Consider the following 57,671-nt stretch of genomic DNA (forward strand, 5'->3'; position numbering starts at 1 on the left):
CTGGCGGCGATGCGTTATATTGCGGCGCGTCAGGGAAGCGAAGTCATTCGTCTGCAGGCGGTCTATTCTGCTGTGGCGATGGGCGGCAGCATTGCCATCATGACCGTGTTTGCTGGCTTCCTGTACCAGAATCTGGGCAACGGCGTCTTCTGGGTGATGGCGCTGGTGGCGTTGCCGGCTATGGTACTGCGGCCAAAAGTGGCCGCTTCAGCCTGATTCCAGCATCTTGCGGATCTGCTGCTGCTGATGTGGCGTTAGCGCCTGATCCGCATGAATCAACGGGGGTGAAAAGAGCGGCAGCAGCGTGGCGTAAGGGGTAACAATCAGCGCCACGCCGCGCGGTGAGCCTTCCTGCTGGAAAGTTCGCATCGGCAATGGCTTGATGTTCAGCGGCAGTAGCGTCAGTTCACGCAGTTGTTGTTCTATCTGCTGCTCCAGTTGCGGATTATCACCGGTCAGTAAGACGACCTGTTTCTCATGCAGGTCATTATCCTGCATCAGCCATGCGCCAAAAATCACCGCCACCAGTCCCGTCTCTTCTTCAGAAAACTCAACGGCATACTCTTCTTCAAACCCGCGTAACGCATCGCGGGTGGTACGCATCAGACGCGGATAGAGGCGGGCGAACTCTTCCGGCAAGGTGTTATCGATGCCAATCGAAAACAGGCAGCGGTTCAGCGCCTGGGACAGATGGATATAGAGCTGATCGTTTAGCCCCTGCTCGTCGTTAAAACGCACCGCGCCCATTTCGCGAAAACGCAGGATCAGGCGGGCGATCGCCAGACGCAACCGCCGGTTCTGCTGATGGTTATCGCGAATCGGGTCCGGGATGCGGACCATCGAAAACAGCAGTGCCATAAACAGCGATTCCGTTAATGGCGCATCCTGCCGGACACGACGCTGCCAGTGACGGCCAATCTCCTGCGCTAACGCGTATTCGGCGCAGGACTGCGCCCAGCGCTGCTGGACGGGATTGAATTCCGGCGAGATCCCCGCATGATGTTGCAACAGACAATATTGCAGATAGAGGCGCAGGAACTGGATGTCCCGGCACTCGAACGGCTTTTGCAGACGACGCGCACAAAGGTTAATCAGCGCATGCAGATTGGTATCGTCATACAGCGTGCGCAGGATCCCCCGCTGTTTTAGCTCAATTTTGAGGGCGGGGGCAAAGTGTTGATTAATGAACGCCGGACACAAACGCAGGCCGCGTCTGAGCCAGTGTAAGAGGCAGAGGCGTTGGTTAAGCGCGGTACCTTCGATCCGGTAGCACCCATTCGGACCAGTGCTAATGCTAAGTCGATGATAGCGTTGGATCTCCAGTCCCGTTTCGACAATATCCTCACGGGCAACAGTATCATCGACACCATTTAGCGCACTGAACATTTCCGCGGTGGCAATCTGCCCCGGCTGGAAAAGCGTCAGCAAAACCTGGCAACGGCGCTGGGGAGCAGAAAGTACAGATGGCGGAGCAAGCGTTGTCATCATCTGTCGGATCTCCCTTAGGTATGTTAGATAAGAATAGCTAAAGTTTTTCCATAGCCATTACGAATGAAATGTTTTGCGTCAGGAATGCAGGGAGAGGTCACAGAATTTTTCACGTGTGCAACCGCGTAAGAGAGTTTAACGCAGCGCATTATTAGGATTTTCCGCGTTTTTATCTTCAGATTGTGCAGTAAAAAGCCTCGCCAGGGGAGACGAGGCTGAAAGGTTATTAATGGATTAACGATCCTGTCGCAGGGTTAACCCGACATCCCCACCCGGATGCACGGCCAGCAGCGTTTCTCTGGTATAGCCGCTTTCACTCATCAGGCAGGCGCAGGCAGCATCAAAGATCGCAATCACCAGCATGATGGAGGTGGTCGCCAGCATGTTCAGCGGATCCGCCTCGCGCTGGACGCCGGTGGAAATCACCAGCCGGGCGGCCTTTGCAATGGCGGAATTCGCGTTTTCCGTAACGCTGATAATCGGCACGTTGCGCGCCGCAAGGCCTGGCAATAAGCGCGTGAGCTCGTCAGAGTTACCGCCGCGCGAGAGTAAAATCATCCGATCGTCAGCGCGTAAAAAACCGAGATCGCCGTGCGCGGCATCGGTGGCGTTGAGGTAGATCGCCGGGCGCTCAACGCAGGAGAGCATGTGGGCGATTTTACGCGCCGCAATGCCAGAGGTGCCGACGCCGGTGACCACGATTTTTCCCCGACATTCGCGCAATTCCGTCATTAATGCATTCCAGACCGGTTCGCTCAAATGCTGACCCAGACCGGCCAGCGCCTCACTGTAGAGGGTCCAGGTATCGGTGGCCTGTTGCCATGGGCTACTCATGCATCCCCCTGCATCAACTGACGGTACTTCATGTGATCCTGATACATCTCGTGGAACACCTGATATTTACGGTCGTAATACTGCTTAATGCGATTGGTCTGCGGGGTGACCGTTTTACCTATCCGGCTCATGGCCGACATTGCTTCCGGGAAGGTTTCGAACACGCCAGCGGCGATGGTGCCCATCATTGCGCCACCGAGCAGCATCGCTTCGCTCTCTTCCGGAAGTAGCATGGCGCAACCAGTGGCATTGGCATGTTCCTGCACAAAGATAGGGTTCTTGGTGCCGCCGCCGCTGGCCATGATAGTGTCGATGCTGTACCCACTCTGGTTCATGGTTTCAATGATGTGACGCGTACCCAACGCGATGGCCTGAATGGTTGCCAGATAGTGCAGCGCCATGTCTTCCGGCGTGCGGGAAAGCTTCAGCCCACTGATCGCCCCGGTCAGCGTCGGATTGGCGCGCGGTGAACGGTTGCCGTGGAAGTAGGGCAGGATATGAATATCACGGGTCAGGAAGGCGATATTCTCCGGCTCGCCTGCCATTTTACGCAGCAGCGCGTTCAGCACTTCATAAATGGTTTGCCCCTGCGCTTTGGCTTGCGCCAGCAGCGTATCGTAACAAGGGTGCGACTGAATAATGTGGTCGATCAGCGCGCCGGTCGCGGACTGTCCGCCTTCATTGAGCCAGTATTCCGGCAACACGGCGGAATAGTAAGGACCCCAGACGCCGCCAATAAAGCGAGGCTCTTTTGAGATCGCCATGTGCCCGGTAGAGGTTCCACCAATCAGGGCAACGCGACGGTCAAAGTCAGCGACTTCGCCAGAGACACCGCAGGCGCCAAGCGTGCCGAGGGTACCCGCATGGGCATCAATGATCGACACGCTGACGGCAGTGCCTGGAATCAACCCCATTTCACTGGCGGCGCGCTGAGTCAGTCCGTGACCAAGCGGTTCGCCCATCGTTTTCACATAGCGACCAATTTTTGCCGCATCGTGTTCCAGCAGATCTTCCAGTCCGATCTCCCGGAAGTAGCTGGCATCCCACTTGTCTTCATGGCCCATGTAGGTCCATTTGCACACCGTGGAACACAGTGAACGCGTGTCGTCGCCGGTGGCGCGCCAGGTCAGGAAGTCGGGTAAATCAAAATAGTAGCCCGCGTTGGCCCAGGTGTTAGGCATATGCTGTTTCAGCCACAGCAGTTTCGGCGTTTGCATTTCCGGGGAGATGATCCCGCCTACGTAGTCCAGCACCCGATGGTGCATCGCGTTGATGCGCTCGGCCTGGGTGATGGCGCGGTGATCCATCCACACGATGATGTTTTGCTCGCTGCGCCCGGAAGGGCTGATGGTCAGCGGTTTGCCCTCCTTATCCAGCACCACCAGCGAACAGGTGGCGTCAAATCCCAACCCTTTCACCTGAATGGGGTTGATATCGGACTGATTAATGGCATCACGAACCGCGTTGCAGACAGCCTGCCAGATGTTATCGGACGACTGCTCGACGAAATCGGCCTGCGGGCGGTAAATTTCAATCGCGCGAGTGGCCTGGCCGACCATTCTGCCGTTGAGATCAAACACCCCTGCGCGAGCGCTGCCGGTTCCTACATCCACACCAATAAAGTAACTCGCCATAATTTTTCTCCTGAAATCAGGCTCTACGATTCTGTAATGCGATAAAGAGGATGAGTACCGCGCCCCAAAGCGCCATCGTCAGATAGCTACTGATCCCCAGCAAGTTAAAGCCGCTTTCCAGCATTTGCAGCACAATCAGCGCCAGCACCAGGCCGATGATACGGCCAAATCCGCCGTCCGGATTGATGCCGCCCAGCACCGAGGCGAGAATAGTGACCAGCAGATAAGACTCACCGTATCCGGCCTTCGCCGAGTTGAATTTCGCCATCATTAAGATTGCGGCCACCCAGCCGAGCAGGGCGGAAATGACGTAGACGGAAATCTGCACCCGAACGGTATTCACGCCGCTGTAGCGGGTCGCCTGTTCGTTGGACCCCATCAGATAAAGACTACGCCCGAGCGTGGTGTGTTCCAGCAATACCCACAGCAGCACCGCAACCACGATGAACAGCAGCAGAGCCACGGGAATACCTGCGAGGGTGGCGTTGCCGAGGTACTGAATTGCTGCCGGGAAGCCAGAAATCACCGTGCCGTTAGAGAGCAAAATGTTCAGCCCGGAGATCAGCGTCATGGTGCCGAGCGTGGCGAGGATCGGTGACACGCCAACCCAGGCGATCAGCGCGCCGTTCAGTGTCCCTATCGCCACGGCGACCGCTGCACCGGCCAGCAGCGCCAGTGCGAGGAACAACGGGTTGTCCGGATGGCTGACGATGACCGCCGCCATCACCAGCGAACAGGCGTTGGCACCGGCAATAATCGACAGGTTAATGCCGCCCGTCAGCATGGTCATCCCCATTCCCAGCGCCAGCATGCCGAGGATCGGTAACTGTGAGCCGATGGACTGGAAGTTTGCGACGCTGAAAAAGCGAGTGCCCAACAGCGCTGAGAAGACGACGGTGACGACGATAATAATCACGCACTGCAGGCGGATGATGGCATCACCGGGTAATACTCTTGCGAACGCTTTCATCTCAAAGCTCCCTTGCCAGTTTGCGTTTTTCGTTCCACGCGGTGGCGCTGATGCTGACCAGGATAATGATGCCGCTGAAAACGGTGTGCCAGTACGAGGAGACGCTGAGCAGCGTCAGACCGTTTTGCAAAAAGGCCAGCAGAATCACCCCCAGCAGCGTTCCGGTCAATGTGCCCCGACCGCCGCTCATGCTGGTGCCGCCGAGCACCACCGCCGCCAGCACCGTCAGCTCAAAACCGAGCAGCGAGTTTGGCGCTACGGACTGGGTGATCTGCGCCTGCACGACGGCGGCGACGCCGGCCAGAATACCCATGTAGCCGTAGACATAGAAATGCAGTTTCAACAGATTCAGCCCGAGGCGGGAGGCGGCGTCACGGTTACCGCCCATCGCGTAAATCTGGCGACCGAGACGGGTGTAGTTCATCAGGATAGCGGTGAAGACGATCACTGCCGCCAGACACAGTAACGGCAGGGTAATACCGTAGTCATAGCCATCTGCCGCGGTGAACGAGAACCAGTTGATACCGTTCATGAACCAGTCCGGGAAGCCGTACAGCCAGGTGCCTTTGGTGGCGTAAACCAGCAGACCGTAATAGACGTTAAGCGTGGCGATGGTGATGATGATAGCGGGCACGCGCAGCCAGTAGACCAGGAAGCCGTTAATCAGCCCGAGCAATAACCCGACGGCGATGGCGATGGTCAGCGCCAGCAGAAAGTTGCCGCCGTGGGCGATCACCCAGCTTGCCATCGCGTACTGCGCTATCGCCGTCATCGCCGGGAACGAAATATCGATTCCGCCGGAGATCAGCACGACAAACAGCCCGCAGGCGAGAATACCGAGAATGGCGTAGCTGGTGGCGACGTCCGTCAGATTACCGAGTGACAGGAACTCGTCAGTGCTGACGCTCAGCCCAACGGCAAGCGCAATCACCAGCAGGCCCAGCCAGAATTCATGGTGCCCGATTAAACGGGAGAGATGAAAGTTATTCATGGATGACCTCGACCACCTCTGCAATGTCTTCTTCACGACAGCGATGCGGATTAAACTCGGCAACCAGCTTTCCGCGACGCATGACCAGTACGCGGTGGCTGTTGTAATACGCTTCCGGGATCTCATCGCAAATCATCAGCACCGCCATGCCTTGTTCCGCTAGATTGCGGGCGATCTGGTAGATCCCCTCTTTGTTGGCGATATCAACCCCCACCGTTGGGGAGTCCAGGATCAGGATATGCGGTTGGGTCGCCACCCATTTGGCGATGGCGATACGCTGGGCGTTGCCGCCGGAGAGCGTTTTGACCGGCAACTGCGGATCGGAAACTTTAATGTTCAGTTCACGGATCAGATCGGCGACCAGCGTTTTGGCTTTACCGTGATCGAGCAGGCCGCTGCGGGTATGCAGTTTGTCAAAGACCGTGACAATCGTGTTGTCGTAGATCGACTGTTCCATGATCAGCCCCTGGGTCAGGCGATCTTCTGAGACATAGCCGATCCCGTGTCTGATTGCGTCATGGTTGTTGCGCAGTTGAACCGGTTTCCCGTTAATGCGAATTTCCCCGCTGTCCGGATGCGTCATGCCAAACAGACTCAGGCAGAGCTCGGTGCGGCCTGCACCAAGCAGGCCGACAATTGACACGATCTCACCGCTGCGCAGCGACAGGTTGATGTCCTGATATTTTCCTTTGCGGCTCAGGTTGCGCAGTTCCAGCATTGGCTCCTGCTCAACCGGCGGTTTTTCCGGCAGCGGACTGTAGTGGAAGCGTTGACCGGTCATCAGGAATGCCAGTTCATGGCTGTCGAGTTCGCTGGCGGGATACGTCCCCACCAGTTTGCCGTCGCGCATTACGCTGATGCGGTCCGCCACTTCCATCACCTCATCGAGACGGTGGCTGACGAACACCACGCAAATCCCGTCGGCTTTCAGTTCGTTGACCACGCGCAGCAGGCCGTTGACCTCCTGGCGCGTCAGGGAAGCGGTGGGTTCGTCCATAATCACCAGACGCGCGTCGGCGGCAATGGCGCGACAAATCGCGACGAGCTGACGGTCGGCAATGGAGAGTTTTTCCACTTTTTTATCGGGATCGATGCTGACGCCAATCCGCTTCATTGCCGCCAGCGCCTGTTGCTTCATCGTACCGCGCCGCACCCAAATGTCGCCGCCGGGCAGGTAGCGGTTGACGGCAATATTCTCCGCCACGCTGAAGTTAGGAAAGAGGGATAAATCCTGATAGATAACCTGGATGCCGTAATGCGAAGAGAGCTGTGGTGACAACTGGTGAAACAGTTTGCCATCCAGCAGGATCTGCGCTCCTTTTTCCGGCTGATAGACTCCGGAAATCACTTTAATAATGGTGCTTTTACCGCAACCGTTCTGTCCTGCCAGACAGTGAACTTCGCCTTTTTTCAGCGTCAGATTCACATTATCCAGCGCCAGCACGCCCGGGAATTGCTTGCTGATATTCTCAAGAGTGATAAATGCGGTGGTGTCTGTCATGGACAATACCCCTGCGAGCGCCCTGACGGGCGCAGAGTGTTAAGCCTGTTGGTAGCGCCGACCAGACGGTCGGCGTTAGGTTTCCCTGGTGGTGGCTGGAGCCTTAGAAACCGAGTGATTGCGCGTTGTCTTTGGTGACTTCGAGGATCTTGTTAAAGCGGATCACTTTCTTCTCCATGTCGACATCGGCTTTCCCTAATCCTTCAATGGTCAGATCTGGCGTGACCTCTTTGCCCTGCAGCAACTGATCTGCCACGGTCACCAGCGCGTAGCCGGCATCTTTTGGATCCCACAGCATCGCTTTTTTGATGTCGCCACGCATCAGATAAGGCGCTGCCTGTGCGGGCATTGCAATCCCCACCACGGCAATTTTATCTTTCGCGCGTTTTTTCTGTACTGCCTGACCGGCACCAATCGGACCCAGCGAACCGAAGCCAATGATGCCCTTCATCTGCGGATAGGTTTTCATCAGGTCCAGCGTCGTGGAGTAGGATTTGTCGATGCTCTCAGCCACCGGCAGACGAGTGGTGACTTCAAACATCTCCGGGTATTTTTCTTTCTGGTACTTGATGGCGTAATCGGCCCAGGCGTTGTGCAACGGCACGGTCAGCGAGCCGACGTAAATGGCATAGCCGCCTTTACCGCCCATATCCTTCGCCAGCTCGTCAACGTTAGCCTGCGCGTACTTCTCGCTGTCGATCGTTTCGATATCCCACTGGCCGATTTGCTGATCTGGCGATTCGTGAGTCAGGACGACAATACCCTTATCGCGCGCTTTTTTAAGCACGGGCTCAAGCACCTTGGCGTCATTAGGTACCACAATGATCGCGTTAACGTTCTTGGCAATGAGATCTTCAATCACTTTTACCTGCTGAGCCGGATCCGGTGTGGAAGGGCCAGTCTGGTAAGCATTCACATCCAGTTTCTTCGCGGCTTCATTCACGCCGGTTTCCATGCGGTTAAACCACGGAATACCGGTGACTTTAGCAACCACAGCGATTTCATATTTTTCTGCCGCAAAGGACGGGCCGGACAACATGCATGCAGAAACCAGGGTTGCACTGAGTAATGCGAGTTTGAATTTCATAGTTGTACCTTTTGTAGGGACCGGGGCATGTCACGAACAGGAGGTTATCAACGAAGGGAAGAGGTAATGAATCTCAAGTTTCATAAATGTGATAAATGCCCATTTTTGTTAATTTATGGGTGTTTTATGGTTAAATTATAGTTAATTTCAACGATTGAAATGCTTTTTTGGTTAATTTAATTGTTAACAAGTATCGAAAAATGCTTATTTATTTTTACAATTAATTATCAAATTGGCTATTGCACACAGAAAATAACCGCAGCAGGCGTACCGCCCTCAGCGACGAAATCGCAAATCTGAGAACTGAATCGAGTCCAGAAATCAGCGCCCAACATTCCTCATTTCAATGTTATTCTCACGGACAATCCTGCCACGACGATCGTGACTCGCGTGGCCCGTCCTGTTTTTGTGGGGAGTTGATACCATTCATGATACGCGGCGCTTTGCTGGTATTACTCGCATTTTTGACGTCTACGGTGAGTGCACATCCTCACAGTTTTATTCGTCTGAAAACGGAAGTGATCGGCGATAACGGGACTTTTGTGGCGCTGAAGATGCGCTGGACAATGGATGAACTGACCTCTGCCGATCTGCTCTATGATGCGGGCGACGCTCAACCGGGTTCTGAAATCTGGAAGAAGCTGGCGGCGGAAGTGATGGCGAATGTGCTGGGACAGCATTACTTTACCGAAATGTGGCACAACGGGCAGCGCGTTAAATTTAAGAACCGCCCCACGGAATATAGCATGGAGCGTGTTGAGCATCAGGCCGTGCTCACCTTTGTGCTGCCGCTTGCCGAACCGCAACCATTGAGCGGGCAGCGTTACACCTTCTCGACCTTTGATCCCTCTTATTATGTCGATATGAGCTACGAAGAAGATAACGATGCAACGCTATCGTCGGCGTTGCGTGAGCAATGTAAAATCGCCGTGAACACACCGACCCCGAGCGAAGAATCGCTCAGCTTTGCCCAGTCGCTGGATAAAGAAGACGCGCCTCCGGAGGATATGGAACTGGGGAAACAATTTGCACAGACGGTGACGGTCTCATGTCAGTAATATCCACAACCCGCATTCGCGCACGGCGTTGGCTGTCGCTGTGGCCGCTGGCGCTGTTTTTGCTGATTGCAGCGATCGGTGGTGTCTGGCTGTGGTACGCCTGGCCGCAGGTGATGATCAAAAGTATTGTCTGGCAACGGGAGGTGAATCAGCAGATGAGCGTATTGCTGAAGGCCGTTGCCGCCAGTCCAGCCCAGGCGGGTGGGTCATTGCTGCTGTTTAGCTTTTTATATGGTGTGCTGCACGCACTGGGACCGGGGCATGGAAAGGTCGTGATCACCACCTGGCTGGCGACCCATCCTTCAAAGCTTAAGTCGAGCATCGGGCTGACGCTGGCTTCTTCGTTATTGCAGGGGCTGGTGGCGATCGGGCTGGTCGTGGTCGTGCTCAGCATCCTGCAACTGCCGGCGAGACAGTTACATCTGAGCGGTTTCTGGCTGGAGAAGGGGAGCTATGCGCTGGTGGGGATTCTGGGCGTTTTGCTCTGCTGGCGGGCGCTGAAGAAACTGCATGCGCTGCTGCGCAAACCCAGGTTTATCGCCTTCACGCCACACCATGTGCACCATGAAAACTGTGGTTGCGGGCATCAGCACATGCCGAATCCGGAGCAGATCCACCGCGATGATGACTGGCGCGCGCGGCTAATGATTATTCTGTCGATGGGGATGCGTCCCTGTTCCGGGGCGATCATGGTACTGCTGTTCAGCAAAGTCATCGGCGTCTTTGGCTGGGGAATAGTCTCGGCGCTGGCAATGGCGGCGGGAACGTCGCTGACGATTACCTCTCTGGCGCTGCTGGTGCACAGTTTTCGTACGCTGGCAGTCAGGTTGAGCAGCAATCATGCACCGGTACTATGGCGGCAGGTCGGTTGGTTAACGCTGGCGTTAGCCGGTGGCGCGATATTAGTGGTGGCAGCAGGAGTGATGTGGGTGAGTGCAGTGCCAGTGGGAAGGGGATTACGGCCGTTTTGATTTTGCCGGATGGCGTTAGCGCTTATTTGGCCTACTGTTCGTGTAGGCCCGGTAAGCGTTAGCGCCACCGGGCAGTACTGAAATTAACGCTTCAGCGCGTCGCTCAGTTCGTCACGCATATTCGCCAGCATCGCTTTTACCACGCGCGGGTTGCCCGCCACGATGTTGCCGGTCGTCATGTAGTTGTGACCACCGGTAAAGTCGCAGACCAGAGCGCCAGCTTCACGGGCGATCAGTTCACCCGCGGCGAAATCCCACGGACGCAGACCAATTTCGAAATAACCGTCAACGCGCGCAGCGGCAACATAGGCCAGATCCAGCGCAGCAGAACCGGTGCGACGGAAGTCAGCACACTCGGTAAACATTTTGCCGAGGATATTCATGTAAGAGGTGGCGTGCTGTTTGGCTTTGAACGGGAAGCCGGTCGCGATAATAGTGCCGTCCAGGTCACGCGCATTGCTGCCGCGCAGACGGTAACCATTCAGCTGTGCGCCCTGGCCGCGGGTTGCGGTGAACAGTTCATTACGCATTGGATCGTAAACCACAGCGACTTCAGTGCGGCCTTTAATACGTACGGCGATGGAAACCGCGAAGTGCGGCAGACGTTTTACGAAGTTGGTGGTGCCATCCAGTGGATCGATAACCCATTGAACATCCTGATCGGTACCTTCATGTTCACCGCTTTCTTCGGTGATGATGGTGTGCTGCGGGTAAGATTTGCGGATCGTTTCGATAATAATCGCTTCAGCGGCTTTATCGACGTTGGTCACGAAATCATTGCTGCCTTTCTGGCTGGTTTCTACTGAGTCAGGCGTTTCGTAGTGTTTGGCAATTACATTACCCGCCTTGCGCGCTGCGCGCACGGCGATGGTCAGCATCGGATGCATCGGTCTCTCTCACTGGATGTTAAAGAACGGGAAAACGGCGCAGAGTATAGCAGCGAGATCGGAATATGTCTTCGATTTATGATAATATGGCTGAATAATCTTTAGCTGAAGAAAGACAATGCTGCAAAATATTCGAATCGTGCTGGTGGAAACGTCTCACACCGGCAATATGGGCTCTGTTGCCCGCGCCATGAAAACAATGGGGTTAACCAACCTGTGGCTGGTGAACCCGCTCGTGAAACCTGATTCCCAGGCCATCGCCCTGGCGGCAGGGGCCAGTGATGTGATCGGCAATGCGCAGATCGTCGATACCCTCGATGAAGCGCTGGCCGGATGCAGCCTGGTGGTCGGGACCAGCGCGCGTTCGCGTACGCTGCCGTGGCCGATGCTTGACCCGCGCGAATGCGGTTTAAAAAGCGTAGCGGAAGCGGCAAATACCCCCGTGGCGCTGGTGTTTGGTCGTGAACGCGTTGGGCTGACCAATGACGAGCTGCAAAAATGCCATTACCATGTCGCGATTGCGGCGAACCCGGAATACAGTTCGCTGAACCTGGCAATGGCGGTACAGGTCATCGCGTATGAAGTGCGCATGGCCTGGCTGGCGACGCAGCAAAATCCTGATGCGGTCGTGCATGAAGAAGCACCGTACCCGCTGGTAGACGATCTGGAGCGGTTTTACGGTCACCTTGAGCAGACGTTGCTGTCGACGGGGTTTATCCGTGAAAACCATCCGGGACAAGTGATGAACAAGTTGCGCCGTCTGTTTACGCGTGCGCGTCCGGAGAGCCAGGAGCTGAATATTCTGCGTGGAATGCTTGCTTCTATTGAGCAGCAGAATAAAGACAAGTAAGTGCAAACCATCTGGCAAAGCAAAATGGCACTGAAGGTTAAATACCTGACTAAAACAGTCAAGTAAATAGTTGACTGATTTAGTCGGGAATGTCAGACTTGGCCCTGCTATGCAATACCCCCATTTTACAATAAAAAACCCCGGGCAGGGGCGAGTTTGAGGCTAAGTAAGACATGAGACTGACATCTAAAGGGCGTTATGCCGTGACCGCAATGTTGGACGTTGCGCTCAACTCCGAAGCGGGCCCGGTACCGTTGGCTGATATTTCTGAACGTCAGGGAATTTCCCTTTCTTATCTGGAACAGCTGTTCTCCCGTTTGCGTAAAAATGGTCTGGTGTCCAGCGTACGTGGGCCAGGCGGTGGTTATCTGCTGGGTAAAGATGCCGGCAGTATTGCAGTCGGTGAAGTGATTAGCGCTGTTGACGAGTCGGTAGATGCGACACGTTGTCAGGGCAAAGGCGGTTGTCAGGGCGGCGATAAATGCCTGACCCACGCGCTGTGGCGCGATCTGAGCGACCGTCTGACCGGTTTCCTCAACAACATTACGTTAGGTGAACTGGTGAATAACCAGGAAGTCCTGGATGTGTCTGGTCGCCAGCACAGCCACGACGCTCCACGCACAAATCGTGCACAAGACGCGATTGACGTTAAGTTACGCGCTTAATTTAACCGTCCTGTTTCGGGTTGCATCTGCGTTGGCTGCACATGTTCACCCCGCTTACTTTTGTAAGCTCTCGGGGATTCGCATGTTTACCGCCTTGCTGAAACGCGAAACAGTTAGGTTAACGATAAGAAGATTTTCGAGTCAGGCCGGAGCGTTTGCGCTCCGTTAACACGGTCGTACATCCAGCCGGTTGCCTGACTCCTTGCATTGAAGCGATGTACGGAGTTTATAGAGCAATGAAATTACCGATTTATCTCGACTACTCCGCAACCACGCCGGTGGACCCGCGTGTTGCCGAGAAAATGATGCAGTTCCTGACACTGGACGGAACCTTTGGTAACCCGGCCTCCCGTTCACACCGTTTCGGCTGGCAGGCTGAAGAGGCGGTTGATATCGCCCGTAATCAGATTGCCGATCTGGTGGGTGCCGATCCGCGTGAAATCGTCTTTACTTCCGGTGCGACTGAATCCGACAACCTGGCGATCAAAGGTGCAGCCAACTTTTATCAGAAAAAAGGCAAGCACATTATCACCAGTAAAACCGAGCACAAAGCGGTACTGGATACCTGCCGTCAGTTGGAGCGTGAAGGGTTTGAAGTGACCTACCTGGCGCCGCAGAGCAACGGGATTATCGATCTCAAAGAACTGGAAGCGGCGATGCGTGACGACACCATCCTGGTTTCCATCATGCACGTGAATAACGAAATCGGCGTGGTACAGGATATCGCGACTATCGGTGAAATGTGCCGTGCTCGCGGCATCATCTATCATGTTGACGCCACCCAGAGCGTGGGCAAACTGCCTATCGATCTGAGCCAGTTGAAAGTTGACCTGATGTCCTTCTCCGGTCACAAAATTTATGGCCCGAAAGGGATCGGCGCGCTGTACGTTCGTCGTAAACCGCGTATTCGCATTGAGGCACAGATGCACGGCGGCGGTCACGAGCGTGGCATGCGTTCCGGTACGCTGCCTGTCCACCAGATCGTCGGTATGGGCGAAGCCTATCGCATCGCGAAAGAAGAGATGGAAACCGAGATGGCGCGTCTGCGCGGTCTGCGTAACCGTCTGTGGAACGGCGTGAAAGATATGGAAGAAGTCTACCTGAACGGTGACCTTGAGCAGGGCGCACCAAATATCCTCAACGTCAGCTTTAACTACGTTGAAGGCGAGTCGCTGATCATGGCGCTGAAAGACCTCGCGGTCTCTTCCGGTTCTGCCTGTACCTCTGCGAGCCTCGAGCCTTCCTACGTGCTGCGCGCACTGGGAATGACCGACGAGCTGGCACATAGCTCTATTCGTTTCTCTTTAGGTCGTTTTACTACCGAAGAAGAGATTGATTACACCATCGAACTGGTTCGTAAATCTATCGGCCGTCTGCGTGACCTTTCTCCACTGTGGGAAATGCACAAGCAGGGCGTGGATCTGAACAGCATCGAATGGTCACATCATTAATCGGTATCGATAAGGAGAATTCATCATGGCTTACAGCGAAAAAGTAATCGATCATTACGAGAATCCACGTAACGTGGGCTCTTTTGACAACAGCGACGAGAACGTCGGTAGCGGCATGGTGGGTGCACCAGCCTGTGGCGACGTGATGAAGTTGCAGATCAAAGTTAACAATGAAGGTATCATTGAAGACGCGCGTTTCAAGACTTACGGCTGCGGTTCCGCTATCGCCTCCAGCTCCCTGGTTACCGAATGGGTGAAAGGGAAATCACTGGACGAAGCACAGGCGATCAAAAATACCGATATTGCCGATGAGCTTGAGCTGCCGCCAGTGAAAATTCACTGTTCTATTCTGGCAGAAGACGCGATCAAAGCCGCCATTGCGGACTACAAAAGCAAACGTGAAGCAAAATAAGAAGAGTTGAGGTTTTATTATGTCGATTACACTTAGCGACAGTGCAGCAGCGCGAGTAAATACCTTCCTGGCGAACCGTGGTAAAGGGTTTGGCCTGCGTCTGGGCGTGAGAACCTCCGGCTGCTCAGGTATGGCGTATGTACTGGAATTTGTTGATGAACCGGCGGCAGAAGACACCGTGTTTGAAGACAAAGGCGTTAAGGTTGTGGTCGATGGAAAAAGCCTGCAATTTCTGGACGGAACGCAGTTAGACTTCGTGAAAGAAGGTCTGAACGAAGGGTTCAAGTTCACAAACCCGAACGTGAAAGACGAGTGTGGTTGCGGCGAAAGCTTCCACGTGTAACGCGCGTCATCCGAAAACCCCGCCGTGGCCTTGCTACGTGTGGGGTTTGTTCTAACAGGCTACCCCTGAGAATGTTATGGACTACTTCACCCTCTTTGGCTTACCGGCCCGTTATCCGCTCGATATTCAGGCGCTGAGCCTTCGTTTTCAGGATCTGCAACGCCAGTATCACCCTGATAAATTTGCCAGCGGTACCCAGGCGGAACAGCTTGCTGCCGTCCAGCAATCCGCCACTATCAACCAGGCCTGGCAAACGCTGCGCCATCCCCTGATGCGCGCAGAATATCTGCTGTCGCTACACGGTTTTGATCTCAGCAACGAGCAGCACACGGTGCGCGATACCGCGTTCCTGATGGAACAACTGGAACTGCGTGAAGAACTCGATGAGATCGAACAGACGAAAGACGAGGCGCGGCTGGAACAGTTTATTCAGCGCGTGAAAAAGATGTTTGATAGCCGCCATCAGTTGATGGTGGAACAACTGGATAGCGAGACGTGGGACGCCGCGGCCGATACCGTGCGTAAACTGCGTTTTCTCGATAAACTGCGAAGCAGTGCAGAACAACTCGAAGAAAAACTGCTCGATTTTTAAACTTCGGAAGCAATTATGGCCTTATTACAAATTAGTGAGCCTGGTCTGAGCGCAGCGCCACACCAGCGTCGTCTGGCTGCGGGTATCGATCTCGGGACCACCAACTCTCTGGTCGCAACCGTGCGTAGCGGTCAGGCGGAAACGCTGGCCGATCACGACGGTCGTCATCTGCTGCCGTCCGTCGTTCACTATCAGCCGCAGGGCCACACGGTCGGCTATGATGCGCGCGCTAATGCCGCGCTGGATACCGCCAATACTATCAGTTCAGTGAAACGCATGATGGGACGTTCACTGGCGGATATTCAGACTCGCTACCCGCATCTGCCATACCGTTTCCAGGCAAGTGAAAATGGCTTGCCGATGATTGAAACGGCGGCGGGTTTGCTAAATCCGGTCCGTGTTTCAGCCGATATCCTGAAAGCGTTGGCGGCGAGAGCCTCTGAGTCACTTTCCGGCGATTTGGATGGCGTGGTGATTACCGTACCGGCGTACTTTGACGATGCACAGCGTCAGGGGACCAAAGATGCCGCACGCCTGGCGGGCCTCCATGTGCTGCGCCTGCTCAATGAACCGACCGCTGCGGCGATTGCCTACGGTCTGGATTCCGGCAAAGAGGGCGTCATTGCAGTGTATGACCTCGGTGGCGGAACGTTTGATATTTCTATTCTGCGCCTGAGTCGCGGGGTGTTCGAAGTGTTGGCGACAGGCGGGGATTCCGCGCTTGGCGGCGATGACTTCGACCACCTGCTGGCGGATTACATCCGTGAACAGGCGGGAATTGCCGATCGCAGCGATAACCGCGTGCAGCGCGAACTGCTGGATGCCGCCATCGCGGCGAAAATCGCGCTCAGCGATACCGAGTCAGTCACGATTAACGTGGCGGGCTGGCAGGGCGAGATTACCCGCGAACAGTTTAATGAACTCATTTCTGCGCTGGTTAAGCGTACGCTGCTGGCCTGTCGTCGTGCCCTGAAAGATGCCGGCGTTGAGGCGCAAGAGGTGCTGGAAGTGGTGATGGTTGGCGGTTCCACGCGCGTACCGCTGGTGCGTGAACGTGTGGGCGAATTCTTCGGTCGCCCGCCGCTGACGTCAATCGACCCGGATAAAGTGGTGGCGATTGGCGCGGCAATCCAGGCGGATATTCTGGTTGGTAATAAACCGGACAGTGAAATGCTGCTGCTCGACGTGATCCCGCTGTCGCTGGGACTGGAAACGATGGGCGGCCTGGTGGAGAAGGTGATTCCGCGTAACACTACGATTCCGGTGGCGCGCGCGCAGGACTTTACTACCTTCAAAGACGGCCAGACCGCGATGTCGATTCACGTGATGCAGGGCGAACGTGAACTGGTGCAGGACTGCCGTTCGCTGGCGCGCTTTGCCCTGCGTGGTATTCCGGCGCTCCCGGCAGGCGGCGCGCATATTCGCGTGACCTTCCAGGTGGATGCTGACGGTCTGCTGAGCGTCACTGCGATGGAAAAATCCACCGGCGTTGAGGCTTCTATTCAGGTGAAACCGTCCTACGGTCTGACCGACAGCGAAATTGCCTCAATGATTCAGGATTCGATGAGCTTTGCCGAGCAGGACGTAAAAGCCCGTATGCTGGCAGAGCAGAAAGTCGAAGCGGCGCGCGTGCTGGAGAGTTTAACCGGCGCGCTGACCGCTGATGCCGCGCTGCTAAGCGCCGCAGAACGTCAATTGATCGACGATGCCGCCGCGCACCTGAGCGAAGTGGCGCTGGGCGATGATGTTGACGCTATCGAACAAGCCATTAAAAACGTAGACAAACAAACCCAGGAATTTGCCGCTCGCCGTATGGATCAGTCGGTCCGTAGCGCGCTGAAAGGCCATTCCGTGGACGAGGTTTAATATGCCAAAGATTGTTATTTTGCCTCATCAGGATCTCTGTCCGGATGGCGCAGTTCTGGAAGCTAAGACCGGTGAAACCATTCTTGACGTTGCGCTGCGCAACGGTATCGAGATTGAGCACGCCTGCGAAAAATCCTGTGCCTGTACGACCTGCCACTGCATTGTGCGTGAAGGCTTTGACTCCCTGCCGGAAAGCACGGAAGAAGAAGATGACATGCTGGATAAAGCCTGGGGACTGGAGCCGGAGAGCCGTTTAAGCTGTCAGGCTCGCGTAACCGGGGATGATTTAGTGGTCGAAATCCCACGTTACACAATCAATCATGCTCGTGAGCATTAACAGAGGGTAGTATGGGACTGAAGTGGACCGATAGCCGCGAAATCGGTGAAGCGCTGTACGATGCGTTCCCCGATCTCGATCCAAAGACCGTTCGTTTCACCGATCTTCATCAGTGGATCTGCGATCTTGAGGAATTTGATGACGACCCTGACGCATCCAATGAAAAAATTCTGGAGGCGATTCTGCTAGTCTGGTTAGATGAAGCAGAGTAAGTCACATAACGGGCTGCCATGAGGCGGCCCGTTTGCTAATAAGGATAAATAACATGACAGAAGCCATGAAAATTACGCTTTCCACACAACCTGCTGACGCACGCTGGGGTGAAAAAGCTACATACAGTATCAATAACGATGGTATTGCCCTGCACCTTAATGGGAAAGATGACCTGGGTCTTATTCAGCGCGCGGCACGTAAAATCGACGGCCTTGGCATCAAGCATGTGCAACTGGCAGGCGAGGGCTGGAATGCAGACCGCTGCTGGTCATTCTGGCAGGGCTACAAAGGGCCGAAAGGCAGCCGAAAAGTGGAATGGCCAGAGCTGGACGACGTACAGCGTCAGGAGCTGGATAACCGTCTGACCATCATTGACTGGGTGCGTGACACCATTAACGCACCGGCGGAAGAGCTGGGTCCAGAGCAACTGGCGCAGCGTGCCGTTGACCTGCTGTGCAGCGTGGCGTGCGATCACGTCTCTTACCGTATTACCAAAGGCGAAGATCTGCGTGAGCAGAACTATATGGGGCTGCATACCGTGGGTCGCGGCTCTGAACGTCCTCCGGTCCTGCTGGCGCTCGACTACAACCCGACAGGAGATAAAGAAGCCCCGGTTTTTGCTTGCCTGGTCGGGAAAGGGATCACCTTTGATTCCGGCGGTTACAGCATCAAGCAGAGCGCCTTTATGGACTCCATGAAGTCCGACATGGGCGGTGCCGCAACGGTAACCGGCGCGCTGGCATTTGCGATCACGCGCGGTCTGAACAAACGCGTGAAGCTGTACCTGTGCTGTGCGGATAACCTGATCAGCGGTAACGCGTTCAAGCTGGGCGATATCATCCACTATCGCAACGGTAAAAACGTCGAAGTGATGAATACCGACGCGGAAGGGCGTCTGGTGCTGGCGGATGGCCTGATTGACGCCAGCGCGCAGAAGCCAGAGCTGATCATTGATGCTGCGACGCTGACCGGAGCCGCGAAAACCGCGCTGGGTAACGACTACCACGCGCTGTTCAGCTTCGATGACCAACTGGCGAACCGTCTGCTGGCAAGCGCAGCTGAAGAAAACGAGGCGTTCTGGCGTCTGCCGCTGGCGGAATTTCATCGCAACCAGTTGCCGTCTAATTTTGCCGAGTTGAACAATACCGGCAGCGCGGCGTATCCGGCAGGGGCGAGCACAGCCGCAGGATTCCTGTCGCACTTTGTGGAAAACTACCAGCAGGGTTGGCTGCATATCGACTGCTCGGCGACCTACCGCAAAGCGCCGGTTGAGCAGTGGTCTGCCGGCGCGACCGGTCTGGGTGTGCGCACTATTGCAAATCTACTGACTGCCTGAAAGGTGTTTTTGTAGGCCGGGTAAGCGAAGCGCCACCCGGCATTTTGCCTGGTAGCGACGCAGTGCGTCTTATCAGGCCTGCAACCCATAGATAATTTGTGATCTCTATGTCCGAAACAAAAAACGAATTAGAAACCCTGCTGGAGCAGGCGGCGACTGAACCCGCACACCGTCCGGCATTTTTCCGCACCCTGTTGGAATCCACTGTCTGGGTACCTGGTACTGCGGCAGACGGCGAAGCGATTGTCGAAGACAGCGCGCTCGATCTTCAGCATTGGGAAAAAGAAGATGGCACCACCGTTATCCCTTTTTTCACCTCGCTGGCAGCGTTGCAGCAGGCCGTCGAAGATGAGCAGGCGTTTGTGGTGATGCCAGTACGGACGCTGTTTGAAATGACGCTCGGCGAAACGCTGTTCCTCAACGCCAAATTGCCGACGGGTAAAGAGTTTATGCCTCGCGAAATCAGCCTGCTGATGGGGGAAGAGGGCAATCCACTGAGCACGCAGGAAGTGCTGGAAGGTGGGGAATCGCTGATTCTCTCCGAAGTGGCCGAACCACCAGCACAGATGATCGATTCGCTCACGACGCTGTTTAAGACCATCAAGCCGGTGAAGCGTGCGTTTCTCTGCTCAATTAAAGAGCGCGCGGACGCTGAGGCAAATCTGCTGATTGGTATTGAGGCCGATGGCGATATTGAGGAGATTATTCAGGCTGCGGGCAGTGTGGCAACTGATACGCTACCGGGCGATGAACCGATCGATATCTGTCAGGTGAAAAAAGGGGAGAAAGGGATCAGCCACTTTATCACCGAACACATCGCGCCGTTCTACGAACGCCGCTGGGGCGGGTTCCTGCGTGATTTCAAACAGAACCGAATTATTTAAGTGAAGGAAAGCCGCCCCGAAAGGCGGCATCCTCGTTTACCTGCCCTGGTCGCTGGTCTTTACGAGAACAGAATTACTGGGGTAACTCTGGTCTGCGTGAAGGCACAACACACCAGAAACAAGAAGCACGATACAGACGTACCGTATCTTCATTGTGCGGTCCATGCAAAGACCGCTTCACGACAGCACCACTGGCGATAATGCCGTGACAGCAAGCACTACGACATGCCTGCGCTAACGGCCAAGGGACATCCTTTTCTGAAGCCAGTGCCCGCTTGCGAGGCGGCGAAAAGGGCCGGGAAGAATGATACATCAACTTCCTAATAGTTTCCTGGCTAACTAACTTGACATTATCTTCCTTAAAAGAGAGTATTACCCCACTACGGCATGCCTGCATTGCTATGGCAACACAGCCAGCTGGAAAGGCCGCGAACCGGACCAGCACAAAAAAACCGCTCAAATGTTTGAGCGGTTTTTTTGTGGGCGAAGCTGACTAAGAAATCAGAATTTATTCAGCGTCAGCCGGTTCTACCGGTAAATCGGTACGCGATCCCCATTCACTCCACGCGCCGTCGTACAACGTGACGTCTGGCACGTCCAGCGTCGCAAGCGCCAGCACGACGACGGCTGCCGTCACGCCAGAACCACAACTGGCGATAATCGGACGATCAAAACTGACGCCGTGGCGAAAGAAGATGGCATCCAGTTCGTCGGTTGTTTTCAATTCGCCTTCCTGAACCAGTTCTGTCCACGGCACGTTTAAGGCGCCGGGTATATGACCGCGTCTGAGACCTGGACGCGGCTCGTCGACTTCAGCATTAAAACGTGCTGCCGGGCGGGCATCGACAATCTGTGCGCTTTTCTCATGGCTGGCGAGCAGGACGTCGGTGACGCGCACGACGGCTTCAGAGGTAAACGCTGCATCAAACTCACCTTCCGGGAGTTCGACGTTACCTTCCTGTAGCGGCAACTCATCACGTTGCCAGCCCGCCAGACCACCACCCAGAATGGACACGTTCTCCACGCCAAAGGTGCGCAGCATCCACCACGCGCGCGGGGCGGAGAACAGACTACCCTCGTCATACACGATCAGATGTTTATCCTGATGTACCCCCAGTTCACGCATCGCCACGGCGAAGCTTTCCGGGCGTGGCATCATATGCGGCAGAGGTGAAGTGTGGTCGGAGAGCGCTTCGATATCGAAAAACACCGCACCCGGGATATGTCCCGAGCGATACTCTTGCGCAACGTCGCGGTCTTCCTGTCCTGGCGGCGCCATGCGGGCGTCGATAATTTGAATCTGCGGATCGTCAATATGCTCGGCAAGCCAGTCGGCGGCGACAAAAAAGGCGGTAGTCATGGGGATCTCCATGTTTATCAGGTGTCCGGTAAATTGTCAGGCCTTTGCCGACAGGGGACAAGTAAAAGAGGCTGATTTGTCCGGTGATCCCACATTTCTTAATTAAATTCAGACAAGATGGGAGGGGAAAGAGACTTACACAAAGTGAAATCTCACGCATAATAACGATTCTACGTTGCTAACGGGCCATACTGGCCAGGGATGAAAAATGAAACACATACGCGTAGTCGCCTGCATGCTCATGCTGGCGCTGGCTGGGTGCGACAACAACGATAAAGCTCCGATAGCGGCAAAAAACGACGCTCCCGCCGCACAACCCGCGGCGGAAAAGAAAGCAGAAAAAGATACCGCGCAGTTGCAGAAACTGGCCCGAGAAAGCGAGGGCAAAGCGCTGACTCTGCTGGATGTCTCAGAGGTGCAGCTGGACGGCGCATCGACGCTGGTGTTGACCTTTTCCATCCCGTTAGATCCTGAACAGGATTTTGCCCGTCTCGTCCACGTGGTGGATAAAAAAAGCGGCAAAGTCGATGGCGCATGGGAACTGTCGCCGAATCTGAAAGAGCTGCGTTTACGCCACCTGGAACCGAATCGTGACCTGCTGGTGACCATTGAGCGCGATCTCAGGGCGCTGAACAACGCGACCTTCGAAATCAACTATGAGAAAAGCCTCACCACGCGTGATATTCAACCCAGCGTGGGTTTTGCCAGCCGTGGTTCACTGCTGCCGGGGAAAGTGGTGGAAGGGCTGCCCGTGATGGCGCTCAACGTGAACAACGTAGACGTTAACTTTTTCCGCGTGAAACCTGAATCGCTGGCGGCCTTTGTCAGTCAGTGGGAGTACCGGAATTCAATGTCCAACTGGGAGTCCGACAATCTGCTGAAAATGGCGGATTTGGTCTATACCGGTCGCTTTGATCTCAATCCTGCGCGTAACACCCGCGAAAAACTTCTTCTGCCGCTGAGCGAGATTAAGCCGTTGCAGCAGGCGGGTGTCTACGTCGCGGTGATGACCAAAGCCGGGCAGTACGAGTACAGCAACGCCGCAACGTTGTTCACGCTCAGCGACGTCGGCGTATCGACACATCGCTATCAGAACCGGATCGATGTGTTTACGCAAAGTCTGGAGAATGGTGCCGCGCAGCAGGGGGTAGATGTCGCTTTGCTGGATGAAAAAGGACAGACCCTGGCGAAAGCGACCAGCGATGCGAAAGGCCATGTACAGCTTGAAAATCACCAGAATGCCGCGCTGTTGCTGGCGCGTAAAGAGGGGCAAACCACGCTGCTGGATCTGAAACTCCCGGCGCTGGATTTAGCAGAATTCGACATCGCGGGGGATCCCGGCTACAGCAAACAGTTCTTTATGTTTGGCCCGCGCGATCTCTACCGTCCTGGCGAGACGGTGATCCTCAACGGTCTGCTGCGTGACAGCGACGGCAAGACGCTGCCCGATCAGCCAGTGAAGCTGGAGGTCGTTAAACCGGACGGCCAGGTGATTCGTACTGTCGTCAGTCAACCGGATAACGGGTTGTATCACTTTACTTATCCGCTGGACAGCGGTGCGCCAACCGGAATGTGGCACATTCGCGCCAACACGGGCGATAACCAAAGCCAGATGTGGGATTTCCACGTTGAAGATTTCATGCCGGAGCGAATGGCGTTGAATCTCACCAGTCAGGAAACGCCTTTGTCGCCGTCTGATAAGGTGACGTTCTCGGTGGCGGGCTACTACCTCTACGGCGCCCCGGCGAATGGCAATGCGCTGCAAGGGCAGCTGTACCTGCGCCCACTGCGTGATGCCGTGCCGTCACTGCCCGGCTTCCAGTTTGGCAATATTGCCGAGGAGAACCTGTCGCGCAGTCTCGATGAAGTCCAACTGACGCTGGATGAAACCGGGCGTGGTGACATCAGCACCAATAGCGAGTGGCGTGAGACCCACTCACCGTTGCAGGTGATATTGCAGGCCAGCCTGCTGGAGTCCGGTGGTCGTCCAGTTACGCGTCGCGCTGAGCAGGCGATCTGGCCGGCTGACACATTACCGGGTATCCGCCCGCAATTTGCCGTTAAAGCGGTGTATGACTACCGCACCGATACTACGGTGAATCAGCCGATTGTTGATGAAGACAGCAACGCCGCTTTTGACATTGTCTATGTCGATGCCCAGGGAGAGAAGAAAGCGGTCTCCGGGTTACAGGTGCGTTTGATTCGTGAGCGTCGCGACTACTACTGGGACTGGCTGGAAAGCGAAGGCTGGCAGTCGCGCTTTGATCAAAAAGATCTGGTGGAAGGTGAGCAGACGCTGGATCTGAAAGCCGATGAAACCGGCAAAGTGACATTCCCGGTCGAATGGGGTGCCTACCGACTGGAAGTGAAAGCGCCAAACGATGCGATCAGTAGCGTCCGTTTCTGGGCAGGTTACAGTTGGCAGGATAACAGTGATGGCAGCGGGGCGGCTCGGCCGGATCGCGTGACATTGAAGCTGGACAAACCGGCCTATCGTCCGGGCGACACCATGAAGCTGCATATTGCAGCACCGGCGGCGGGGAAAGGCTATGCGATGGTAGAATCCAGTGAAGGTCCGCTGTGGTGGCAGGAAATTGATGTCCCGGCGCAGGGGCTGGATCTCTCCATTCCGGTCGATAAATCGTGGAATCGCCACGATCTCTACCTGAGCACGCTGGTGGTGCGTCCGGGAGATAAATCTCGTTCTGCAACGCCGAAACGTGCCGTAGGCTTGCTGCATTTACCGCTGGGAGACGAAAACCGACGTCTGGAGCTGGCGCTGGAAAGCCCGGCTAAAATGCGTCCGAACCAGCCGTTGACCGTGAAGATCAAGGCCAGCAGTAAAAACGGCGAGACGCCAAAACAGGTTAACGTCCTGGTGTCGGCAGTGGATAGCGGCGTGTTGAACATTACCGATTACGTTACGCCGGATCCGTGGCAGGCCTTCTTTGGACAAAAACGCTACGGCGCGGATATTTATGACATTTATGGTCAGGTGATTGAGGGCCAGGGGCGTCTGGCCGCACTGCGCTTTGGCGGTGATGGCGATGAACTGAAGCGCGGTGGTAAACCGCCGGTCAACCATGTAAATATCGTGGCGCAGCAGGCGCAACCGGTCACGCTCAATGAGCAGGGTGAAGGTAGTGTGACGCTACCGATTGGCGATTTTAACGGCGAACTGCGCGTGATGGCGCAGGCGTGGACGGCGGATGACTTTGGCAGCAATGAAAGCAAAACTATTGTCGCCGCCCCGGTCATTGCTGAGCTGAATATGCCGCGCTTTATGGCCGGTGGCGATACCTCGCGACTGGTGCTGGACGTGACCAACCTTACCGATCGACCACAGTCACTGAACGTGACGCTGGCCGCCAGCGGACTGATCGAACTGGTCAGCGACCAGCCTGCGCAGGTCAATCTGGAGCCGGGCGTGCGCACGACCTTGTTTGTTCCTGTTCGTGCAAAAGAAGGATTTGGTGATGGTGAGCTGCAGGCGACGTTAAGTGGATTGAACGTGCCGGGAGAAGACATCGGACCGCAGCAAAAGCAGTGGAAGATTGGCGTACGTCCGGCATTCCCGGCGCAAACGGTCAATAACGGCGTGATGCTGCAACCGGGGGAAAGCTGGACCCTTCCTGAAGAAGGGGTGATGAACTTCTCGCCGGTGACGGTACAGGGCCAACTGTTGTTCAGTGGTAAACCGCCGTTAAATCTGGCGCGCTATATTCGCGAACTGAAGGCGTATCCATACGGCTGTCTGGAACAAACCACCAGTGGCCTGTTCCCGTCGCTTTATACCAATGCCGCGCAGCTAAAAGCGCTGGGCATCGCGGGTGATACCGACGAGAAGCGTCGTGCGGCAATCGAAACCGGGATTGCCCGCCTGTTACAAATGCAGCGTGATAACGGTGGTTTCGCGCTGTGGGACAAAAATGGTCCGGAAGAGTACTGGCTGACCGCCTATGCGATGGATTTCCTGGTTCGGGCGGGTGAGCAGGGCTATAGCGTTCCAGCGGCGGGGATCAATCAGGGCAATGCGCGCCTGCTGCGATACCTGCAGGATCCGGGAATGATGTCGATTCGCTACTCCAGCGATACGCAGGCAAGCAAATTTGCCGTGCAGGCTTATGCCGCGCTGGTCCTGGCGCGGCAGCAAAAAGCCCCACTTGGCGCGCTGCGCGAGATCTGGGAACGGCGCAGTCAGGCGGCATCCGGCTTACCGCTGCTGCAATTAGGTATAGCGTTGAAAACGATGGGGGACGCGAAACGGAGTGACGATGCGGTTGCGCTGGCGCTCTCCACCCCGCGTCACGATGAACGTCAGTGGCTGGCTGATTACGGTAGTCCGCTTCGCGATAACGCCCTGATGCTGGCGCTGCTGGAAGAAAATAACCTTAAGCCGGACGTCCAGAACTCGCTGCTGAACACGCTCTCTGAACAAGCGTTTAGTCAGCGCTGGCTGTCAACGCAGGAGAATAATGCGCTGTTCCTGGCAGCCCGTTCGCTGCAGGATCTACCCGGTACCTGGCAGGCGAAGACTTCTCTTGCGGAGCAACCGCTGACGGGCGATAAAGCACAAACCCGTAATCTGGATGCCGATCAACTTGCGGCGTTGCAGGTGACGAATAACGGTGCTCAACCGATGTGGTTGCGCCTGGACGTGAGCGGCTATCCACAATCGGCTCCGGCACCTGCCAGCAATGTGCTGCAGATTGAGCGTCATATTCTGGGCAGTGACGGGCAGAGCAAATCGCTGGATTCCCTGCGTAGTGGTGAACTTGTTCTGGTCTGGCTGGAAGTGAAAGCCAGTCAGGATGTACCGGATGCGTTGGTGGTGGATCTGCTGCCAGCCGGGCTGGAACTGGAAAACCAGAATCTGGCAAACGGTAGCGCCAGCTTGCAGGACAGCGGCAGCGAGGTGCAAAACCTGCTCAATCAAATGCAGCAGGCAGATATTCAGCACGTTGAGTTTCGGGATGACCGCTTTGTTGCCGCCGTGGCAGTGAATAGTGGACAGCCGGTGACGCTGGTCTATCTGGCGCGAGCGGTGACGCCGGGAACCTATCAGGTGCCGATGCCCATGGTAGAATCGATGTATGTTCCACAATGGCGGGCGACCGGTGTAGCCGGGGACATTCTGATTGTTAAGCCGTAAATGGGGCGATTAACCGGCAAACGCGGCGGTTGGCTTTGGCTGACCGCCGCGTCTGTTTTACTCGTTTGCGCCGTCTGGGTGGCAGATAAAATCTGGCCGCTGCCTTTACGTGAGGTCAATCCGGCGCGGGTGGTCGTGGCCCATGACGGAACGCCACTGTGGCGGTTTGCTGACGCGGATGGCATCTGGCGCTATCCGGTAACGCCTGAAGAGGTCTCTCCGCGTTATCTTGAGGCGCTCATTAATTACGAAGACCGCTGGTTCTGGAAACATCCGGGGGTAAACCCTCTCTCCATTCTTCGTGCCGCCTGGCAGGATCTCTCCTCCGGACGGGTGATTTCTGGCGGCAGTACGCTGACCATGCAGGTAGCGCGATTACTCGATCCACATCCCCGCACTTTTGGCGGTAAGTTTCGCCAGCTCTGGCGCGCTCTGCAGCTCGAATGGCATCTCTCAAAACGCGACATCCTGACGCTGTACCTCAATCGTGCGCCGTTTGGCGGCACGTTGCAGGGAATTGGCGCGGCCAGTTGGGCCTATCTCGGAAAACCTCCGTCACAGCTCAATTACTCTGAAGCCGCGTTACTGGCGGTATTACCACAGGCGCCGAGTCGACTGCGCCCTGATCGCTGGCCGGATCGGGCAGAAGCTGCGCGCAACAAAGTGCTTGAGCGGATGGCAATGCAGGGGATTTGGTCGCCGCACCAGGTGGAGGAATCACGTGAAGAGCCGGTCTGGCTGACGCCTCGCCAGATGCCGCAACTGGCACCGCTGTTCTCGCGGATGATGTTGGGTAAAAATCAAGGCGACAAAATTGTCACCACCCTGGATGCCGGGCTGCAACGACAGCTGGAAGAACTGGCACAAAACTGGAAGGGCAGGCTGCCAGCGCGAAGTTCGCTGGCGATGATCGTCGTCGATCACACTGACATGAGCGTGCGTGGCTGGGTCGGTTCGGTCGATCTGAATGATGCCACGCGTTTCGGTCATGTGGATATGGTCAAGGCGATTCGATCGCCCGGTTCCGTGCTTAAGCCTTTTGTCTATGGGCTGGCGCTGGATGATGGATTAATCCACCCGGCGTCTTTATTGCAGGATGTACCGCGCCGTAGTGGGGATTATCGTCCTGGTAATTTTGACAGCGGTTTTCATGGCCCTGTCAGTATGAGCGAAGCGCTGGTGCGCTCGCTGAATTTACCTGCGGTACAGGTGCTTGAGGCCTACGGTCCGAAGCGTTTTGCCGCACAATTACGTAATAGTGGACTGCCGCTGTACTTGCCTGCGGGCGCGGCTCCTAATTTGTCGCTTATTTTGGGGGGCGCAGGCTCGCGGCTTGAGGATATGGTCGCGGGGTACAGCGCTTTTGCTCGCCACGGCAAAGCGGGAAAACTGCGTTTGCAGCCGGGCGATCCCCTTGTCGAACGCAGACTGATGTCGCCCGGCGCGGCGTGGATCATCCGGCGTATTTTGGCCGATGAAGCGCAGCCGCTGCCGGATAGCGCGCTTCCCCGGGTGGCCCCGCTGGCGTGGAAAACGGGCACCAGCTATGGTTATCGCGATGCGTGGGCGATTGGCCTCAATGCTCGCTATGTCATCGGTATCTGGACGGGCAGACCGGACGGTACGCCCGTTGCCGGACAGTTCGGTTATGCCAGTGCAATCCCGCTGCTCAATCAGGTAAACAACCTGCTCTTAGCCCGTGGCGCCTCGCTGCCGGAAGATCCGCGCCCGCAGTCGGTCACCCGTGGCGTTGTGTGCTGGCCTGGCGGGCAATCTCTTCCTCCTGGTGACAGCAATTGTCGGCGTCGTCTGGCCACCTGGATGCTGGAAGACGTGCAGCCGCCCACGCTGTTGCTGCCGGAGCAGGAAGGGGTGAGCGGTATTCGTTTCCCGATCTGGCTGGATAAGGCAGGCCGACGCGTTGCCGCTGATTGTCCGCAGGCGCAAGAACAAATGCTGATTGTCTGGCCGTTGCCGCTTGAACCGTGGTTGCCCGCCGCTGAGCGTCGCCGTGCGCGCTTGCCGTTATCCTCAACGGTGTGTCCGCCGCACGGGCAGGATCCCGCATTACCACTGTTGCTGTCTGGCGTGCGTGATGGCGCAATCGTCAGACGTTTACCGGGGGCTACAGAGGCGAGCGTAACGCTTCAGAGCAGCGGCGGCACAGGAGAGCGCTGGTGGTTCCTTAATGGCGAACCGCTACAAGAACGTGGGCGCGGTGTCACGTTACGTCTGCGCGAAAAAGGTGACTATCAGCTACTGGCGATGGATGAGAGCGGGCAGGTTGCGACGGTGAGGTTTACGTTGCAGTAGACCAGGTTGACACTTTTTGTTGCTAATGCTCATCTTATTTTAAAAAAATGTTACCTTCATCCATATGCAATAGCCGGGATGCTCTTTATAATCCGCGCCAGGTAAAACACAACAGAACATCTTTCAGAGGTAATCATGGCTATTGAACGTACTTTTTCCATCATCAAGCCAAACGCGGTGGCAAAAAACGTTATTGGTAATATCTTTGCGCGCTTTGAAGCCGCAGGGTTCAAAATCGTCGGTACCAAAATGCTGCACCTGACCGTTGAACAGGCGCGCGGTTTCTATGCTGAGCATGATGGCAAACCGTTCTTTGACGGTCTGGTCGAGTTCATGACCTCTGGTCCTATCGTGGTGTCCGTGCTGGAAGGCGAAAACGCGGTACAGCGTCACCGCGATCTGCTGGGTGCAACCAACCCGGCTAACGCCCTGGCGGGTACGCTGCGTGCCGACTACGCCGACAGCTTCACTGAAAACGGGACTCACGGTTCGGATTCAGTGGAATCCGCCCAGCGCGAAATCGCCTATTTCTTCGGTGAAGGCGAAGTGTGCGCTCGCACTCGCTGATCCCTTCGGGAATAATTTTCGGTAAATGCCGCGTGCAAACGTGGCATCCTTGCGCCAGACTTTGTACAATGCAACGCCCCGGATGAGCACAGCTTACCGGGGCGTTTCTTTTCAACCTCCCATGGGCCATAACGTGTAACAACGAGGCCGGAAAAAATTATGTCTGAATTAGTTAACACTTCCGAAATCATCACCCCTGCGGTTCCTGCGAAAAATGGCAAAATCAACCTGCTGGATCTGAACCGTCAGCAGATGCGCGAATTCTTTAAAGAGATGGGTGAGAAGCCGTTTCGCGCTGACCAGGTGATGAAATGGATGTACCACTATTGCAGCGACAACTTTGATGAGATGACTGACATCAACAAAGTGCTGCGCAACAAGCTCAAAGAGGTGGCGGAAATCCGCGCACCGGAAGTGGTTGAAGAACAGCGCTCCTCCGATGGCACCATCAAATGGGCAATTGCCGTGGGTGATCAGCGCGTCGAAACGGTGTATATCCCGGAAGATGATCGCGCCACGCTGTGCGTCTCTTCGCAGGTGGGTTGTGCGCTGGAATGTAAATTCTGTTCAACCGCACAGCAGGGTTTTAACCGTAACCTGCGCGTTTCTGAAATTATAGGTCAGGTCTGGCGTGCGGCGAAAATTGTCGGCGCGGCGAAAATCACCGGTCAGCGTCCAATCACCAACGTGGTGATGATGGGGATGGGGGAACCGCTGCTCAACCTGACTAACGTTGTGCCAGCCATGGAAATCATGCTTGATGATTTCGGCTTCGGTCTGTCCAAGCGTCGCGTCACGCTGTCGACTTCCGGCGTCGTGCCTGCGCTCGACAAATTAGGTGACATGATTGACGTCGCGCTGGCGATTTCGCTGCACGCGCCGAATGACGACATTCGTGACGAAATTGTACCAATCAACAAAAAGTACAATATCGAAACCTTCCTGGGCGCGGTTCGCCGCTATCTGGAGAAATCCAATGCCAACCAGGGACGCGTCACTATTGAATACGTCATGCTGGATCACGTTAACGATGGCACAGAGCATGCGCATCAACTGGCAGAGTTGCTGAAAGACACGCCTTGTAAAATTAACCTGATCCCATGGAACCCGTTCCCGGGGGCACCTTATGGACGTAGTTCTAATAGCCGTATTGACCGTTTCTCTAAGGTGCTGATGAGCTACGGCTTTACCACCATTGTGCGTAAAACGCGCGGTGATGATATTGACGCTGCCTGCGGACAACTGGCGGGGGATGTGATTGACCGGACTAAACGTACTCTACGTAAGCGTATGCAGGGTGAGGCTATCGACGTTAAAACCGTCTGATGCACATTGCGCTACAGCCGGATTTTTGTGCTGTGGCGCAATGTAATTTGCATGAGGGCCAGGGTTGTACTTGTCCGGTCAATAATAACGGTGCGTTTTTGTCGACTTTAAGGCAGTATGTACGGCGCGACAATAGTTTAGCCCTCAGGCTTAAGCTGTTTTTGTTAAGAGTCAGCAGAGAGGTTTATACTGTTTGACTCAGGTTGACTGAACCGATTTTCGCGGTGTGGGTGGGCATTGTGACTCACCGGCGCCTGAACCCTAATTTTCACCAGCAGCTGTAGCGAATGAATACTGAAGCCACTCACGACCAACATGAAGCACAATCCACCGGCGTTCGCCTACGTAATGCCCGTGAACAACTCGGACTCAGCCAGCAGGCTGTCGCTGAGCGACTTTGCCTGAAGGTATCCACCGTACGCGACATTGAAGACGATAAGGCGCCTGCCGACCTGGCTTCAACGTTCCTGCGCGGATACATTCGCTCTTATGCACGCCTGGTCCATATTCCTGAAGAAGAACTGTTACCGGCTCTGGAGAAACAGGCTCCGGTTCGTGCGGCGAAAGTGGCACCGATGCAGAGCTTCTCATTAGGCAAGCGTCGTAGAAAGCGTGATGGCTGGTTGATGACGTTTACCTGGCTGGTGCTGTTTGTGGTGGTCGGCCTGACGGGCGCATGGTGGTGGCAAAACCACAAAGCGCAACAGGAAGAGATCTCCACGATGGCCGATCAATCCTCTGCTGAGCTGAACGCCAACAGCGAAAACACACAAAGCGTGCCGCTGGACACCAGCGCGACGGCAACTCAGGACAACACACCAGCGGCAACCGGTCCGGCGGAGATGGTGCAAACGCCTGCGCCGACGACGGCACCTGCGGTTGACCCGCAGCAGAACGCCGTAGTCGCGCCTTCTCAGGCCAACGTTGATACCGCTACAACCTCTCCTGCGACACCGGCAACGCCGGATGGCGCGGCACCGTTGCCGACCAATCAGGCGGGTGTGGAAGCCGCTGCGGATCCAAACGCGCTGGTGATGAACTTTACCGCCGATTGCTGGCTGGAAGTCAGCGATGCGACAGGTAAAAAGTTGTTCAGCGGAATGCAGCGTAAAGATGGTAATTTAAACCTGACCGGTCAGGCACCTTACAAGCTTAAAATTGGCGCGCCGGCTGCGGTGCAGATCCAGTATCAAGGAAAACCTGTCGATCTGAGCCGTTTTATCAGAACTAACCAGGTTGCGCGTCTGACCCTAAATGCCGAACAATCACCGGCGCAGTAATAGACGGGTAACGCGGGAGATTTTTCATGCATAACCAGGCTCCAATTCAACGTAGAAAATCAACGCGAATTTACGTTGGGAATGTGCCGATTGGCGATGGGGCTCCCATCGCCGTCCAGTCGATGACCAACACGCGGACCACGGACGTGGAAGCGACGGTTAATCAGATCAAAGCGCTGGAACGCGTTGGCGCTGACATTGTTCGAGTCTCCGTACCCACGATGGATGCCGCAGAAGCCTTCAAATTGATCAAGCAACAGGTTTCTGTTCCGCTGGTCGCCGACATTCACTTCGACTACCGTATTGCGCTCAAAGTGGCGGAATACGGCGTTGACTGCCTGCGTATTAATCCAGGCAACATCGGCAATGAAGAGCGTATCCGCATGGTGGTGGATTGCGCGCGCGACAAGAATATCCCGATTCGTATCGGTGTTAACGCCGGATCGCTGGAAAAAGATCTACAGGAAAAGTACGGCGAACCCACGCCGCAGGCTTTGCTGGAATCGGCAATGCGCCATGTGGATCATCTCGATCGTCTGAACTTTGATCAGTTCAAGGTCAGCGTAAAAGCGTCTGATGTTTTCCTCGCCGTTGAATCCTATCGCCTGCTGGCGAAGCAAATCGATCAACCACTGCATTTAGGGATCACCGAAGCCGGTGGTGCGCGCAGTGGTGCGGTGAAATCGGCAATCGGTCTTGGCCTGCTGCTGTCCGAAGGGATTGGCGATACGCTGCGCGTTTCGCTGGCTGCCGATCCGGTGGAAGAGATTAAGGTTGGCTTCGATATCCTGAAGTCTCTGCGCATTCGTGCTCGCGGGATAAACTTTATCGCCTGTCCGACCTGCTCGCGTCAGGAGTTTGACGTGATCGGCACGGTCAACGCCCTGGAGCAGCGTCTGGAAGACATCATTACGCCGATGGACGTTTCCATCATTGGCTGTGTCGTTAACGGACCGGGTGAAGCACTGGTTTCGACGCTGGGCGTGACGGGCGGTAACAAAAAAAGCGGCCTCTATGAAGACGGCGTGCGAAAAGATCGTCTGGATAACAGCGATATGATTGACCAGCTTGAAGCCCGTATCCGCGCCAAAGCGACGATGCTCGACGAAGCGCAGCGGATTAACGTGCAGCAGGTTGAAAAATAATAACGTGATGGGAAGCGGCGTGCTTCCCGTGTATGATTGAACCCGCATGGCTCCCGTATCGCTCGGGGAAGCGCTGAGGGTTCATTTTTATATTCAGAAAGAGAATAAACGTGGCAAAAAACATTCAAGCCATTCGCGGCATGAACGATTATCTGCCTGGCGAGACCGCCATCTGGCAGCGCATTGAAGGCACACTCAAAAACGTGCTCGGCAGCTACGGTTACAGTGAAATCCGCTTGCCGATTGTAGAGCAGACCCCGTTATTCAAACGCGCGATCGGCGAAGTGACCGACGTGGTTGAAAAAGAGATGTACACCTTTGAGGACCGCAATGGCGATAGCCTGACGCTGCGTCCGGAAGGCACGGCGGGCTGTGTACGCGCCGGCATCGAGCATGGTCTCCTGTACAATCAGGAACAGCGCCTGTGGTACATCGGGCCGATGTTCCGCCACGAGCGTCCGCAGAAAGGGCGCTATCGTCAGTTTCATCAGTTGGGTGTCGAAGCCTTTGGTCTGCAAGGGCCGGATATTGATGCCGAACTGATTATGCTTACCGCGCGCTGGTGGCGTGCGCTGGGTATCGCTGAACATGTCAATCTTGAGCTGAACTCCATCGGATCGCTGGACGCGCGTGCAAACTACCGCGATGCGCTGGTGGCATTCCTGGAGCAGCATGTTGAGAAACTGGACGAAGACTGCAAACGTCGCATGTACTCCAACCCGCTGCGCGTGCTGGATTCAAAAAATCCGGACGTACAGGCGCTGCTCAACGATGCTCCTCAGCTTGGCGACTATCTGGATGACGATTCCCGCGAACACTTTGCTGGCCTGTGCAAACTGCTGGAAGCCGCAGGGATTGCCTACACTGTCAACCAGCGTCTGGTTCGTGGCCTCGACTACTACAACCGCACCGTGTTTGAGTGGGTCACCAGCAGCCTGGGCTCACAGGGCACCGTCTGTGCGGGCGGTCGTTATGACGGACTGGTTGAGCAACTCGGCGGTCGCGCGACGCCGGGAGTGGGCTTTGCAATGGGCCTGGAACGCCTTGTTTTACTGGTTCAGGCAGTTAATCCGGAATTTAAAGCCGATTCTGTTGTCGATATATACCTGGTCGCTTCAGGTGCGGATACGCAGTCTGCGGCAATGACACTGGCTGAGCGCGTGCGTGATGAAATCCCGGGCGTGAAGCTAATGACAAACCACGGCGGCGGCAACTTTAAGAAACAGTTTGCCCGAGCTGATAAATGGGGTGCCCGCGTTGCACTGGTGCTTGGCGAGTCCGAAGTGGCTGCCGGTACTGTTGTAGTGAAGGATTTGCGCTCCGGTGAGCAAACTGAAGTTGCACAGGATAGCGTTGCAACGCATTTGCGCACGTTAATGGCTTAAGGAGAAGGACTGCGTGGAAATTTACGAGAACGAAAACGATCAGGTTGAGGCGATTAAACGCTTCTTTGCCGAGAACGGCAAAGCCCTGGCTGTTGGGGTTATTTTAGGTGTTGGTGCGCTGGTAGGCTGGCGCTACTGGAACAATCATCAGATTGAGTCCGCACGCTCTGCTTCTCTGTCATATCAAACCGTGGTGAGTTCGCTCAGCGCGGGTAAAGCGGAAGACCTGTCAGCCGCAGAGAAATTTGCTGCCGACAATAAGAACACCTACGGCGCGTTAGCGTCGATGGAACTGGCGCAGCAGTTTGTCGATCAGAATCAACTTGAGAAGGCCGCAGCCCAGCTTCAGCAGGGACTGGCCGCCACGAGTGATGAGAATCTTAACGCAGTGATCACGCTGCGTCTTGCTCGCGTTCAGATTCAACTCAAGCAGGCGGATACGGCGCTGAAAACCCTGGAGAGTGTGAAGGGTGAAGGATGGGCGGCGATTGTTGCCGATCTGCGCGGCGAAGCGCTGCTGAGCAAAGGTGATAAACAAGGTGCGCGTAGTGCGTGGGAAGCGGGCGTGAAAAGTAACGCCTCCCCGGCACTGAGCGAAATGATGCAGATGAAAATCAATAATTTGTCCATCTGAGAGGGACCCGATGCAATTGCGTAAATTACTTCTGCCAGGGCTGCTTTCCGTTACCCTGTTGAGCGGCTGTTCACTGTTTAGTGGCGAAGAAGACGTTGTTAAAATGTCCCCATTACCGGTGGTTGAAAATCAGTTTACCCCGTCTACGGCCTGGAGCACGTCTGTAGGTAATGGTATCGGCGATTTCTATTCCAACCTCCACCCGGCGTATGCCGATAACGTGGTCTACGCAGCCGATCGCGCTGGCGTGGTGAAAGCGTTAAATGCTGATGACGGCAAAGAAGTCTGGTCGGTGAACCTGGGTGAGAAAGATGGCTGGTTCTCGCGTTCGTCAGCCCAGTTGTCTGGCGGCGTAACGGTTGCAGGCGGTCACGTCTATATCGGCAGCGAAAAAGCGCAGGTTTATGCGCTGAACGCAGCGGACGGTACGGTTACGTGGCAAACCAAAGTGGCTGGCGAAGCGCTTTCCCGTCCGGTAGTCAGTGACGGCATGGTGCTGATTCATACCAGCAACGGTCAGTTGCAGGCACTGAACGAAGCCGATGGCGCCATTAAGTGGACCGTGAACCTGGATATGCCTTCGCTGTCACTGCGTGGCGAATCTGCGCCGGCAACCGCCTTTGGTGCGGCCATTGTCGGTGGCGATAACGGCCGTGTGAGCGCCGTACTGATGCAGCAAGGCCAGATGATTTGGCAGCAGCGTATTTCTCAGGCGACCGGTTCTACTGAGATTGACCGTCTGAGCGATGTGGACACCACCCCGGTAATCGTCAATGGCGTCGTTTACGCCCTGGCTTATAATGGTAACCTGACCGCGCTGGATCTGCGCAGTGGCCAGATCATGTGGAAACGTGAACTGGGCTCGGTGAATGACTTTATCGTCGACGGCAACCGTATCTATCTGGTGGATCAGAATGACCGCGTACTGGCGTTGACGACCGATGGCGGCGTTACGCTGTGGACGCAAAGCGATCTGCTGCACCGTCTGCTGACTTCCCCGGCGTTGTATAATGGCAACCTGGTGGTGGGTGACAGCGAAGGGTATCTGCACTGGCTTAACGTCGAAGATGGCCGTTTTGTGGCTCAGCAGAAAGTAGACAGCTCCGGCTTCCTGACTGAACCGGTCTCAGCCGATGGCAAGCTGCTGATCCAGGCCAAAGACGGTACCGTGTATTCCATTACACGTTAATCGTCCTGGTCGTACGCTTTAAAAAACGGCTCCTGGTGCAGGGGCCGTTTTCCTGTTTTTAACAACAGCGCAAAAATCGCGTCTGTTGTCTGATGATTTTTAAAATGAGGCTTTAAACATGGTACCTGTGGTCGCGCTTGTCGGGCGCCCTAACGTCGGAAAATCCACGTTATTTAACCGTCTAACTCGCACCCGAGATGCGCTGGTGGCGGATTTCCCGGGTCTGACTCGTGACCGTAAGTACGGTCGTGCGGAGATTGAAGGCCGTGAGTTTATCTGCATTGATACCGGCGGGATTGATGGCACCGAAGATGGCGTAGAAACCCGTATGGCGGAACAGTCGCTACTGGCAATTGAAGAGGCGGATGTGGTGCTGTTCATGGTGGATGCGCGCGCTGGCCTGATGCCTGCCGATGAAGCGATCGCCCAGCATTTACGCTCTCGTGAAAAACCGACGTTCCTGGTCGCCAACAAAACGGACGGACTCGATCCGGATCAGGCTATCGTTGATTTCTACTCGCTGGGCCTGGGTGAAATCCATCCGATCGCCGCGTCTCATGGCCGTGGCGTGCTCAGTCTGCTGGAACACGTTCTGCTGCCGTGGATGGACGATGCCGCGCCGCAGGAAGAGGTGGACGAAGACGCCGAATACTGGGCACAGTTTGAAGCTGACGAGAACGGTGAAGAAGAGCCTGAAGATGACTTCAATCCGCAGGATCTGCCGATTAAGCTGGCTATTGTCGGTCGTCCGAACGTCGGTAAGTCCACACTGACTAACCGTATCCTGGGTGAAGACCGCGTGGTCGTTTATGATATGCCGGGCACCACGCGTGACAGTATTTATATCCCGATGGAACGTGATGAGCGCGAATACGTGCTGATCGATACCGCCGGGGTACGTAAACGCGGGAAAATCACCGATGCGGTAGAAAAATTCTCCGTTATCAAGACGTTGCAGGCGATAGAGGACGCTAACGTGGTGTTGCTGGTGATTGATGCCCGCGAAGGTATCTCTGACCAGGATTTGTCGCTGCTGGGCTTTATCCTCAATAGTGGGCGCTCACTTGTTATCGTAGTGAACAAGTGGGATGGCCTGACTCAGGAAGTGAAAGAGCAAGTGAAAGAGACGCTGGACTTCCGTCTGGGCTTTATCGATTTCGCGCGTGTGCATTTTATCTCTGCGTTGCATGGCAGCGGTGTCGGCAACCTGTTTGAATCCGTCCGCGAAGCCTATGACAGCTCCACCCGTCGCGTTAGCACGGCGATGCTGACCCGAATCATGACGATGGCGGTTGAAGATCATCAGCCACCGCTGGTCCGTGGTCGTCGCGTGAAACTGAAATATGCTCATGCGGGGGGCTATAACCCGCCGATTGTGGTGATTCACGGTAACCAAGTCAAAGACCTGCCGGATTCCTATAAGCGCTACCTGATGAACTACTTCCGTAAATCGCTGGAAGTGATGGGGACGCCGATCCGTATTCAGTTTAAAGAGGGCGAGAACCCGTATGCCAACAAGCGCAATACGCTGACCCCGACTCAGATGCGCAAGCGTAAACGTCTGATTAAGCACATCAAAAAAAGCAAATAATTCATTACGCCCTCTCCCGGCGGGGAGGGCGCCATCAACAGGAATATGAGGAGAAAGTGTGGAACTCATTTGTCCCGTTTGTCAGCATCCGCTCGATCGTCATGACGATAACGCACATTGTGAAACCTGTCAGACAGACTTTAGCGTAGAAGCGCGTTGCCCGGACTGTCATCAGCCGCTCCAGGTTTTAAAAGCCTGCGGCGCAGTCGATTATTTCTGTCACAACGGTCACGGACTGATTTCGAAAAAACGCGTTGAGTTTGTGCTGTCGCAGGATTAATCGCAGATACAGGCTTCGCCCTTTTGCCAAAGATCGACCAGTGAGGCTGGCGCATCGTTTTCCGGTACCAGTACGATGATGTCGGTAACGCCTGCCTGATTATGCTGTGTCCAGATGATCTGTATGCGAAAGTAGCGCTGGTCGCCGCGACCCGGCGATCCCGTCTGTCCCGGAGGCATACCGACGGTCAGGCTCTGCCGGAGAATGTCGGCCACGCGCTGACGCTGAACAGTCGATAAGGTCGACAGCGCAATTTTGCGCTGCCGTGCCAGTTTGGGCATAAACGCGACGCCACCTTCCCGGGCCAGTTCTACCACGGCGTCATCAGTTAATTCTGGGATCTCCATTCACATCACTCCTGTGGCTTTCCAGGCCGCTTCTATCGCCTTCGCCGTTTCCGCGCCGCTGCGCTTGTCGCCGTGATAAACGGTTAAGCGGGCAAAATCAATGAAGTCTGCATCCTGTGCCAGTTGTCGATCGCAGACCGTATCATACCAGGCATAACCTGCTTTTTCCCATGCGTAGCCGCCGAGCGCGGTGGCTGCCAGATAAAACGCCCGGTTCGGGATGCCAGAGTTAAGATGAACACCGCCATTGTCTTCGCGTGTCTTAATAAAGTCCCGCATATGCGCAGGTTGTGGGTCTTTCCCAAGCAACGGGTCGTCATAGGCTGTGCCCGGTGCTGACATGGAGCGCAATCCCTTGCCATTAATGCTGTCCGCCAGCAATCCTTGCCCGATAAGCCAGTCAGCCTGATCGGCGGTTTGTTTGAGATGATACTGTTTAACCAACGCACCAAATACATCGGAAACCGATTCGTTGAGCGCCCCGGCCTGTTCAAAGTAAATCAACCCTGCTTCTGATTCGGTGATCCCGTGTGCCAGCTCATGAGCCACGACATCAATGGCAATCGTAAATCGATTAAATATCTCACCATCGCCGTCGCCAAAGACCATCTGCTGACCGTTCCAGAACGCATTCTGGTATTCATGCCCGTAATGCACGGTCCCGGTGAGAATTAAGCCTTTGTTATCCAGCGAGTCGCGGCGCCAGTTTTTCCAGAAAAAGTCATGCGTGACACCGAGGTAATCATAGGCTTCGTCCACTGCAACATCCCCGTTTGAGGGATGGCCTTCATAGCGCACCTGCGTGCCGGGTAATTCCTGCCTGTTTTTCGCATCGTAGATATCACGTTCAAGTTGACCGGGTTGATTCACATGCGGCGCCGCTGGTTTTCCGGGCATGTGCGCCATCAGGGTTTGTACGTGAGTCAGCGTCTGGCGTGCGCACTGTTGCTGCATCGCCGAACCGCTTTCAATAATGCGTCGCAGGATATAGGGCGGGATCACACTGTAAGCATGGGACATAAGGCTCTCCTGAGTCTGGCAATGCCGAAAAAGTAAGCATGTTAAGTGTAAATCATAGAAGCAAACCTGCAGGAAAGTCGGACAAATCAGCGCTGCTGAAAGTGGCGCAACTGACTATCAGGGTTTACGTTTTTAACGACGCATAAGGTGAGGGGAACAATGAATAAACATGTCGCGCTGGGGATGACGGGTTTCTCACTGATTGCTGTGACTTACGGAATGGCGCGATTTTCATGGGGAATCATGCTGCCTGATATCCGTCAGGCGATTCCCTTCACGCCAGAAGTTGCCGGGATAATTGCGGCCTGCAGCTATGTTGCCTACTGTTTATCCGTTTTTTTGGCCTCCTTTCTGACGGATCGCTTTGGTCCACGACTCCCGGCCGTTCTGGCGGGGATCACCGCAGCAATTGGATTAGTTATCCTGGCGTTGGCGTATTCCCCCCTTATTCTGGCGACTGGTCTTTTTATCGCCGGGCTCAGCTCCGGGCTAGCCTCACCGTCCCTTGCCGCAGCGGTGAGTAAGCGAATCTCAGCGGAACGGCAAACCCAGGTAAATACCCTTATCAACGCTGGAACGAGTGGGGGGATCATCCTGTCGGTTCTGGTGTTACGGGTTATGTCGGGCAACTGGCGCATGGCATGCATCGTCTTTGCAGTCATGGCGCTATTTTGCCTGTTTGCAGTACTGCGTACGTTGCCAAGGGAACGTGCGGAACAACTCCGATCGCCGCCGCGCTGGCGCGTTGTCCTTGCGAAATCGGGGATGTTTCGCCTGCTGGTGATAGCCTTTGTTAGCGGTGTCGCCAGCGCGGCATGGTGGAGTTTTGGCCCCGAATTGCTGCAGCGCCATACCGGGCTGGACAGTGCCATCACCCATATGCTGTGGCTGGTCAGCGGTGGTGCAGGAATTGCCGCTGTATTTACCGGAAGTGCGGCAAAGCGTATCGGTATGCGCGGGGTTTACTGTTGCTCGCTGGTGTTTATGGCGGTTTCGCTAGTGTCCCTGGCGCTAAGCCACGGTTTCGCCTGGTGGTTGTTTCCGGTCGCGGCGCTAAACGGGGCGGGATATGTCATTTTATCCGGTGTGCTGTTGGTGCGGGGCGCCGCGCTGGCGGAGCCTTCACCGGCGGCGGGCGTCAGTCTGGCTTTCCTGATGCTGGCCGTTGGGCAAATTGTTGGCTCAGTGGCATTTGGTCAGCTTTATGGCGCGATTGGCGCGGCGGGGGCACTGGTTGTTTTTTCTGGGCTGTCGGGGGCATTGCTGTTCATTTCACCTGAAGACGAACGCTAGCCTGATGTCAGGCTTTTTTTCGCGCGCGTTTTTTCACCGGCGTTATGCTTTTGACTTCACTTTCTACCCAGCCGTCTTCCAGCCGGGTCGTCATCACATCACCGGCTTTCACTTGTGTCACTTTTTTCAGCACTTTGCCGTCGGTGGCCGTAGAGACGCTGTAACCACGCGCCAGGGTCGAGAGTGGGCTGACCGCTTCCAGGTGGGTAACTGCGTTGCCAAAGCGTTCCCGCGTGGCGCTCAGACGGGAACGCACATTCTCCGCCAGACGATATTCCAGTTGCTGAATGCGGGTTTGCGCACGATGAATGCGTGGCTGCGGATTTTGCTGGTTCAGGCGTTGCAGCAGACGGGATTGCCGCTGGCTGGTGCGCTTCAACTGGCCGTCGATGGCCACGTTCATACGCTGATTCAACCTCTCCAGTGCCGTCTGCTGACGAGCGAGACGCAACTGCGGATGTTGCTGTTGCAGGCGATGATAAATCTGAGTGAATCGACGACTGCGGTTCGCCAGAAAGTAATCCATCGCCATGCCGAGACGCTGCTGTGCAGACAGGATCTGACGCAGCAACTCCTGCTGATTGCGGCTGACCATTTCAGCGGCGGCCGAAGGCGTCGGCGCACGCAGGTCGGCAATAAAATCGGCAATGGTGACGTCCGTTTCATGGCCGACGGCGCTGACTACCGGAATCGCGCTGGCAAAAATAGCCCGTGCGACACGCTCGTCGTTAAAACTCCATAAATCTTCCAGCGAACCGCCGCCGCGACCGACGATCAGGACATCACACTCCTGGCGCGCATTCGCCAGTTCGATTGCACGGACAATCTGCCCCGGTGCGTCGTCACCCTGGACGGCGGTCGGATAGATGATAACCGGTAAAGAGGGATCGCGACGTTTCAGAACATGGAGAATATCGTGCAGTGCGGCCCCGGTTTTCGAGGTAATCACCCCCACGCAGTGGGCGGGAGAGGGAAGTGACTGCTTATGCTGCTGATCAAAAAGCCCTTCAGCCTGCAGTTTAGCTTTTAACTGTTCATACTTTTGCTGGAGCAGACCTTCACCGGCAGGCTGCATGCTTTCGACGATAATCTGATAGTCGCCGCGCGGCTCGTACAGGGTGATATTGGCGCGAACCAAAACCTGCTGGCCGTGCTGGGGGCGAAAGGTCACCCGACGATTGCTGTTGCGGAACATGGCACAGCGAACCTGTGCCGTGTCATCTTTTAGCGTGAAGTACCAGTGCCCCGATGACGGCTGTGAGAAATTGGAAATCTCGCCGCTGATCCAGACCTGTCCCATTTCCTGTTCTAACAGCAGACGAACCGTCTGATTAAGGCGGCTAACAGTAAAAATTGCGGAGGTCTGAGAGGATAACATGTGAGCGGGATCAAATTCTAAATCAGCAGGTTATTCAATCGATAGTAACCCGCCTGAGCAGGAGCGCAAGCATTATTTGCAAAAAAGTGTGGATGCAACCGATTACGCTCTGTATAATGCCACGGCAATATTTATCCACCCCCAGGTTAGAGATATTGCCCATGCTACGTATTGCTAAAGAAGCTTTGACGTTTGACGACGTCCTCCTCGTTCCCGCTCATTCCACCGTTCTGCCGAATACTGCTGACCTCAGCACGCAGTTGACGAAAACGATTCGTCTGAACATTCCTATGCTCTCCGCAGCGATGGATACCGTGACTGAAGCGCGCCTCGCGATTGCACTGGCACAGGAAGGTGGCATTGGTTTTATCCACAAAAACATGTCGATTGAGCGTCAGGCAGAAGAAGTCCGCCGCGTGAAAAAACATGAATCTGGCGTAGTAACTGACCCGCAAACCGTTCTGCCGACGACTACCCTGCGTGAAGTGAAAGAACTGACTGAACGCAATGGCTTTGCAGGTTATCCTGTCGTGACCGAAGACAATGAGCTGGTTGGGATCATCACCGGTCGTGACGTGCGTTTTGTCACCGATTTGAGCCAACCGGTCAGCGTTTACATGACGCCGAAAGAGCGTCTGGTCACCGTTCGCGAAGGCGAAGCGCGTGACGTCGTGCTGGCAAAAATGCACGAGAAACGCGTTGAGAAAGCGCTGGTTGTTGATGACAGTTTCCATCTGCTCGGCATGATCACCGTAAAAGATTTCCAGAAAGCTGAACGTAAGCCGAACTCCTGTAAAGATGAGCATGGCCGTCTGCGCGTTGGCGCTGCGGTTGGCGCAGGCGCTGGCAACGAAGAGCGTGTTGATGCGCTGGTCGCGGCAGGTGTTGACGTGCTGCTGATTGATTCTTCTCACGGCCATTCTGAAGGTGTTTTACAGCGCATTCGTGAAACCCGTGCGAAATACCCGGATCTGCAAATCATTGGCGGTAACGTGGCGACCGGCGCGGGGGCTCGTGCCCTGGCGGAAGCGGGCGTGAGCGCGGTGAAAGTGGGTATTGGCCCTGGTTCCATCTGTACCACTCGTATCGTGACTGGCGTGGGTGTTCCGCAGATCACCGCAGTGTCTGATGCTGTTGAAGCGCTGGAAGGGATGGGGATTCCCGTTATCGCTGACGGCGGTATCCGTTTCTCTGGCGATATCGCCAAAGCTATCGCGGCTGGCGCAAGCGCGGTGATGGTGGGTTCCATGCTGGCGGGCACGGAAGAATCCCCGGGTGAAATCGAACTTTACCAGGGCCGTTCCTACAAATCCTACCGCGGTATGGGCTCTCTGGGCGCAATGTCCAAAGGTTCTTCTGACCGTTACTTCCAGAGCGATAACGCCGCAGACAAACTGGTGCCGGAAGGTATCGAAGGCCGCGTTGCCTATAAAGGCCGCCTGAAAGAGATTATTCACCAGCAGATGGGCGGCCTGCGCTCCTGTATGGGGCTGACCGGCTGTGGTACTATCGACGAATTGCGTACTAAAGCGGAATTCGTACGTATCAGTGGTGCGGGTATTCAGGAAAGCCACGTTCACGACGTGACCATCACCAAAGAGTCCCCGAACTACCGTATGGGCTCCTGATAAGTTTCCGCGCCCGGTTTTAACCGGGCGTTTTGTTATTGTTTCACTTGCCTCGGAATTAGCGTCAATGACAGACAATATTCACAAGCATCGCATTCTCATCCTTGATTTCGGATCGCAGTACACACAGCTGGTTGCACGTCGCGTACGTGAACTGGGTGTTTACTGTGAACTGTGGGCGTGGGATGTAACTGAAGCACAGATTCGCGAGTTTAATCCTAGCGGTATCATTCTTTCCGGTGGCCCGGAAAGCACCACGGAAGACAACAGCCCACGTGCACCGCAATACGTTTTCGAAGCCGGCGTTCCGGTCTTCGGCGTGTGCTACGGCATGCAGACGATGGCGATGCAGTTGGGCGGTCATGTTGAAGGGTCGACTGAGCGTGAATTCGGCTACGCGCAGGTTGAAGTTGTAACCGACAGCGCGCTGGTTCGCGGTATCGAAGACTCCCTGACCGCTGACGGCAAACCGCTGTTGGATGTGTGGATGAGCCACGGCGATAAAGTGACGGCAATTCCGTCCGACTTCGTCACCGTTGCCAGCACCGAAAGCTGCCCGTTTGCCATTATGGCGAACGAAGAAAAACGCTTCTACGGCGTTCAGTTCCACCCGGAAGTGACCCATACCCGTCAGGGGATGCGTATGCTGGAGCGTTTTGTCCGCGATATCTGCCAGTGTGAAGCGTTGTGGACGCCGGCAAAAATCATCGACGACGCCGTTGAGCGTATCCGCCAGCAGGTTGGCGATGACAAAGTGATCCTCGGCCTTTCCGGTGGCGTGGACTCTTCCGTCACGGCGATGCTGCTGCACCGTGCGATCGGTAAAAACCTGACCTGTGTCTTCGTCGATAATGGTCTGCTGCGTCTGAATGAAGCCGGGCAGGTGATGGATATGTTCGGTGATCACTTTGGTCTGAACATTGTTCATGTTCCGGCTGAAGATCGTTTCCTGACCGCGCTGAAAGGCGAGAACGATCCGGAAGCGAAACGTAAGATCATTGGCCGCGTTTTTGTTGAAGTCTTCGACGAAGAAGCGCTGAAGCTGGAAGATGTGAAATGGCTGGCGCAGGGCACCATCTATCCTGACGTTATCGAATCTGCCGCTTCTGCGACCGGTAAAGCGCATGTCATCAAATCTCACCATAACGTAGGTGGTCTGCCTAAAGAGATGAAGATGGGTCTGGTTGAGCCGCTGAAAGAGCTGTTCAAAGACGAAGTGCGTAAAATTGGTCTGGAACTGGGCCTGCCGTACGATATGCTCTACCGTCACCCGTTCCCGGGACCAGGTCTGGGCGTGCGCGTGCTGGGTGAAGTGAAGAAAGAATATTGCGACCTGCTGCGTCGTGCGGACGCTATCTTCATTGAAGAACTGCACAAAGCCGACCTGTACAACAAAGTGAGTCAGGCGTTCACCGTGTTCCTGCCGGTTCGCTCTGTTGGCGTGATGGGCGATGGCCGTAAATACGACTGGGTGGTTTCTCTGCGTGCGGTTGAAACCATCGACTTCATGACCGCGCATTGGGCACACCTGCCGTATGACTTCCTGGGCCGTGTGTCTAACCGCATCATCAACGAAGTGAACGGCATTTCCCGCGTCGTGTATGACATCAGCGGTAAGCCGCCAGCCACGATCGAGTGGGAATAAGCCGATAACCCTTCCTGAGTTTTCATGAACTGGTAAAACTGCAATCAACCCTCTGTTTTTACAGAGGGTTTTTATTTATGTACATTCATGAATTTTCTATGTGGCGCACAGTTCCTGACGGTAAATTTGACGTAATCGTCGAAAAAGTAGACAGTCCTCTTTAGTCAATACGTACAGTAATTAGTCAATTCTGACGGTATTTCCGGAGGGCGTATGCTTACCGATATCCAGCTTAAAAGACTTAAACCGCAGGAAAAAATCTACAAAGTTACCGATCGTGATGGGCTCTATGTGGCCGTATCGCCCACTGGAACTCGCTCATTTCGTTACGATTATCGGATTAATGGCCGTCGTGAAACCCTGACCATTGGACAGTATGGCGCTGACGGTATTTCACTGGCTGAAGCGCGTGAACAACTCATTGCCGCCAAAAAGCTGATCAAGTCAGGCGTGTCGCCTGCTGTGAAGAAACGTGACGGTAAAAATCAGATCAGAAATGCGGAAACTTTCGCAAATTTTACCGTCAGCTATATGAAGCGTGCCTCTCTTGCAGACAGCACGAGATCGATGAAGCAGGCCGTCATTGACCGGGACATCATTCCTTTTCTGGGTAACAAGCAAATGGCGGAGATTACGCCATCAATGGTTCGAACCCTGTGCGATCGCATCGTGGATCGTGGCGGTAATGCCACGGCGGTACAGGCGCGTGAGATTATCAGTAGCGTTTATACATACGCGAAAAACCGGGGGCATGACTTTAAGAATCCCGCTCAGGATATCAAGGCCACTTCGATAGCCACATTTCTTCCTCGTGACAGAACCCTTTCTCTGCCGGAAATTTCTATCTTCTTTAATACGCTGGATACCGTTGCTGGCATGCCCACGCTCAAACTGGCCCTGAAGCTGATTTTTCTTACGCTGGTGCGTAAGAGTGAATTTACTCAGGCGACCTGGAATGAAGTGAATTTCAATACTAATGAATGGACCATACCCAAAGGCCGTATGAAAGGGGGGCGGCCTCATGTCGTCTATCTTTCCCGTCAGGCTTGCGATCTGCTGGTGGCGCTGCAAATGTGTGCTGGAGGAAGTCCTTACTTACTTGCCGGGCGCTATAGCATCAACAAACCGTTGTCTAATGCAGCTCTCAACGGGGTTATTACCACGACGGTAAAAGTTGCACAGTCGCAGGGGAAGTCGCTCGAGCATTTTACCGTCCATGACATGCGACGAACCGCCAGCACTTTATTGCACGAGGCAGGGTATCCATCAGACTGGATAGAGAAATGCCTCGCGCATGAGCAAAAAGGGGTGAGGGCAATTTACAACAAAGCGAAATATGCACAGCAGCGTGCTTACATGTTGCAGCAGTGGGCGGATATGGTTGATGGCTGGATCGCCGGAACGTTGGTGAGGCTTACACCGTTTTCGCCGAGTAAGTATGAGGAGTGGGTTAAGATAGTAGGATAGGTATTCTGTTGGGACAACCATTTGAGGCTCTTTATCGATAACGAGAAATTCACATACTCAGCTAGGTTAGAATCCGTCGAAAAGAAGATAATATTCGAAATGTTAAAGTTTTAGGCTAGAGTGGGGGCATATATAGAGCCCCCAGCTAGTATTATTATTCAATACTTTGGTTGATTATAGGGATGAACAAACGTTCAAATATGCCATCATTTTCCTTCGTATCCTTTTTATCCATATAGTTGTTGAAGTTATTTTGTGAATAACCCCATTTGGATATTTTGTTACTTATATCATTTATTGTTTTTTTATTGAAGCTTATATAGCCAACCGGGAATGATATGCTTCGAGTGTCATCAATAGGAGAATGATAAAGGCATGCTACCATTACATTTGGAATTAGCAATACCTCTCCTTTTTCACCAGCATACAGATTAGTGCAACCTAGTAACTTAGCATCTAAACGACCATATAACTTATTCAATTCATATGCTTCTTGCTTACTTTTACAGGACATTACCAGAACAGATTCGGAAGTATGTAGTTTCTTATCAAATAAAAATTTTATTTTGGATAAGAAGTTTGAAAGTGCGCTGCTTTTTCCCCAGCTGATATTTTGTGTGCTTGTGAACCAAATTAATCCAGAGTTTTTAAAATTCTCAATTTTTTCATATCTCTCTTTTATTTTGTCAAGTATATAATCTGAGTTGAAATCGGTATAGAAATTTCCAATTATTAATACAGTGTCATTACCAATATTTGCACTTTGATTATTGTAGTTATTAACTAATAGATCATATTCTAATGTCTGAGAACTATCGTTCCAATAATTCGATAATATGGGGTCATTAGTTGCGTTTGCGTACTCAATAAATGAACTTCCTGATTTTTTTTGTAGCGCGTTCGTTACCATTTTATCCATGGTGGTAAATAAGGTTTTGGAGTTATCCCATTCATCAATTAAGTTTGACTCATAACCCATTTTTAAAACACTTGGTTCATTTATTTCTATATAATACTCTACCTCAACAGGAATTAATAAATCATATTTACTTGAAACTTGGTTTATTTTATAAAGTTCTTGTCTGTCAGAAAATATATCTTCCTGCTTTACTATTTCTCTGAATTGTTGAAAATGAGAATCAAAAGAACTTTGTGCTTTTTGATTTAAGTCTCTATAACAATCATCAGATAATGATAGCGTTATATTTAAGTTTCCAGGACTTCCTCGTTTAATAATATTTGGTAATATTCTAAAATCATGTAACTCAAAATGAACTGTATCTGTTTTTTCTGCAACCTCAAAAAATCGTGGAAGCATATTCCCATCAACTTCAACAAAGCTATTAAGTGCATAATGGCTTAATGCAACTTTGTCCTCATCCCATTTTATTAAACTTTCTTCTAATAAATCATCTAGAACCGCTTGAATTTCTTTATCTGTAAATCCAAAAAAATTACGTAATGTCTGAATGTTTGCTGACTCTAATGAATGTAGTAATCGAACGATAAATTCTTTGACAACAGGCAATTGGCGTTTTTGACTCACTGTATAGTCAATGAAAAAAGCCTTAGAAGGCAACCCAAAACAAATTTTATTTAATTGTATTTTCATGGCGTTATTCCATATCGTTCGCATTTAAAATTGTGTATTCATCAGACTCAACTGATGATATGTAAGCGAATACTTTTCCAAATGCTGAATCACAGTTTTTCTGTTGCCACATATTTTTATTTCCAACAATAAATAGGGCCTCTCTCGCTCTTGATAAGGATACGTTAGCTCTATTTTCTGATGAAACATGTCCTTGCTCACCTTTACGGTTGCTTCGAACAAGAGATAGTATAATAATATCGTTTTCTTTCCCCTGATAACTATCAACAGTATCAATTTTAATTATTCTCTTTTCTAGCAAATTTCTAGCCCAAGATAAGCTATTAATTTTTTTTACAAGTAAGCGAACTTGCTCACCATACATACAGATGACTCCTATTTTAGGGTCATCACCTTCTGTAAAAATATTTTCTTCAGTATCATTATCATAAAGGTATTTTATTATGGCTATTATTTTATCTGCCTCGAATGAATTAACCCAACTTTTTGAGTTAATGCCTTTTCCTTGTGGGCGTTGTTCATAAGATTTTTCCTTTGCCTCGCTAGTATCAAACCAAGTGACAGGCCTTGCAAAGTTATTGATTATTTTATAATAGGAGTCTTTTGTCTTACTTCTTCCTGTTTCTAATTTGTTTTCATAAAAACAAGATGAAACTAGATTACCTATTACGGGGGCCATTCTGTACTGAATAAGTAATGAGCATCCTATTTTTTTACCATAATCGGAAACAAACGCTCTCTCAAAATCGCTACGCTTCAATTCTTCAATACTGATCTCTGGTAGAAGGCGCTTAGCAGCTTTTATATGATGTTCATCGAATAAAGGCGGTAATTGCTTATGGTCACCAACAAGCAGTATTTTACGGCCAACTTGCATGGCGATAGCCAATTCACTTGCTGGAGAACGAGCAGCTTCATCGATCACAACAAGGTCATATATATTTTCTTGGATACCGTAATGATAGCGCCCAATTCCTACACAGGTACCGCTTACAAGCGTCCGAGTTTTGGCTAGAAAGTTCTGGAATTGAGATTGGCTTGATGCCATTACACTTAGCCATTCATTTGAAATATCAATGATATTTTTCAATTTATATACTATATCATCAGAATAAACACCATAATGAGATGCGATATCTTTATAGATTTTTTCTCTCAACTTAGAGAGTTGTATACCTTCAAGTTTTATTGATATTCCTACGTCTCTTTCTAAATACGTAGCAAGTTTATCAATTGTTGTTTTTATTCGATTGGCAACATTATCTGAATTTGCTAGTTCAGGATCCTTTATTAAAGAACTTAACTGCTCAAGCTTATTCCCGAAAGAAACTTCAAAATTTGTTATCGAATTAGAAAAATCTCTATCTATTCCAAGATCATCAGTTAATAAGAGCACTCTCTCCTTGTATTCTGCACGGAATTTGTCTCTATAATGTTCTTGTAATGATTTTTCACTAATATCATCAAGAGGAATAGACAGGTTATTTTGATCACCAAATCTTACTATGTCGATAGATGAATTATTTTTACTAAATAAAGCTCTTGCTTTTTCCGTGGCATTGTTTACGGCTTCGTGCGATTGACTAACTAACAATACGCGACGCGCTCCCTGTAATATACTATAGTGTATATATGAGCCTATGAATGCTGTTTTACCAGTACCAGGGGGGCCTTGCAATAATGATATTGGTCCGAACTTGTATAATTTTTTAAATGCTGCACGTTGTTGGTCATTCAAAGAAAATATAACTTTACCTTGGTCATCTACTTCTGTATAAAAATCTAATTCTTCATCACTGGGCTCATTGCCCTCATAATGTGTGGCTATCAGTCCTGGTGAAAAATAATCAGTGATATTTGGTATAACAGAACGACCTCGGATGAGGTTAGTCACGGCTTTTTCACGTTTTGCTAGTGATGCTGCAGTCATACTTCCTTCAAGCATGACTGTATCACCTATTTGAATATTAATGCGACCTTTAGGTTTAAAGATGATGGTATCAGAGTTATAATCTTGTAAGGAACCAATATATTTAATTTCATCTTTTACTGAAGTTTTTAATGATACCCTTTCTGACAAAAGATCAAAATCAAATTTAGTGTCCTCTACCGTATACCGAAAAGTCATCTGGCCTTGTTCTGTAAATTTTGGTTCTGTTATTACTTGTATCTTAGGGTTGCTTTCGTGTTCGGTTTCTACCAAAGCTCGCCAAATGTTTTTAGCATAAATAATGTTTGGTTTATTAATCTTTGATAAGGATAGTATCGGTCTTGGTTGTGTGTCATTTATTAATGTGTCTTTTGCATCCTCAACTAGCTTGGCGTAGAAATCAGTATTTAAAATATGATCAATAAATATCTCATTACTATTTGTTAAATTATTATTGAGTGTTATGCAGCCTTTTACTTCAAGCTCAGCATCTCTTTTGTTTCGTATAAATTGATCATGCTGAATAGATTTTAAAGATATATGTGCAATGAATTTTTTTTCTGGGTGAAATAACAGTTCAATTTGTGAGCGAACACCAGTAATTCTAACTTTCAATAAATCCTTATTTTTACCTGAATTTATTGATATTGTAGCATAGTAAATACCATCATCTGATAGGATAATTTCTTCATTGGATAAAGATTTATGGCTAATGACATATGAGTCTATTGCAATTGGTTTTGGTGGTTCAACAATGCTGTCAAAACCATCATATAAAGTTTCTATTTCGGAGGATGATATTTCTGGAATTGAAAGAAGATTATTTGTATAAGAGTTCAGATGTACATACTCAAATTTAGTAGCGATCTCATTAATTAATTTGATTGTTGCATATCGATCTATGCTTGTTAATGATAATGCTTCAAAGTTTTGCGGTACATATGCTGGTGTATACTTGTTTTCATTTCCGTTGTTAAAATCGAGAAAATCAATCAAATAAACTTTATCCTCTCTTATTATAATGTTATTAGGCTGTATATCTCCGTGATGTATATTAGAATGGTGGAGTTCTATGACTGCTTCTAAAAGTTTTTTAGAAATATTTAGAGCGTCATCTTTATTTATGTTATAGATAGATTCATCCCAGGTATTCCCTTCCACCCATTCATACTGGAAGTAAAGACATGTCATCGTAGGATTTAGTCCATAATCCATTATTTTAGGGGCACAGGATAATGATGCCGATTGCAGCATATCTAACCTGTTAAAAAACGATAATAATTGATGATTAATACCACCAGAAGCATTTGTATCAGAAACTCCAAACCATGCTTTAATTGCAAATGCATTGTCATTTGATCGTAATAACTGACAATTTCCAAAGCTATGAACAAGAGAAGCATTAAAATCTATGAATATATTTTTTGTTGAGTAATATTTTGATAGTAGTGAAAGTGGACAATTGTTTTCACTGAAATCTAAAATTTTATTCAGCTCTGATAGAGCTGCTCTGAGATTTTGAAATCTTGAACAAGAATCAAGCTCTAAGCCAGTTTCGAACCAATGGGCCAGTTTTTTGCTAATTTCATTATTTTCTATGGGTTCCCATATGAATATGTTCTCTTGTCTCTGTGGCCAATGATCAAAGGCTATATAGTGACATGCGGCAATAGCCAGATAGACATCTCTTGTGTAAACAGTTCCACTATTTTCGTTAAATAATTCTTCAGGGGTTTCGACTTGTCCGTGTTGGAGTATTTTTCTGACATTAGAAACCGTTTTATTTTCTGGATCTGGATAGTAGGCTGTAAGAAAATTTGATAATACAACTTTGCTTGGCAAGGAGAGCCATACACTGTGTGCACTAATATCCCTATGCGCAACATCAATATCATGTAATCTTGCGAGTTGACTTATCAGCGACTGTATCAGGTCTAGTCTATTTTGTTTAGTTAATTTCGACTTATTTTTTCGAATGAAAACGTCAAGTCTTTCTTTTTTATTTGGCCACTCATATAATTCTACAAAGTCTGATGTAAGATCTTTAGGTAAATGCAATAATTGTAGGTGAATGTCTTTTAAATCTTCATTTTGACTATTTATATACCCAAGTACACTGGATTCCCGGTGTGCAATAAGAGCTCGCTGGTCTGGGGTTCTTGCATATTCTTGTATACATGGTACTGTGAAATCCCATCGTCGCATTATAGCCTTGTAGTTATGATTATCTGCACGTTCGCTACGAAACTCTGAATATAAACCTTGTTTATGTGTTAGGAGAGAGTTGGTGTCTTTTTGGATATAATTGTTAATGGAAAAGGTTTTTGCTTTGAAGTCTGCACTATTATTTGAAAAAATCCTATCCCAAATAGTAATGTTTTTATTTGGGGCATCCTCTTTTCTTTTTATCGCTTTTTTATTCCCAAAATATTTTACGTAGATCTTTTCATCGCCTATTTCTTTAAATTGTTCTAATGTAAATACATATTCTTGTTCATCATTTGGTAAATCTGATTGGGTTGCACTTCCACATAATACAACGCAATAATCGACCCATGGCCTGAATTTTCCGATAAATTTCTCATCGAGTTTACTGGATAGTATTTGTGCGGCTCTGCGAGCTTGATGAACCCCATTCTTCCTATTTTCTTGATAGCCATCTTCATACTGCTGTACCCATTTCCCATCAACTGAAAAGAGCTTTCCTTTATAATTCTTAAGCTCTACTACTATAATTCTGTCATCAGTTATAAGAATTAAGTCCGCTTCAAAGTCACGGCTTTGTCGTCCAATCATTTCCAGTGAAGAATAAGCTTTCCAACTGTCTGGAAGATATTTAGCTAAAATATCATTAGCCTTCCTTTCATATCCGTTAATTCCTAAAGGGTCGAGACAATCAATAATCATGCTTATACCTAAATTCTACCTGTGCGTAACCTTATAGTAGTATCTAACTCTCTAAAATTGAAGAGTATTTATCATCTTGCATACAAATTTTAGACATATATTACGTTCGGTTATAAACCTGCTCAATATACCTCCCCCGTCCATCTCCATGTCCTAGATCCGTTGAGGTTACCGCCAGCGCCTCTTTGTGGCTCAGACCCTGCTCCTCGTAATAGCGGATCGCGTCCTGTGCCCAGGCATAGCGCAGGGAGTGGGGAGAGTATTCGCCCGTCAGCCCGGCATCGCGGAGATGGTTGTGCCAGTAGTCCATCGCGGATTTCAGATCCGGCTTGTCAATCAGATGCCCGTCACGCTCCCCGGCAATATTCAGCGCCTCTTTCACCGCCTGACGGGCAGCCTCCCGATTAATCACCTGTGTCATCCGCGGTCGTCCGCCTTTGGTGCCAAAGATCACTGGCAGACGTTCAGCTCCTTTTTCCAGCTGTTTATCCCAGGTTTTCAGCGACTGGCAGCACTGTACCGCTTCCTGTCCACGCAGGCCCATCACCCGCGCCAGTTGCAGGCTGGCCGCGAGACCTGCGTCGGTTTGCTGTATCCGCTCCAGCACCTGATGGTAAAGCGCATCCGGAATGGCCCGGTGCGTCCCGTCACGGCTGGCACCACTGATACCGAGCGACTGGTTGCTGATTAATTCTGACTGGCTGAGGTGTGTGCGTCCGGCTTCAGCCATAGTAGAGCGCACCATCGCCATCTCATTCTGTAGCGTTCGCAGAGAAATACCCTGCGCCAGCCGTTCATGGATATATCCCGCGATGTGTCTGGCTTTGAGCTGGCTGGTGCTGGTGACCTGAATATTCTGCGCCAGCAGATGATGGGCAAAACGCTGCGCCATCCGTTCGCGGTCGTGGACGGTTTTGTGGCTGCCACCTGCGCGGTGCGCCAGTTTTTTCATATCCTGTGCCAGTCGCGACATGCTGACTCCTCCGCCTGATGCGGTAGCAATATTTTCCGGCGCGTGGTGGATGCTGTCGCAGTAAAAACTGCGCCATGCTGAACAATACCGGTGCGCCGGAAGGCGAGAGTTGAGGTATGGTGGGGTACGGTACTGCACGGTGTGCAGGCCGCCTGCCTCAGCAGGGATGCCCCCGGATCGTCGTGATCCGCCTCCGGTACTGTTCATTCCTCCTTTTTCTCTTTTTGACGCAGAAATGATGGCGTCAGAGGGTAAATACAACGATAAGCCTGATAAGACAGCGGCTGGCGCAGCGGTGTGCGTCGGCGTCACTTTGTTTTGCTTCGCCTCCAAAGTGACGCGCCGCCGTTTCAGGCAACCTGTTTACTGGCGCAGAGATACGCTCCGTCTAAAGACGCGGTACCAACCTGCCTCTTGCTGGCACAGGTTATAGCAGCAACAACGACCGGACTGCGTCAGAGACGCCCCCGCCGTATTGTCCGGCTTGCGGGGTTAAGGGCTTGACCAACCTGACATAGCAGCCAGGCACAGTCCTCTGAGGTCATGGCTGTCTCGGGTGCAGTCCCAGGACTGCGGCAGTTACCGTAAAAATAGCACTGTGGATACGATGGTCAAGCTATGTTTCATTCATAATTGAATGATAATAAAGGATTTAACCATCATGTAGTAGTGTGTTGTTTTATGATGACTTGCGGGTAAGGGACTTATTTTTTATATGAGTCGACACAATTTGTGATTCCGGGCCTGATAGTGGTCCCGAGGGGTTGTCAGCCTCTTAAGTGTTAATGCACTGAAATACAGGAAGATCCGCAAAGGCTCGCTAAAGGGCTTTTAGCGAGCCTTTGCGGGCGCAATGCTGTTTTTTCAGGGGGGCCTGAAAATATTTGTACCCGCCAGTTCTTTCTTTTGTATATCCCATTGACATATCCCATAATTACCTTATGCTGACAATATGTACAAAATTTCACCACCGGAGGCGAGAATGGAAAAGACAACCGTATTCAAAAGCAACCGTAGCCAGGCGGTGCGTTTGCCAAAAGCGGTGGCTTTACCGGAGGATGTCAAACATGTGGATATCGTTGCGGTAGGACGAACGCGCATTATTACTCCCGCAGGCGAAAGCTGGGACAGCTGGTTTGATGGTGAGAGCGTGACGTCTGACTTTATGACCGCCCGTGAACAGCCCGGTGACCAGGACAGGGAAGGGTTCTGATGCTCAAATATATGCTGGATACCAATATCTGTATCTATACGATCAAAAATAAACCTCAGGCAGTCCGGGAGGCGTTTAACCAGCATTACGGGCGGATGTGTATCAGTTCAGTCACGCTGATGGAACTGATTTACGGCGCGGAAAAGTCCGCCAGCCCGGAGAAAAACCTGCGCGTGGTAGAAGGTTTTATAGCCCGGCTGGAGGTGCTGAATTATGGTATCGATGCGGCGGTACAGACGGGGCAAATCCGTGCAGAACTGGCAAGAGCAGGTACGCCCGTTGGCCCGTATGACAGCATGATTGCGGCCCACGTCCGCGCACTGGGTTTAATTCTGGTGACGAACAACACCCGTGAGTTCGAACGTATTAATGGCTTACGTCTGGAAGACTGGAGTATCAGCTAAATAGCCTCTCTACTTTGATAATTCACAGAATCTCTTCTGGCATTTTACCTTCCTGGTACAGGGCTGCTATGTACTGTTTTTGTAGCGCGTAGGGCAACAGGGGAACTATGCGTTTCTCAAGGAATGGGGCGAGAGAACAGCATACGGGGTCTTTAGCATACAGGGCATCTCTGTAACTGACGCTGTTTGCCCGGCAACCACCATGTGCAATAAATTTGTAACGGCAATCCCTGCATGGCAGATCTTTGAGCATCAGTTCTGAAAAGGTTCTGAAATGCGGATTTTGCATATATGAGTCAGTAGAAATATCTTGTTCCGTGGTATTGAATATAATGTCCTGAGCATGGCGTAGTGATGGACAGAATCTGACGTTCTTTTCATTTTCAACGATAACGCTGCCAAACTGATATGAACAAGGATGATAAGCATCATCTTTTATAATTTTGAATCCGTGCTCAAGAATAGCTGAACGAAATAACTGAACGATTTCTAGTTTCATTTGTGTTTTATGAGGATAAACACGAAGATAATCGTTAATAATTTCGTAATACGAGTTTTTGGCAATATCAATCCAGGTGTCATTATTCTTCACCGCATCGCTGGTAATACTTCTGCCACTCATAAATACCTGATCGACTTGCCAGCGGTCAACATTCAGGTCACGCAGTTTTTTATACATCTGGAAAAGCTCTGAGGCGGTTTTTTCATTACAAACAGTTGTGTTTACTGTTATATAAAGTCCATATTGTGTGGCGAGTGCGATTTTGCTAAGTATTTTATCAAAAGGGACGGGGTAACCATTTTTGTATTTACGGATAATGCCATTGCCTTCAAGTCCATCGAGGCTGATCCCTAATCCTATCGTAAAAGGCTTCATTTTTTTGATAAGTGTAGGGACAAGCGTTTTGAGTGTTTGCCTGACCTTAAGATTTGCAAGCCATTCCAGTGTGCTTCTTTTTAGATAAATGCCATTTGTGATGAAGTAGATATTGCGATACCCCACTGCAATGGCATATTCAATGAGTTCCCTGTGATCCGGTCTCATCAGGAATTCGCCGCCAGTCAATGTGAGTCGTGTCGCTCCTTTTTCCCTGGTATCGGCAATGACTTTCTTCAACATGGCTGCATCATGGTGCCGGAAATCGTCTGAAGCGGAAACGTAGCAGTGCTCGCAGCAGAGGTTACAGCGTTTCGTCGTTTCCAGATGGAGACGGTGCGGGTGATTATATAATTCTGTTATCTTCATACGCTTTCTCTCCTGT

General features: G+C 52.4%; 48 protein-coding genes (1 of these 48 only partly in view). 31 read left to right on the plus strand and 17 right to left on the minus strand.

Translation table 11 applies throughout. The annotated features are described in order from the left end of the window. A protein-coding gene (locus tag AOY24_RS09525; protein WP_042999806.1) for a 3-phenylpropionate MFS transporter crosses the window boundary here: on the plus strand, window positions 1-216 show its end. The gene continues 924 nt to the left of window position 1, outside the view; only the last 216 of its 1,140 coding nucleotides appear in the window; the start codon falls outside the window, past its left edge; its stop codon occupies window positions 214-216. On the opposite strand, the gene csiE is transcribed toward AOY24_RS09525, so the two are convergent. The 7 genes from csiE to AOY24_RS09560 form a co-directional block, all read right to left on the minus strand. Beyond that, window positions 208-1,488: a stationary phase inducible protein CsiE gene (gene csiE, locus AOY24_RS09530; RefSeq protein ID WP_042999807.1), complete on the minus strand. Its 1,281-nt coding sequence runs from the start codon at window positions 1,486-1,488 to the stop codon at window positions 208-210. The genes AOY24_RS09525 and csiE overlap by 9 nt on opposite strands. Window positions 1,489-1,722: 234 nt before the next feature. Then, complete coding sequence (locus AOY24_RS09535; protein ID WP_044264916.1) at window positions 1,723-2,322, minus strand: SIS domain-containing protein; 600 nt, start codon at window positions 2,320-2,322, stop codon at window positions 1,723-1,725. Then, entirely contained in the window at window positions 2,319-3,956 is a 1,638-nt protein-coding gene (locus AOY24_RS09540) for an FGGY-family carbohydrate kinase (RefSeq protein ID WP_042999809.1), read from the minus strand. Before AOY24_RS09540 ends, AOY24_RS09535 begins: the two co-directional genes overlap by 4 nt. 16 nt (window positions 3,957-3,972) lie before the next feature. Next, entirely contained in the window at window positions 3,973-4,926 is a 954-nt protein-coding gene (locus tag AOY24_RS09545) for an ABC transporter permease (RefSeq protein WP_054176539.1), read from the minus strand. A 1-nt stretch (window position 4,927) separates the two neighbouring features. Beyond that, window positions 4,928-5,917, minus strand: coding sequence for an ABC transporter permease (locus AOY24_RS09550; protein ID WP_044253103.1), 990 nt, complete (start codon window positions 5,915-5,917; stop codon window positions 4,928-4,930). Beyond that, window positions 5,910-7,418, minus strand: a complete 1,509-nt coding sequence (locus tag AOY24_RS09555) for a sugar ABC transporter ATP-binding protein (protein WP_044264914.1) — start codon at window positions 7,416-7,418, stop codon at window positions 5,910-5,912. Before AOY24_RS09555 ends, AOY24_RS09550 begins: the two co-directional genes overlap by 8 nt. A gap of 103 nt (window positions 7,419-7,521) precedes the next feature. Beyond that, the gene (locus AOY24_RS09560) at window positions 7,522-8,505 is read right to left on the minus strand and encodes an autoinducer 2 ABC transporter substrate-binding protein (protein WP_042999813.1); all 984 of its coding nucleotides are present in this window, start codon (window positions 8,503-8,505) and stop codon (window positions 7,522-7,524) included. A 428-nt stretch (window positions 8,506-8,933) separates the two neighbouring features. On the opposite strand from AOY24_RS09560, the gene AOY24_RS09565 reads away from it, so the two are divergent. Next, window positions 8,934-9,563 carry a DUF1007 family protein gene (locus AOY24_RS09565; RefSeq protein ID WP_054176540.1) on the plus strand — a complete coding sequence of 210 codons (630 nt, stop codon included), beginning with the start codon at window positions 8,934-8,936 and terminating at the stop codon, window positions 9,561-9,563. Next, complete coding sequence (locus tag AOY24_RS09570; RefSeq protein ID WP_042999815.1) at window positions 9,554-10,534, plus strand: nickel/cobalt transporter; 981 nt, start codon at window positions 9,554-9,556, stop codon at window positions 10,532-10,534. Before AOY24_RS09565 ends, AOY24_RS09570 begins: the two co-directional genes overlap by 10 nt. Before the next feature lie 83 nt (window positions 10,535-10,617). Here AOY24_RS09570 and suhB read toward each other — a convergent pair whose 3' ends face one another. Next, window positions 10,618-11,421: an inositol-1-monophosphatase gene (gene suhB / locus AOY24_RS09575; protein WP_042999816.1), complete on the minus strand. Its 804-nt coding sequence runs from the start codon at window positions 11,419-11,421 to the stop codon at window positions 10,618-10,620. Window positions 11,422-11,539: 118 nt separating this feature from the next. Here suhB and trmJ point away from each other — a divergent pair, with 118 nt between their 5' ends. The 11 genes from trmJ (at window position 11,540) to sseB (ending at window position 20,370) form a co-directional block, all read left to right on the plus strand. Then, complete coding sequence (trmJ, locus tag AOY24_RS09580; RefSeq protein WP_042999817.1) at window positions 11,540-12,271, plus strand: tRNA (cytosine(32)/uridine(32)-2'-O)-methyltransferase TrmJ; 732 nt, start codon at window positions 11,540-11,542, stop codon at window positions 12,269-12,271. 173 nt (window positions 12,272-12,444) lie between these two features. After that, the gene (gene iscR / locus AOY24_RS09585; protein ID WP_042317591.1) at window positions 12,445-12,936 is read left to right on the plus strand and encodes a Fe-S cluster assembly transcriptional regulator IscR; all 492 of its coding nucleotides are present in this window, start codon (window positions 12,445-12,447) and stop codon (window positions 12,934-12,936) included. Between the two features lie 236 nt (window positions 12,937-13,172). Beyond that, window positions 13,173-14,387: a cysteine desulfurase gene (gene iscS, locus AOY24_RS09590; protein ID WP_042999818.1), complete on the plus strand. Its 1,215-nt coding sequence runs from the start codon at window positions 13,173-13,175 to the stop codon at window positions 14,385-14,387. Between the two features lie 25 nt (window positions 14,388-14,412). Next, on the plus strand, window positions 14,413-14,799 hold the full coding sequence (gene iscU / locus AOY24_RS09595) for a Fe-S cluster assembly scaffold IscU (protein WP_002913991.1): 387 nt from the start codon (window positions 14,413-14,415) through the stop codon (window positions 14,797-14,799). A 19-nt stretch (window positions 14,800-14,818) separates the two neighbouring features. Next, window positions 14,819-15,142 carry an iron-sulfur cluster assembly protein IscA gene (iscA, locus tag AOY24_RS09600; protein WP_003037681.1) on the plus strand — a complete coding sequence of 108 codons (324 nt, stop codon included), beginning with the start codon at window positions 14,819-14,821 and terminating at the stop codon, window positions 15,140-15,142. 76 nt (window positions 15,143-15,218) lie between these two features. Beyond that, window positions 15,219-15,734, plus strand: coding sequence for a co-chaperone HscB (gene hscB / locus AOY24_RS09605; RefSeq protein ID WP_042999820.1), 516 nt, complete (start codon window positions 15,219-15,221; stop codon window positions 15,732-15,734). A 15-nt stretch (window positions 15,735-15,749) separates the two neighbouring features. Beyond that, the gene (hscA, locus tag AOY24_RS09610) at window positions 15,750-17,600 is read left to right on the plus strand and encodes a Fe-S protein assembly chaperone HscA (protein WP_044253086.1); all 1,851 of its coding nucleotides are present in this window, start codon (window positions 15,750-15,752) and stop codon (window positions 17,598-17,600) included. A gap of 1 nt (window position 17,601) precedes the next feature. Then, window positions 17,602-17,937 (plus strand): ISC system 2Fe-2S type ferredoxin, encoded by a 336-nt coding sequence (fdx, locus tag AOY24_RS09615; protein ID WP_042999822.1) that lies wholly within the window; start codon window positions 17,602-17,604, stop codon window positions 17,935-17,937. Window positions 17,938-17,948: 11 nt separating this feature from the next. Continuing rightward, window positions 17,949-18,149, plus strand: a complete 201-nt coding sequence (iscX, locus tag AOY24_RS09620; protein ID WP_042999823.1) for a Fe-S cluster assembly protein IscX — start codon at window positions 17,949-17,951, stop codon at window positions 18,147-18,149. Between the two features lie 53 nt (window positions 18,150-18,202). Then, entirely contained in the window at window positions 18,203-19,486 is a 1,284-nt protein-coding gene (gene pepB, locus AOY24_RS09625; RefSeq protein ID WP_044253083.1) for an aminopeptidase PepB, read from the plus strand. 107 nt (window positions 19,487-19,593) lie between these two features. Further along, window positions 19,594-20,370 (plus strand): enhanced serine sensitivity protein SseB, encoded by a 777-nt coding sequence (sseB, locus tag AOY24_RS09630; protein ID WP_054176541.1) that lies wholly within the window; start codon window positions 19,594-19,596, stop codon window positions 20,368-20,370. 36 nt (window positions 20,371-20,406) lie between these two features. On the opposite strand, the gene timP is transcribed toward sseB, so the two are convergent. Beyond that, the gene (gene timP, locus AOY24_RS25640; RefSeq protein ID WP_350368564.1) at window positions 20,407-20,535 is read right to left on the minus strand and encodes a small toxic inner membrane protein TimP; all 129 of its coding nucleotides are present in this window, start codon (window positions 20,533-20,535) and stop codon (window positions 20,407-20,409) included. Window positions 20,536-20,878: 343 nt separating this feature from the next. Then, entirely contained in the window at window positions 20,879-21,730 is an 852-nt protein-coding gene (gene sseA / locus AOY24_RS09635; protein ID WP_054176542.1) for a 3-mercaptopyruvate sulfurtransferase, read from the minus strand. A 208-nt stretch (window positions 21,731-21,938) separates the two neighbouring features. Between sseA and AOY24_RS09640 the strand changes: the two genes are divergently transcribed. The 11 genes from AOY24_RS09640 to AOY24_RS09690 all read left to right on the plus strand — a co-directional run bounded on the left by AOY24_RS09640 (window position 21,939) and on the right by AOY24_RS09690 (window position 38,592). Next, complete coding sequence (locus tag AOY24_RS09640; protein ID WP_054176543.1) at window positions 21,939-26,882, plus strand: alpha-2-macroglobulin; 4,944 nt, start codon at window positions 21,939-21,941, stop codon at window positions 26,880-26,882. Then, a complete protein-coding gene (pbpC, locus tag AOY24_RS09645; protein WP_054176544.1) occupies window positions 26,883-29,195 on the plus strand; it encodes a peptidoglycan glycosyltransferase PbpC in 2,313 nt (770 codons plus the stop codon). Window positions 29,196-29,330: 135 nt separating this feature from the next. After that, the gene (gene ndk / locus AOY24_RS09650) at window positions 29,331-29,762 is read left to right on the plus strand and encodes a nucleoside-diphosphate kinase (protein ID WP_042999829.1); all 432 of its coding nucleotides are present in this window, start codon (window positions 29,331-29,333) and stop codon (window positions 29,760-29,762) included. A gap of 159 nt (window positions 29,763-29,921) precedes the next feature. Next, window positions 29,922-31,088 (plus strand): bifunctional tRNA (adenosine(37)-C2)-methyltransferase TrmG/ribosomal RNA large subunit methyltransferase RlmN, encoded by a 1,167-nt coding sequence (locus AOY24_RS09655; RefSeq protein ID WP_042999830.1) that lies wholly within the window; start codon window positions 29,922-29,924, stop codon window positions 31,086-31,088. Between the two features lie 287 nt (window positions 31,089-31,375). Next, complete coding sequence (gene rodZ / locus AOY24_RS09660) at window positions 31,376-32,368, plus strand: cytoskeleton protein RodZ (RefSeq protein WP_044264892.1); 993 nt, start codon at window positions 31,376-31,378, stop codon at window positions 32,366-32,368. 26 nt (window positions 32,369-32,394) lie between these two features. Then, window positions 32,395-33,513 carry a flavodoxin-dependent (E)-4-hydroxy-3-methylbut-2-enyl-diphosphate synthase gene (gene ispG / locus AOY24_RS09665; RefSeq protein WP_042999832.1) on the plus strand — a complete coding sequence of 373 codons (1,119 nt, stop codon included), beginning with the start codon at window positions 32,395-32,397 and terminating at the stop codon, window positions 33,511-33,513. Between the two features lie 110 nt (window positions 33,514-33,623). Next, entirely contained in the window at window positions 33,624-34,898 is a 1,275-nt protein-coding gene (hisS, locus tag AOY24_RS09670; protein WP_042999833.1) for a histidine--tRNA ligase, read from the plus strand. 13 nt (window positions 34,899-34,911) lie between these two features. After that, window positions 34,912-35,532 carry a YfgM family protein gene (locus AOY24_RS09675; RefSeq protein WP_042999834.1) on the plus strand — a complete coding sequence of 207 codons (621 nt, stop codon included), beginning with the start codon at window positions 34,912-34,914 and terminating at the stop codon, window positions 35,530-35,532. Between the two features lie 10 nt (window positions 35,533-35,542). Then, on the plus strand, window positions 35,543-36,721 hold the full coding sequence (gene bamB, locus AOY24_RS09680; RefSeq protein WP_044264887.1) for an outer membrane protein assembly factor BamB: 1,179 nt from the start codon (window positions 35,543-35,545) through the stop codon (window positions 36,719-36,721). Between the two features lie 118 nt (window positions 36,722-36,839). Then, window positions 36,840-38,312 carry a ribosome biogenesis GTPase Der gene (gene der / locus AOY24_RS09685; protein WP_042999836.1) on the plus strand — a complete coding sequence of 491 codons (1,473 nt, stop codon included), beginning with the start codon at window positions 36,840-36,842 and terminating at the stop codon, window positions 38,310-38,312. Between the two features lie 58 nt (window positions 38,313-38,370). Further along, complete coding sequence (locus AOY24_RS09690; RefSeq protein ID WP_054176545.1) at window positions 38,371-38,592, plus strand: zinc ribbon domain-containing protein; 222 nt, start codon at window positions 38,371-38,373, stop codon at window positions 38,590-38,592. Here AOY24_RS09690 and AOY24_RS09695 read toward each other — a convergent pair. Together AOY24_RS09695 and AOY24_RS09700 are read right to left on the minus strand one after the other, a co-directional pair. Further along, window positions 38,589-38,939: a protealysin inhibitor emfourin gene (locus AOY24_RS09695; RefSeq protein ID WP_042999838.1), complete on the minus strand. Its 351-nt coding sequence runs from the start codon at window positions 38,937-38,939 to the stop codon at window positions 38,589-38,591. The two genes, AOY24_RS09690 and AOY24_RS09695, sit on opposite strands and share 4 nt — an antisense overlap. Continuing rightward, a complete protein-coding gene (locus AOY24_RS09700; RefSeq protein ID WP_044253068.1) occupies window positions 38,940-39,959 on the minus strand; it encodes a M4 family metallopeptidase in 1,020 nt (339 codons plus the stop codon). Window positions 39,960-40,118: 159 nt separating this feature from the next. On the opposite strand from AOY24_RS09700, the gene AOY24_RS09705 reads away from it, so the two are divergent. Next, entirely contained in the window at window positions 40,119-41,252 is a 1,134-nt protein-coding gene (locus tag AOY24_RS09705; RefSeq protein ID WP_054176546.1) for an MFS transporter, read from the plus strand. A 7-nt stretch (window positions 41,253-41,259) separates the two neighbouring features. Here AOY24_RS09705 and xseA read toward each other — a convergent pair whose 3' ends face one another. Next, complete coding sequence (gene xseA / locus AOY24_RS09710) at window positions 41,260-42,630, minus strand: exodeoxyribonuclease VII large subunit (protein ID WP_044328040.1); 1,371 nt, start codon at window positions 42,628-42,630, stop codon at window positions 41,260-41,262. A 161-nt stretch (window positions 42,631-42,791) separates the two neighbouring features. On the opposite strand from xseA, the gene guaB reads away from it, so the two are divergent. The 3 genes from guaB to AOY24_RS09725 all read left to right on the plus strand — a co-directional run bounded on the left by guaB (window position 42,792) and on the right by AOY24_RS09725 (window position 47,370). Then, on the plus strand, window positions 42,792-44,258 hold the full coding sequence (gene guaB, locus AOY24_RS09715; RefSeq protein ID WP_042999842.1) for an IMP dehydrogenase: 1,467 nt from the start codon (window positions 42,792-42,794) through the stop codon (window positions 44,256-44,258). 67 nt (window positions 44,259-44,325) lie between these two features. Beyond that, complete coding sequence (gene guaA / locus AOY24_RS09720) at window positions 44,326-45,903, plus strand: glutamine-hydrolyzing GMP synthase (protein WP_044264876.1); 1,578 nt, start codon at window positions 44,326-44,328, stop codon at window positions 45,901-45,903. A 213-nt stretch (window positions 45,904-46,116) separates the two neighbouring features. Then, entirely contained in the window at window positions 46,117-47,370 is a 1,254-nt protein-coding gene (locus tag AOY24_RS09725) for a site-specific integrase (RefSeq protein WP_054176547.1), read from the plus strand. A 154-nt stretch (window positions 47,371-47,524) separates the two neighbouring features. On the opposite strand, the gene AOY24_RS09730 is transcribed toward AOY24_RS09725, so the two are convergent. From AOY24_RS09730 to AOY24_RS09740, 3 genes are all read right to left on the minus strand, one after another. Further along, complete coding sequence (locus tag AOY24_RS09730) at window positions 47,525-48,982, minus strand: hypothetical protein (RefSeq protein ID WP_054176548.1); 1,458 nt, start codon at window positions 48,980-48,982, stop codon at window positions 47,525-47,527. A gap of 4 nt (window positions 48,983-48,986) precedes the next feature. Continuing rightward, the gene (locus AOY24_RS09735) at window positions 48,987-53,819 is read right to left on the minus strand and encodes an AAA domain-containing protein (protein ID WP_054176549.1); all 4,833 of its coding nucleotides are present in this window, start codon (window positions 53,817-53,819) and stop codon (window positions 48,987-48,989) included. Between the two features lie 100 nt (window positions 53,820-53,919). Continuing rightward, on the minus strand, window positions 53,920-54,792 hold the full coding sequence (locus AOY24_RS09740; protein WP_054176550.1) for an integrase domain-containing protein: 873 nt from the start codon (window positions 54,790-54,792) through the stop codon (window positions 53,920-53,922). 982 nt (window positions 54,793-55,774) lie between these two features. Here AOY24_RS09740 and vapB point away from each other — a divergent pair. Together vapB and vapC are read left to right on the plus strand one after the other, a co-directional pair. Beyond that, window positions 55,775-56,005 (plus strand): type II toxin-antitoxin system VapB family antitoxin, encoded by a 231-nt coding sequence (gene vapB / locus AOY24_RS09745; protein ID WP_054176551.1) that lies wholly within the window; start codon window positions 55,775-55,777, stop codon window positions 56,003-56,005. Then, on the plus strand, window positions 56,005-56,409 hold the full coding sequence (vapC, locus tag AOY24_RS09750) for a tRNA(fMet)-specific endonuclease VapC (RefSeq protein WP_054176552.1): 405 nt from the start codon (window positions 56,005-56,007) through the stop codon (window positions 56,407-56,409). The genes vapB and vapC overlap by 1 nt, the downstream gene beginning before the upstream one ends. Before the next feature lie 22 nt (window positions 56,410-56,431). On the opposite strand, the gene AOY24_RS09755 is transcribed toward vapC, so the two are convergent. Then, on the minus strand, window positions 56,432-57,655 hold the full coding sequence (locus tag AOY24_RS09755) for a radical SAM protein (protein ID WP_054176553.1): 1,224 nt from the start codon (window positions 57,653-57,655) through the stop codon (window positions 56,432-56,434). Window positions 57,656-57,671: the final 16 nt, after the last annotated feature.

Source organism: Citrobacter sp. CtB7.12, assembly GCF_001297795.1.
Classification (GTDB): Bacteria; Pseudomonadota; Gammaproteobacteria; order Enterobacterales; family Enterobacteriaceae; genus Citrobacter_A; species Citrobacter_A amalonaticus.

Coding starts and splice junctions, on each gene's coding strand:
- csiE (WP_042999807.1), bottom strand. CDS start 1,488: ATGATGACAACGCTTGCTCCGCCATCTGTACTTTCTGCTCCCCAGCGC.
- AOY24_RS09535 (WP_044264916.1), bottom strand. CDS start 2,322: ATGAGTAGCCCATGGCAACAGGCCACCGATACCTGGACCCTCTACAGT.
- AOY24_RS09540 (WP_042999809.1), bottom strand. CDS start 3,956: ATGGCGAGTTACTTTATTGGTGTGGATGTAGGAACCGGCAGCGCTCGC.
- AOY24_RS09545 (WP_054176539.1), bottom strand. CDS start 4,926: ATGAAAGCGTTCGCAAGAGTATTACCCGGTGATGCCATCATCCGCCTG.
- AOY24_RS09550 (WP_044253103.1), bottom strand. CDS start 5,917: ATGAATAACTTTCATCTCTCCCGTTTAATCGGGCACCATGAATTCTGG.
- AOY24_RS09555 (WP_044264914.1), bottom strand. CDS start 7,418: ATGACAGACACCACCGCATTTATCACTCTTGAGAATATCAGCAAGCAA.
- AOY24_RS09560 (WP_042999813.1), bottom strand. CDS start 8,505: ATGAAATTCAAACTCGCATTACTCAGTGCAACCCTGGTTTCTGCATGC.
- AOY24_RS09565 (WP_054176540.1), top strand. CDS start 8,934: ATGATACGCGGCGCTTTGCTGGTATTACTCGCATTTTTGACGTCTACG.
- AOY24_RS09570 (WP_042999815.1), top strand. CDS start 9,554: ATGTCAGTAATATCCACAACCCGCATTCGCGCACGGCGTTGGCTGTCG.
- suhB (WP_042999816.1), bottom strand. CDS start 11,421: ATGCATCCGATGCTGACCATCGCCGTGCGCGCAGCGCGCAAGGCGGGT.
- trmJ (WP_042999817.1), top strand. CDS start 11,540: ATGCTGCAAAATATTCGAATCGTGCTGGTGGAAACGTCTCACACCGGC.
- iscR (WP_042317591.1), top strand. CDS start 12,445: ATGAGACTGACATCTAAAGGGCGTTATGCCGTGACCGCAATGTTGGAC.
- iscS (WP_042999818.1), top strand. CDS start 13,173: ATGAAATTACCGATTTATCTCGACTACTCCGCAACCACGCCGGTGGAC.
- iscU (WP_002913991.1), top strand. CDS start 14,413: ATGGCTTACAGCGAAAAAGTAATCGATCATTACGAGAATCCACGTAAC.
- iscA (WP_003037681.1), top strand. CDS start 14,819: ATGTCGATTACACTTAGCGACAGTGCAGCAGCGCGAGTAAATACCTTC.
- hscB (WP_042999820.1), top strand. CDS start 15,219: ATGGACTACTTCACCCTCTTTGGCTTACCGGCCCGTTATCCGCTCGAT.
- hscA (WP_044253086.1), top strand. CDS start 15,750: ATGGCCTTATTACAAATTAGTGAGCCTGGTCTGAGCGCAGCGCCACAC.
- fdx (WP_042999822.1), top strand. CDS start 17,602: ATGCCAAAGATTGTTATTTTGCCTCATCAGGATCTCTGTCCGGATGGC.
- iscX (WP_042999823.1), top strand. CDS start 17,949: ATGGGACTGAAGTGGACCGATAGCCGCGAAATCGGTGAAGCGCTGTAC.
- pepB (WP_044253083.1), top strand. CDS start 18,203: ATGACAGAAGCCATGAAAATTACGCTTTCCACACAACCTGCTGACGCA.
- sseB (WP_054176541.1), top strand. CDS start 19,594: ATGTCCGAAACAAAAAACGAATTAGAAACCCTGCTGGAGCAGGCGGCG.
- timP (WP_350368564.1), bottom strand. CDS start 20,535: ATGGACCGCACAATGAAGATACGGTACGTCTGTATCGTGCTTCTTGTT.
- sseA (WP_054176542.1), bottom strand. CDS start 21,730: ATGACTACCGCCTTTTTTGTCGCCGCCGACTGGCTTGCCGAGCATATT.
- AOY24_RS09640 (WP_054176543.1), top strand. CDS start 21,939: ATGAAACACATACGCGTAGTCGCCTGCATGCTCATGCTGGCGCTGGCT.
- pbpC (WP_054176544.1), top strand. CDS start 26,883: ATGGGGCGATTAACCGGCAAACGCGGCGGTTGGCTTTGGCTGACCGCC.
- ndk (WP_042999829.1), top strand. CDS start 29,331: ATGGCTATTGAACGTACTTTTTCCATCATCAAGCCAAACGCGGTGGCA.
- AOY24_RS09655 (WP_042999830.1), top strand. CDS start 29,922: ATGTCTGAATTAGTTAACACTTCCGAAATCATCACCCCTGCGGTTCCT.
- rodZ (WP_044264892.1), top strand. CDS start 31,376: ATGAATACTGAAGCCACTCACGACCAACATGAAGCACAATCCACCGGC.
- ispG (WP_042999832.1), top strand. CDS start 32,395: ATGCATAACCAGGCTCCAATTCAACGTAGAAAATCAACGCGAATTTAC.
- bamB (WP_044264887.1), top strand. CDS start 35,543: ATGCAATTGCGTAAATTACTTCTGCCAGGGCTGCTTTCCGTTACCCTG.
- der (WP_042999836.1), top strand. CDS start 36,840: ATGGTACCTGTGGTCGCGCTTGTCGGGCGCCCTAACGTCGGAAAATCC.
- AOY24_RS09695 (WP_042999838.1), bottom strand. CDS start 38,939: ATGGAGATCCCAGAATTAACTGATGACGCCGTGGTAGAACTGGCCCGG.
- AOY24_RS09700 (WP_044253068.1), bottom strand. CDS start 39,959: ATGTCCCATGCTTACAGTGTGATCCCGCCCTATATCCTGCGACGCATT.
- AOY24_RS09705 (WP_054176546.1), top strand. CDS start 40,119: ATGAATAAACATGTCGCGCTGGGGATGACGGGTTTCTCACTGATTGCT.
- xseA (WP_044328040.1), bottom strand. CDS start 42,630: ATGTTATCCTCTCAGACCTCCGCAATTTTTACTGTTAGCCGCCTTAAT.
- guaB (WP_042999842.1), top strand. CDS start 42,792: ATGCTACGTATTGCTAAAGAAGCTTTGACGTTTGACGACGTCCTCCTC.
- guaA (WP_044264876.1), top strand. CDS start 44,326: ATGACAGACAATATTCACAAGCATCGCATTCTCATCCTTGATTTCGGA.
- AOY24_RS09725 (WP_054176547.1), top strand. CDS start 46,117: ATGCTTACCGATATCCAGCTTAAAAGACTTAAACCGCAGGAAAAAATC.
- AOY24_RS09730 (WP_054176548.1), bottom strand. CDS start 48,982: ATGAAAATACAATTAAATAAAATTTGTTTTGGGTTGCCTTCTAAGGCT.
- AOY24_RS09735 (WP_054176549.1), bottom strand. CDS start 53,819: ATGATTATTGATTGTCTCGACCCTTTAGGAATTAACGGATATGAAAGG.
- AOY24_RS09740 (WP_054176550.1), bottom strand. CDS start 54,792: ATGTCGCGACTGGCACAGGATATGAAAAAACTGGCGCACCGCGCAGGT.
- vapB (WP_054176551.1), top strand. CDS start 55,775: ATGGAAAAGACAACCGTATTCAAAAGCAACCGTAGCCAGGCGGTGCGT.
- vapC (WP_054176552.1), top strand. CDS start 56,005: ATGCTCAAATATATGCTGGATACCAATATCTGTATCTATACGATCAAA.
- AOY24_RS09755 (WP_054176553.1), bottom strand. CDS start 57,655: ATGAAGATAACAGAATTATATAATCACCCGCACCGTCTCCATCTGGAA.